The sequence below is a fragment of the Vibrio sp. 10N genome (assembly GCF_036245475.1).
GTDB lineage: Bacteria > Pseudomonadota > Gammaproteobacteria > Enterobacterales > Vibrionaceae > Vibrio.
Genome location: NZ_BTPM01000001.1, coordinates 576,716 through 634,386, shown reverse-complemented (window position 1 = coordinate 634,386; position 57,671 = coordinate 576,716). Strand labels below are relative to the sequence as shown.

The following is a 57,671-nucleotide window of genomic DNA, read 5'->3' as shown; positions in this document are numbered from 1 at the left end:
AGTGGTGCAGATGCTGATTATTTTGGTGGTCGCCAAGCCTTTCGATCAAGCCTACGCATTGGTATCTAACATCGCAGCGCCAATGATCATAGCCAACTCAGTGGGCGCAGCTCTGTTTATGAGTATCCTGCAAGATCGTAAAACCATCTTTGAAGAATACTCGGCGACCTTCTCGCGTCGGGCTTTGAATATTGCCGAGCGCTCCGTGGGGATATTAGTGCACGGGTTTAACTCCGACAACGCCAGTAAAATTGCACGTATTATCTATGAAGAGACCAACGTCGGCGCAGTTGCCATTACCGATCGTGAGAAGATTCTCGCATTTGTTGGCATTGGCGCAGACCATCATAAACTCAACCGCCCCATCTCATCGCAAAGCACCCTCGACTCGATGAACAATAACGATATCATCTACCTCGATGGCAAGGAAAACCCGTATCAATGCTCGATTTCCAAAGACTGTAAGCTCGGCTCAGCACTGATCATTCCACTACGTACAGGTGATGAAGTGATTGGCACCATAAAGCTGTACGAGCCGAAACGAAAACTGTTCTCGACCATTAACATGTCGATGGCAGAAGGGATTGCTCAGCTACTCTCTAGTCAGATCCTGCATGGTGATTACATCCACAAGCAGACCTTGCTGAACCAAGCGGAAATCAAGCTACTGCATGCACAGGTTAACCCGCACTTTTTGTTTAACGCACTGAATACCATTAGCGCGATTACTCGTCGTGACCCCGATAAAGCGCGCAGTTTGATCCAACACTTATCGCAGTTCTTCCGCAGTAACCTAAAACAAAACATCGAGACGGTGACACTTAAAGAAGAACTCGCGCACGTCAATGCCTACCTAACCATAGAGAAAGCCCGGTTTACCGACCGCTTAGAAGTCGATATCGATATCAGCCCCGAGCTACTCGAGCAAACCGTGCCTAGCTTTACCTTGCAGCCATTGGTTGAAAATGCCATTAAGCACGGTATCTCAAACCTTCTTGAAGGTGGCTCAATTCGAATTTTCAGCAAACGCTGTGAACAAGGTTATCGACTTACAGTAGAAGACAACGCCGGTACCTACCTACCCCCCGAGCCTGGTCATCAAGGTTTAGGAATGCAGATAGTGGATAAACGCCTGCGCAATCAATTTGGACGTGACTCAGCGCTAAAAATTGAAGTGGAAAACCAGCAACACACACGGATGAGCTTTATTATTCCAGCGCCCGTAAATTCAGACGATAAAAGGACGGCTATCGCTTCATGACTCGGTTAACCGCAATAGTAATTGATGATGAATTATTTGCTCGTGAGGAGCTTATTGAGCTTTTATCTGAGTTTGAACAGATTGAGATCATCGATCAGGCCAGCAACGCCATAGAAGGTTTGAAGAAAATCAATCAACACAAGCCTGATGTGGTGTTCCTCGATATTCAGATGCCACAGATCACTGGGATTGAGCTTTTGAGCATGTTAGATCCCGATACTATGCCAAGCGTGGTGTTTGTCACCGCTTACGACCAATATGCGATCCAAGCCTTCGAAGACAATGCGTTTGATTATCTACTCAAGCCAGTTGACCCTTGCCGCTTGGCTAAAACCGTCAAGCGATTGAGCAAACGCGACACCGCCCACACCGAGAGTTTTGATACGATCGCACCGCCCACGTTGGACCAAATTCCATGCACCGGTCATAACCGAATCGTCATTATCGCCACTAAGGATGTGGAATTTGCCTATAGTGATCTTTCAGGTGTGCACGTACAAACGGCGACTCAGAAAGCGACCTCGCAATTGACGCTTAAAGTGATTGAAGATAAAACGTCGCTGATTCGATGTCATCGCCAGTTTTTGGTCAATGTAAAGGCGATTAAAGAGATCAAGCTATTGGAAAATGGGCTGGCGGAAATCATTACCCAAAGTGACCATCCGATACCAGTGAGCCGCCGGTATTTGAAGTCGCTGAAAGAGACGTTAGGGTTCCATTAAACTCTTACTTACCTACAAAAACAGCGAGTTAAGCTCGCTGTTTTTGTTTCTATCTTTAGCCTTCCAGCGCCGACAGAACTTTACTATTCGCCGCTTTCCACTGAGCACTTTTCTTAAGCTCTTCAAGGTCAAAGTTTTTCTTTCTAAGCATGCGACTGGCCTGCTTCACTTTGGTCATCGGCAGGTTATCCAACACCTCAATCGTCGAGTTGCGGTTATTACACATCAACAGCGTATCGCAGCCCGCATCGAGGGCTTGCTGAGCACGCGCCGCAGGGCCGCCCATAATCGCTGCACCTTCCATAGAAAGATCATCAGAAAACACGATGCCATTGAAACCAAGCTGTTTGCGAAGCACCTCTTTCAACCAGTAGCTCGAACCGCTTGCTGGCTTATCGTCGTAGTGCGGGAACACGACATGCGCTGGCATCATCGCATCGAGCACACCGGCTTTAATGTGCGCTTGGAAGATGCGCATGTCATCCTCAAAAATAGAGTCTCGGTTATCCACGGGCGTTTCAAGGTGCGAGTCTGCGGTTACGCCGCCGTGCCCAGGAAAGTGCTTACCGGTTGTCGCCATCCCCGCAGATTTCATGCCCGCCATAAAGGCTGTGGTATATTGCACGATAGTTTGGAAGTTATCACCAAAGGCGCGATTGCCAATGGCTTTGCTTTGCTCACCTTGGTCAAGCACAGGCGCAAAACTTAAATCGATGTCATGAGCAATCAGCTCTGCGGCCATCAACCAACCCGCTTGATGCGCCAAGGCTTCATCTTTAAGCTTGGCATAACGCGCCGCTGGCGGCAGCAAAGTAAACCCATCACGGAAACGCTGCACTCGACCACCCTCTTGATCGACGCCAATCACAATCGGCTTCTTCGCCGCTTGACGGATTTGTCGGTTAAGTTCAATAAGCTGCTCGGAGTCGTGGTAGTTTCTGGCAAACAGAATCAAGCCACCGACGGTTGGGTGCTCTAAAATTTCGCGATCTTCCGCAGTCAGTTCGTAACCTGCCACATCAATCCATAGCGGTCCCATAATTGCTCCTCTGCAAATTTATTATCAAATGGGCATCCCCAGAGGTTATTCCTATTGTTTTTGATTTACAATAAAGCTACGTAAAAACGGAGTAAGTTTATGATGTCAAAGGAAGCGTTGTATATCGGTATCATGTCTGGCACTAGCCTAGATGGTGTCGACACCGCTATTGTTGCGATTAAGGACAAGCACATTCGTCTCGTCGACAGCGATTTCTTGAGCTATCCCGACGCCCTTAAAAGTGAGGTGTTAGCGATATGCCAAGGGCAGTCCACCAGCTTAAAGCAGGTCGGTGAACTCGATCATAATCTCGGCAAACTCTATGCTCGTGCGGTGGAATCGCTGCTCGCAAAATCGAACTACAGCGCTGATGACATTACCGCAATCGGTAACCATGGCCAGACTGTCTTTCACCAGCCAGACGGCGACACACCATTTACCACTCAACTTGGCGACAACAACCTACTTGCTGCGCTCACTGGCATTAATACCGTCGGTGATTTCAGACGTAAAGACATGGCGCTAGGTGGTCAAGGCGCCCCCTTGGTACCCGCTTTTCATCGCTACCTTTTTAGCGACAGTGAGTCGACTCAGGTGATCCTCAATATTGGTGGCATTGCCAATGTGTCCGTCCTGCAACCAAATGGTGATGTGGTGGGATTTGATACAGGGCCTGGTAATGTGCTTTTGGATCACTGGTGTACCTACGCTTTCTCGCAAGCTTTTGATCAAGATGCTCGCCTCGCCAAACAAGGACACGTTGACGATAATTTGTTGGCACAGATGCTCACCGACCCTTACCTCAAGCGCAGCGCCCCAAAAAGTACCGGGCGCGAGTATTATCACGGAGAGTGGCTACAAACTCAGCTAGCGAAACTCGATGACGTCCTTAACGAACACGACATATTGCGCACGCTGACTGAATTTACCGCCATAACCATCGCCCAAGCGGTCAAACCTTACTGCGTTGGTGCCAGCCCGAAACTGCTTGTCTGTGGCGGCGGCGCAAACAACCCGATTATCATGAGCCGCCTTAGCGAGCTACTGGCACACTGGCATGTCGATTCTACCGATAGCGAAGCAATCAGTGGTGACTATATGGAGTCGATGGCTTTTGCTTGGCTGGCGCACTGTTTTATCCATAAAATACCAAGCAACCTACCTTCGGTGACCGGCGCTAGCAAAGCCGTACCGCTAGGTGTCTTTTACCCAGCTGACTAGGACTCACTATGACAAACGACGCTTTATTAAATGCGCTTTCCCAGCTCGTCTCTGAAGGGCGCAACCCGGAAACCATGGATATCGACCTGCTCTCTTCTGAGCAAATCCTGGTGCGTATGAATCAGCAAGACAGTCTGGTTCCGCTAGCCGTCGAAAAAGTGATTCCTGAGATCGCAGAGGCAGTCGATGCCATCACGCATGCCTTCAAACAAGGTGGTCGTCTACTCTATGTGGGCGCTGGAACCAGTGGCCGTCTTGGCGTGTTGGATGCATCGGAGTGCCCACCTACCTTTGGTACCGACCCTGAAATGGTGGTAGGCATTATTGCTGGCGGGAAAGACGCCATGTTTAAGGCCAAAGAAGGGGCAGAAGATGACCCGGTACTCGGCGCACAAGACTTAAAGGATATCGCACTTACCAATAAAGATGTGGTGGTGGGTATCGCGGCAAGCGGGCGCACGCCTTATGTCATTGGTGCCCTAGAATATACCAACGAAGTAGGCGCGACGTCGGTGGCGCTATCATGCAACCCTGCCTCTGACATCGCTAACGTAGCGAACATTGCTATCAGCCCAGTCGTGGGACCAGAAGCACTGACGGGGTCTACACGCTTAAAATCTGGCACCGCGCAAAAGCTGGTTCTGAATATGCTCACCACCGCGAGTATGATCCGTTTAGGTAAGAGCTATCAAAACCTGATGGTGGATGTGAAAGCGACCAACGCAAAGTTAGTCGCCCGAGCAACGCGCATTGTCATGCAAGCTACCGACTGCAACAAAGAGACAGCGACAACTGCGCTAAAACAGACTGACTATGATGTAAAATTGTCGATACTCATGATTTTAACTGGATTGGATAAAACCGCCGCCAAGCAGCAACTGAGCCAACAAGACGGCTTTCTTCGTAAAGCGGTGGATAGCGAAAACAACGCAAGTTAATAACGAGTTATCAAAACAAAAGGGTTAGCATCACGCTAACCCTTTTGTTATGTAAAATGGTCAAGAAGACGTTTTATCAAAAGCTGCTTTGCTGAGAATAATCCATCCAACCTCGCTGCCACTCCATTCGAAAGCGCTGCGCTTCCGGTAGGCCTTCACAAGCACCAGTATAGTAATGACCTGACAAGCCAATCTGATAAGCAAAGTCAGCATCACAGAACTCAATGATACCGCGTTGATAACCGGCATCGTACTCAGAGTGCACCGCTTCACCAAGCTTATTCAGGTCCGAATAGCTGCGAGACAGCTGACCTCTCACCCCATCTTGGTAGCCGATCTGATCCCAGCTTCCTTCTTGGGCGAGATCATTGACACCCTTTGCACAACCCACTGCCAATAAGCTGGTCGCAACGATGATTAGCGCTCTCATGATTTCCCTTTTTGATCGAAATATGTCTGCCGATAACAATGCCAGTTCTTCGGCGGTTTTACCACTCTCAAGCGACGAAAGTGACCCGCTTCACGCTTTTATTCTACCGCTTAGCCTCGGAAATCGACCACTTAGCTAACAGCAAAACCACTTAACTTAGCTATTGACCACTTAATCAGCTATTTCGCCACTAACTGAATAATCCAATGCCGGGGTAATTCATCATTTTTATAATGGTTACCAGAAATTAATGTCATCACAAACTAGGGATAACAGTTATGTTGTGGTTTTTAACTTGTGTTGCGGCCTTGATTGGCGGCTACTTTATCTACGGGGCTTTCATTGAGAAGGTCTTTGGTATTAACGAAAAACGTCAAACACCGGCTCATACTAAAGCTGACGGTGTGGATTACGTTCCAATGTCGACCAAGAAAGTGTACTTGGTTCAACTACTGAACATCGCTGGTGTCGGTCCTATCTTCGGCCCAATTATGGGTGCTCTCTATGGTCCTGCAGCAATGCTTTGGATTGTTATCGGCTGTATCTTCGCAGGTGCGGTACACGATTACTTCTCGGGTATGTTATCGGTTCGCAATGGCGGCGCATCCGTCCCTACTATTACCGGTCGTTACTTAGGCAATGGCGCCAAACACTTTATGAACATTTTTGCCATCGTCCTATTGCTACTGGTTGGTGTGGTTTTCGTTTCAGCGCCTGCTGGCATGATCACTAACCTAGTGAACGACCAAATGGACATGTCGATGAGCATGAGCACTATGGTCGTGATTATTTTCGCGTACTACATCATCGCGACGATTGTCCCTGTTGATAAAATCATCGGCCGTTTCTACCCACTGTTCGGCGCACTGCTTATCTTCATGTCTGTCGGTCTAATCACAGCGGTTGCACTGTCAAGCGAGCACCAAATCATGGGCGGCTTTGAAATCAGTGACATGTTTACCAACATGAACCCGAATGACCTGCCACTTTGGCCAGCACTATTCATCACCATCGCTTGTGGTGCTATCTCAGGCTTCCACGCGACTCAGTCTCCGCTGATGGCTCGCTGTATGGAAAATGAAAAGAACGGTCGCTTCGTATTCTACGGTGCAATGATTGGTGAAGGTGTTATCGCGCTAATCTGGTGTGCTCTTGCTCTATCTTTCTTCGGCTCTATCGATTCTCTTGCAGAAGCTGTGAAGAATGGTGGTCCTGGTAACGTGGTTTACAGCGCGTCATTTGGTCTACTGGGTGTGTTTGGTGGTGTGCTTGCCTTCCTAGGTGTGGTTATCCTACCGATTACTTCTGGTGATACAGCGTTCCGTTCAAGCCGTCTTATCCTTGCTGAATACTTCAACATGGAGCAAAAGACACTGCGTAACCGCCTAATGATGGCTATCCCACTGTTTGTTATCGGTGGCATCCTAACTCAAGTAGACTTCGGTGTTATCTGGCGCTACTTCGGTTTCGCGAACCAAACAACAGCGGTAATGATGCTTTGGACTGCGTCGGCTTACCTACTGCGCCACAACAAGCTTCACTGGGTAACCACAATACCAGCGGTATTCATGACAACGGTAGTCATCACCTTCATCTTGAACAACGCGACACTGGGCTTCGGTCTACCAATGCAGCTATCGACTATCCTAGGCATCGTGTCTTCACTTTCTATCGCAGGCTATGTGATTAAGAAATCAAAAGGCAAAGGTGAAACGGACCTTGCTGATGAAGAGAAGCCGACCGGTGAGACAGAGACGGCGTAAGTTATCCCTAAACGCCAAGCTTCACTAACAAAACACAAAGCCCCTAACCTCCGTTAGGGGCTTTTTTAATGACTGAAACTCTAATAGTGAAACATCAACTCGGCATCATTAGCCTGCACCGCAGTTGGCACCCGCGCCAAATACTGCGGTAAATACAGCGATAGGTACGCCAGCGCCAATCGACAACCTTCTTCACCCGCTGCATGGCTGATCTCTTGATGGCCAGACTCGTTGTAAAACGTGCTATAAACCTTATCCGCCGCCTGAAGAGCGATAGCAAATATGTTGTAGTTGCTGGGTAGCGCTGGCAAAACGAAATGCTGCTGGTAAATATCTCGAATCCGCTTTCCCAACACTTGGTCATGCTCAAAGTCGGCATGACGCAACTCATAAAATTTGTGCTGCCCCAAAATCAACTTGGTCGCGACTTTGTTGGTTTGATAGTTACGAATATACGCGCCTTCAATCGCAAGCGTTATGTCCTGCCAACGTTCAAAATGCGGCGTTGCTTCTACTTCCGACAACATAATATCTAAGCTGGTAAACACATCATCCGCAATCGCTAAAAACAGTGCTTCAATATTCGGGAAGTGATGGTAAACCGTCGACGTCGCGATTTTTGCCCGACGAGCAATGTCGTAAATCGACAGCGTATTGATATCACCGCGCTCAATCAGATCGACCGCGGCTTGTTTGATTCGCTCTACTTTTTGATGTGCGTTTCCAGTTCCCATCGCAGCCCTCTACATATGCAACCGATACCAAATCAACACTAACATAGCATTGTCATACCCTTTTAAGGGATTGATCAGAATCAATTATTTCGAGATAACCTTAACCGCGTCGCGGATTTGGTAACGCCTTCACGTTTTACCTTGCGTCGATTTATTAATCACCGATGTCAGATTCCTCCCTCAGTTGCTAACCGTTGGGTCTGTTTTAATCCCTGGTGTGTCATTTAATAACTTAATCCACGCCTTGGAGAAATGTTATGCAAGAAAAACAAACAAAGAAATTAGGGCTGGTTGATATCGTCCTATTTGGGGTATGCACTGTGCTCGTGGTCGACACGGTAGCCGCGACCGCTGTTGCTGGCCCCGGAGGCATTTTCTGGTGGTTCGTCATTTTGGTGCTGTTCTTTTTGCCTTACGGACTGGTAACGGCTGAACTGGCGACCACCTATCCTGCCGAAGGGGGCATTTATGACTGGGTCAAACGCGCTTTTGGCCGCAACTGGGGCGCTCGTACCGCGTGGTTTTACTGGGTTAACTATGCCTTGTGGATCCCTGCCGTATTCTATTTGTTCGCCGTGGTACTGGGCCAAGTGATCGGCAAAACGTTTACCCCATGGCAAATCGCAGGCATCTCGATTGCGGTAAGTTGGCTGTGCTCTTACATCAGTACCAAGCCAGTGGCTGACGCGAACTGGATTTCGTCGCTGGGTGCGATTCTAAAAGTACTGATCATGTCCGTTCTCGGCATTGGCGGCATTATTCAGGCGCTTAATGGCGAAGTGGCGAATGACTTCAGTGCCAGCGCCTTTGCCCCTTCATTTACCGTCGGCTTCGCGATCCTGTCTGTGATGCTGTTTAACTTACTCGGTTTTGAAGTGGTGTCTGGCGCATCTGACTCGATGGCTAATCCTAAGAAAGATATCCCCAAAGCGACCATTCTAGGTGGTATGCTGATCGCCTTTTTCTATTTACTGGCAACGTTTGGTGTGCAAGCGGCACTGCCACTCGATCAGATCTCAGCGTCTGCCGGCTTATATGAAAGTTTAGTGATCTTATTTGGCATCGAGGGCATCACAGGAATCATCATCAACATTCTTGCCGTCTGTTTTATGTTTACCCTAGTGGCCAACATTACCAACTGGTCTGTGGGGGTTAACTATGTTGCCTTGTATGCAGCAAAAAATGGCGATATGCCACAAGTGTTTGCCCGCACAACTAAGCAAGGTACACCGATTGGCGCGCCGATTTGGAATGGGATTGTGGCAACCATTACCATGATCACTTACGCGGTCGTAGCGACTTACGGTGGGAATGAAGATCTGTTCTGGAACGTCTTTTCCCTAGGTGCCATCATTCTCTTAATGTCGTACATCGTAATGTTCCCAGCGTTCTTAAAACTTCGAAAGATAGACGCCGCACTCAACCGACCTTACAAAGTACCCGGTGGTAAAACTCTGATCCGCCTTATGTGTTACGTACCGATGCTACTATTGATTGGCGGTGTGGTTACCTTCTTCTGGGTGCCTGGCGTTCCATTTGATTGGTCATACTTCTGGCAAGTCGGGACTGGCATTGGTATTGCCATCCTCATTGGTGAAATCTACATCTATCGTACCTCCCGTGGAGTGCGCTCTGACACCACTCAGCTACAGCACCAATAACCAATAACCAATAACCGCGCAACAAAGACCGCAGTTATTTGCCACCAGTAGCTTTTGGCCTACTGGTGGCCTTCCTCTCTCATCGCTCCCCAATCTCTAGTCACCATTGTCACTTCGTTAGCAACAATTCACTCATACCCCGCTGGCACACATAGGCAAACCTCGCCGACTCTAGTACCATCTGCTGCAATTATCTTACTATCCGGTTATGCAGTAAAAGAGGTGCACAATGCTCAACATCGAATTCGCCCAAGGCAGTATAGATGCCAAGACACAGAGTGAGCTGACCGCGGGTCTTGAATCTCATGGTCAAACGCAAGTTGCGCCTCCCTATGATAAACAGCGCGTGAACTGGACCGTGCGCGATGACAACGATGAGCTAATTGCTGCCCTGACGGCGGATCTGCTTTGGGATTGGATGTATATCGATGAACTTTGGGTCGACGACCGCTGCCGAGGTACCGGGATGGGCAGTAAGCTAATGAAACATGCCGAGCAGTACGCCATTGACCACAAGCTATCGGGGCTTTGGTTGTGGACCCAAAGTTGGCAGGCGCCAGTGTTTTATCAAAAGCTGGGTTTTGTTGAGTTCACGCGTTTTGAAGACTTTCCTAAAGGCCATAGTCGTATCGGCCTTCGCAAAACACTGAGCTGCGCAGCATAAACTTCTCACACAGCAAAAAGGGGCATGATGCCCCTTTTGTTTTCTAGCCAACGATGATGAAGCGAGTGGTTTAGATTTTCGCTAAGAAAGCGTTCACGCGCTCTTCATGCCGCTTCACTGTTTCTGCGGAAGGCTGTTTAGTGTGTTTATACGTAAAGTACACCAGCAGTGCCATCTGAGCTGTGAGGCGGTTTTCTGCTTCATCAAAAATCACCGAACGCTCGCACTCCATCACCTCACGGGTACATTCGCGCTGATCATTCGCAGGCAAACAATGCATGAACATGGCATTTGGCCCAGCACGATCCAAAAGCTCTTTAGTGACCACATAGTTTGGCATAAATGCAGATAAGCGCGCTTCTTTCTCTGCTTCTTGGCCAAACCAATAGAAGCTATCAGCAACCAAAATGTCGCAGCCTTCTACCGCACTAATGTCATCGGTAACCGTAAGTTTAGAGCCTGACGATTCACAGTTATCAAGAGCGATATCAATCCACTCTTGAGGTGGGCAATACTGTTTTGGACCAATGTGTTTATAGTCAGCACCAAAGCGTGTACAGGCAAACATGAGTGATGAGGCGACATTGGTAGCATCTCCAACGAAGGCAACTGTCAAATCACTCAGTTGCTTACCTTCAGGTAAATGCTCTTGAATGGTAAACAAGTCCGCCATGATTTGCGTTGGATGAAGCCAGTCACACAGACCATTAATGACGGGTACGGTGGACGACTTGGCTAATCCAGCAACCGTATCGTGGCTATCAACTCGCGCCATCATAATATCGACCATACGTGACAGTACGCGTCCGGTGTCTTCCAAAGACTCTTTGGCACCTAAGTGGATATCTTTAGGTGACAGGAATTGAGCATGACCACCGAGCAAGGTTGCCGCGGCTTCAAAAGAGACGCGCGTTCTTGTTGAAGGCTGCTCGAAAATCATCGCGATGGTTTTGTTTTTAAATAGCTGTGGCACGGCGTTGTCTCTGCGCGCCTCTTTTAGCATAGCCATGAGTTCCAAAATATCCGTCAACTCTTGCTTGCTGAAATCTTGAGTTTTTAAGAAGTGGCGTAAACCTTCTTTGTTGAGTTCGGTTGCGCTGGAAGCTGGAAGTTTCATAGTAACACTCCTTGATAAGGTCATCTGGCATCGGCGTGATTGCCTTGAGCACTATCTTGGCGAGTTTCCAATCCCTATTCGTCACTCAGAATCAAACATCGGTCTATCGACCTTTTGGCAGTAAAAAAAGTCGGCAATCATCAAATTTCGGCCTGCAAAAACCGATATGTGACTTTGTTAGTAAATTTTCGCGATTTTGGCCGCTACCGTGAGATCAGAATCAACCATCGGTCACCACGGCCCGTTTTTAAACGAAATATTGACCTTGGCAACACTTCTTGTTGGGTTTGTTGATTGAGAAAAGAAAACTGATTCTCGTCAATCCGATATCTTCACGCACATTGAATAGTAAATGGGTCATCACAAGTCACTTACCTGCCAATCACCATCGAGAGCAGGTGAGCAGATTATAAGGAGTGAGCCATGAGTAAACCCATTCTTGTTGTTGCTGTAGGCGGCAACGCACTATTGCAGCGCGGCGAAACCATGAGCTGTGAAAACCAGGTAAAGAACATCGATAAAACGACGGCGGCCCTTGCCAAGTTGAGCGAGCGTTATCGCTTAGTCATTGTGCACGGTAATGGGCCACAGGTGGGCTTACTTGCCCTGCAAAACCTCAATTACACCGAGACGCCTCCTTACCCTCTGGATGTTCTTGGGGCTGAAAGCCAAGGCATGATTGGTTACTTGATTGAACAAGGCATTCAAAAAGTGATGCCGGAAAAACGTTGTACGACCATACTGACGCAAATCGAAGTCGACGCTACTGATCCCGCCTTTTCGGATCCAACTAAGTACATAGGCCCTGTCTATGATGAGCAACAGGCACAAAGCCTTGCGCAGCAACACGGATGGCATATCAAACAAGATGGCCAATATTGGCGCCGCGTAGTGCCATCACCGTTACCACAACGCATCGTAGAAATTGATTCGATACAAACCCTCCTCAATCGCGATCACATTGTGATTTGTTGTGGGGGTGGAGGCGCGCCTGTGGTGCGCGAACAAGGACGTCTGCGAGGCGTCGAAGCTGTCATTGATAAAGACTTCGCTGCGGCCGTCTTGGCGAAACAATTAGCGGCCGAACATTTTGTTATCCTGACCGATGGGGAAAATGTCTGTGTCGATTGGGGCAAACCCACTGAAAGACCGCTGTTTGAAATCAGTGCCGATGAAATTGAGCAATACCAATTTGCAGAAGGCTCAATGAAGCCGAAGGTCGATGCTTGCGTTCAATTTGCCAGAGCCACCTCAGGGATTGGTCATATTGGTGATTTACACAAAGCCATGGAAATCACCACCTATCAGTCTGGCACTCATATATACGTCGAAAAGACGCTGGAACCCGCGCTATAAGATCCCAAAGTCCATCGTGCACACTGCGGAACTACTGGCAAAAAACGTTTATGGATACAAGCGAGCTAATACATGGGCTCGCTTTTCTTCTGGAAAAACAATCCCCATCTCCTTCTCGATAACCTCAAAGTAATGGTCTTGTTTCAGATCGAGCGCCCATACTTCTTGATCGCAGTGACGACAGCGCAGTGTCGTATCGAGCAGGGTCACACTCCCCTCTTTCGTCGCCAATGCCGCTGTCATAGATTGCGTAAACACGGTGTTTGTACTGGTTGATGTATAGTGGTTGGCATACTCGATATCACCTTCGCCAACAAACGTCATATCTAGGCTGTAAAGATCCTGCCACCCTTCCTCAACGCGGCGCTGCAAAAGGTAACCAAAATCCTCCACCTCAATAAACCGAAACACTTGAAAGTCCGCCTGTTGCTCAATATTGGCAACCAACTTGATGGGTGAACGGGGCGTGTTAGAGCCAAAACCGACATCGACCACCCATTGCTCATCCTTTATCGTCACAAGCGTCACTTGATGGCTTCGCCCTGATGGCGTATCAGCAAGGTGCACGCGAGCGAGCTTTGGTTTAGCATGATATCCGAGCGAGCTTAACACCTCTAAAAACAACGCATTCACTTCAAAGCAGTAACCACCACGAGACTGATTCACTAACTTGTCAAAACGCACCTCAGGCTCAAGACTGATGGCCTCACCAGCAAACACATCAAAGTTCTCGAAAGGAATCGTGAGGTGCTGAGCTTTTTGCAACTGAGTTAAATGTGCATAGCTCGCTAAAAACCGACTACTGACAACACCGCCATCGACGCCACTAAGCGTAAGATCTACTCTGTTTAAGTACTGCTGCAACTGATTTGGGGACATGGGGCTTCCTATTCGTTGGTTTTCCAATGGGCTTAATTGGCCACCAGTTTAAAGCCTCAACTTAACCTGAGGTCAACCGCCACAGTGCGGTTTATTGAAGATAAAAAAATGCCCAAGCGAGCGACTCGCTTGGGCATTTATATCGTCAAGACCGATTATTGTACTCGGCGCAATACTGCTTTCAGTGCATCGAAGTCGTTATCAAGATCTTCTGATAACAATTCCATCGCTGCGTGCTTCGCTAGAGGCCCCGGAAGGTCAATGTCTGACTCGAGGATATCATCCACCACTTCTTTGAACTTAGCTGGGTGCGCGGTACACAAGAATAGGCCTGTTTCACCTTCTTGCAACTGCTCATCTAGCAAACGGTAAGCAATCGCGCCGTGCGGCTCACACAGGTAGCCTTGAGCGTTGAGATCACGCACAGACTCAGCGCTTTGCTCATCGGTCACCATGCCTTTGCCCAAGGTATCTAGACCCCAGCCTTTGATTTGGCATAGCTCTTCGATACGTGGCCAGTTGTTTGGCTGGCTCACGTCCATCGCGTTTGAAGTTGTCGCCACCGTTGGCTTAGGATCCCACTCACCGGTTTCTAGATAACGAGGTACCGTATCGTTAGCGTTGGTTGCCGCAATGAAGCGCTTGATAGGAAGACCCAGCGCTTTCGCCAATAGACCTGCGGTTAGGTTACCAAAGTTACCACTTGGTACTGAGACAACTAAGTTTTCACGCTCTTGTTTAGACATCTGAGATGCCGCTTCGAAGTAGTAACAGATCTGCGCCATCAGACGGCTGATGTTGATTGAGTTCGCCGAGTTAAGGCCAATCTCTTCACGCAGCGCAGCGTCGTCAAAGGCTTGCTTAACCAGCGCCTGACAGGCATCAAAGTCGCCATTGATTGCGACTGTGTGGATATTCTTGCCTAGCGTGCAGAATAGCTTTTCTTGCAGCGGGCTGATCTTGCCTTTTGGATAAAGGATAACAACATTGATGTCTTCCATGCCGTAAAACGCATGAGCAACCGCCGCACCCGTATCGCCTGATGTCGCTGTAAGGATAGTGATCTTACCGCCATCAGAGACTGCCGCCAAAGACTGAGCCATAAAACGGCCACCGAAGTCTTTAAACGCTAGCGTAGGTCCATGGAAAAGCTCAAGCGCGTATACGCCGTCTTTTACCTGGCTGATAGGAGCAGGGAATTGGAATGCATTGTCGACCAACTCATTCACTTTTTCTGCTGGAAGCTCATCACCGATCAGCGCAGACAAAATCTTTGCGCTACGCGTGACAAAGTCTTCAGCCAGCAGTGCGTCTACATCATCGAACTTTGGCAGCTCAGATGGAAAAAATAGACCTTGGTTGCGACCTAAACCTTGGCGAACGGCTTGGCCAAACGAGACTTGCTCGTCGTTCTCTTTGATGTTGTACAGCTTCATAGCTTACTTCCTGTTACCTTCGAGCCTTGTTTGTCTAGGCGACAAACATGGACGAATCCTTCGTTATTTTGTACGTAATTCTCTTCTAGCCAGCGAGCCACTCTATCTGCAACATCTTTGTCTTTACAGATGCTAAATAGCGTTGGGCCGCTGCCTGAAATTCCTGTTGCTAGTGCACCCGCTGTCGCAGCGTATTCACGAGCTTTGCTAAACCCTGGCAAGAGCTTAGCGCGATAAGGTTCGGCGATGACATCTTTGATCATCTTCGCTGCCAGCTCAGGTTGGTTAGAGTGACAAGCGTGAATAAACCCAGCTAAGTGGCGACCATGGGCAATGATATCTTGTCTGCGATACTGAGATGGTAGGATCTCACGCGCTTCCGCAGTCGAGACTTTGATACCTGGGTAAGCCATGACCCAGTACCACTCATCAAAACATGGCACTTCTTGGCTGATGATACCCAGCTCTTCAAGCATCAACTGCACACCACCTAGGTAGCAAGGTGCCACATTGTCATAATGGATGCCACCAGAAATTTGACCTTCCATCTCACCCATTAGCGCGAGAAGCTCAGTTTCATTCAGTGGATTACCGTGGAACTGGTTCAAAGCATCAAGCGCAGCAACAATAGAGCAAGCGCTTGAACCTAGCCCAGAGCCGATCGGCATGTTCTTCTCAAGTGTCATGTAGACAGGTTTGAGTGCCACACCTTTTTTATCTAGCTCACGAGCGTAAACCTTCCAGCAATCGTAAACAATGTTCTCTTTTGGATCACTTGGCAGCTTATCAACAAAGCTGCCTTTGGTGGCAAGATCGAATGGCTTGTCGCCCAGTCTCACCTCAACACAATCGCCAAGCAGGGTACCATCAACCGGTGATACCGCCGCGCCCAGCACATCAAAGCCAACACTCACATTGCCAATTGAGGCTGGCGCATATACGACAACGCTATCACTCATCTTAAACTCCTAGTTTCCAGCCCAGTGTACGCATCACGTCAGAGAAGACGCCCGCGGCAGTGACTTCTGTACCTGCGCCGTAGCCGCGAAGTACCAGTGGGATTGGCTGATAGTAACGACTGTAGAAGGCCAGTGCATTCTCGCCATCTTTGATCTTAAACATCGGATCGTTTTCATCGACAGCCGCAATGCGAACTCGGCACTTACCGTCAGAGATCTCGCCAACGTAACGCAATACTTTGCCTTCTTTGGCTGCATTTTCCACCAACTCGCTAAAGTATGCGTCAGCTTCCGGTAGACGAGCCATGAACTCATCGATAGAACCTGAATCATCAAAGCCTGGTGGCAGAGCTTGATCAACTTCTACATCTTCAAGCTCAAGCGCCATACCCGCTTCACGCGCCAGAATAAGTAGCTTACGTGCTACGTCCATACCAGAGAGATCGTCACGTGGGTCTGGTTCTGTAAAGCCTTTGTCTTTAGCGACATTGGTCGCTTGGCTCAGTGTTAGCCCTTCATCCAGCTTACCGAAGATAAACGATAGAGAGCCAGACAGAATGCCATTGAACTTCTCAAGTTCGTCACCTGCTGAAATAAGGTTCTGCAAGTTTTCGATAACGGGCAGACCTGCACCTACTGTCGTTTCATACATCAGCTTACGGCGAGAGCTGCGAGCCACGTCGCGTAGCTGATGGTAGTAAGACATGCTTGCTGTGTTCGCTTTCTTGTTTGGCGTCACTACGTGGAAGCCTGCCGCTAGGAACTCAGCATACTGATTAGCGATATCTTCGCTTGATGTACAGTCAACCAGCACTGGGTTGATGATGTGGTTGCGCTGTACCAGCGCTGCTAGGCTAGAGACGGTGAATTTTTCACTCACATCACCCATGCGGTCGCGCCACTGCTCAAGCGGTAAACCATCACCATCAAGCAATACACCTTTGCTGTTTGCTAGGCCGCAAACACGAATGATGATGCCTTTTTCAGCCAGTTTCGCTTGCTGTCTTTGGATTTGATCCACCAGCTCACCACCGACGCCGCCGACACCAACCACAAACACATCTAGGAAGTGCTTAGAGTTAAACAGGTTTTCGTGACAGGCTTTGATGGCTTCAGAGATTTTATCTTCTGGAATAACCGCTGAAATCGCGCGCTCTGATGAGCCCTGAGCGATTGCTACAATGTTCACGTTTACTTCAGCAAGTGATGAGAAGAACTGAGATGCAACGCCGCGAGAAGTACGCATACCGTCACCCACAAGCGTCACAATCGCAACATCATCCATAAACTCTACAGGCTCAAGCAGACCGTTTTTCAGCTCAAGCTCGAAGGCATCACTGAGCGCACGTTCAGCTTCTAGCTTGTCTTCTTCTTCGATACAGAAGCTGATGCTGTACTCTGATGAAGATTGAGTAATAAGAACAATCGACACACCAGCCGATGACATCGCGCCAAATACGCGGCTTGCCATACCTACCATGCCCTTCATACCTGGGCCAGATACGTTAACCATGATGAGGTTAGACAGCGTGGTGATGCCTTTGATAGGTAGGTTATCTTCGCCAGTATCTTGGCCAATCAAAGTGCCCGCACCCTGAGGGTTAAAGGAGTTTTTGATAAGGCAAGGGATATGGAACTGGGCAATTGGAGCAATAGTTTTCGGGTGAAGAACCGATGCGCCAAAGTAAGAGAGCTCCATCGCTTCTTGATAGCTAAGAGATTTAAGAAGACGGGCGTCATCAACCAATCGAGGGTCACAGTTGTAAACGCCATCAACGTCGGTCCAGATTTCGCAGCAATCCGCTCGCAGACATGCCGCGAGTACCGCTGCTGAGTAATCAGAGCCATTACGACCTAGTGTCACTAATTCGCCTTTCGCATTGCCCGCAGTAAAGCCAGGCATAATGTGTACGACACCTTCAGCAAGCGGGTTCGCTTGGAAATTTTGAGTCGACACTTCAACATCAACCATGGCTTCTAGGTGATCGCCATTTGCAAACAGATACTTCACAGGGTCGATAAGATCCGCAGCTTGGCCCTTCGCTACAAGCACCGCTTTCATCAACTGGATAGAAATACGCTCACCTTTAGAGATAATGCGAGCGTTAACATGATCAGGGCAAGTGCCAAGCAGGCGGATACCGTGAACAAACTGATGCAGTTGGAACAAAGACGTTTTAACTTGATTATCAAAGTCCGTGCTGTCGATATTCGGAAGGACTTTCTTAATATTTGAGAACAGCTCATTAAATGAGGTCTCTAGTTCAGAGATTTGCAGTTCAACTTCATTGTTTTTTAGCGCAGTTTCAATCACTGCCACTAGCTTGTTGGTGGTTTTACCCGGTGCAGATAGCACCACAGCTAGATCTTCTTGTTGGGCATTGTTGGCGATGATGTCCGCCGCTCTTAAAAAACGGTCCGCATCGGCTAACGATGAGCCTCCAAATTTTAGTACTCGCATCCTTTCCTCCCGAAATACTCAAAACAGGTAAAAAAAAGGCCCGTATCTTGGTGATACAGGCCTTGTTTTTGAATTTCTTTCGTCTACCAGCCTGCCCCAACGATAATGTCGGTAATAATAATGGTGGTGGTCATTACTACGTGCTGGTGATTAAACATAATAGGTCGTGCTTCAGATTCTGTTATGTGCTTACCCATACGTGTACCGCATTTGTTGGCGATTAGTCAATCAAAAATTGTACTTTTGTTGCCTGGAAAGCGTTTTTTTATCAAAAGCATAAAAACGGACAATAATGCATTTATATGCAGTTGGGATCTTTAGACATAACTAAATGCTATATAGTTTTACAACTTTTTGCTTAGATTCTGTGCTTTAATTAGGAATCAATAATCTATAAAAACAATAACCAAGGAGTGGTGCCATGAGAGCAGTGTCTTTATACGCCCTAGCGTTATTGGTTTCTAGTGGTTTATTGTTCAGCGCTTCAGCATTTTCTGTTGAGCTCCCAGCGCTCCCTTCCCAGCATAATCAATCACCACACAGCTTTTTCTTATCTTCTGGTAGTAAATCCAGCAGTGCAGACTCTTTCGACGTGTGGAATGTTGATAGCGGCTACTCATACGCTGTGTTTGATTCTCTAGACGTGTACATTGGTGCCCGCCTCAACAATTCAGACATCACTAATGACCGTGGTTTTCTCAGTGGCGTTAACTATCAGGTATCTGATCGTATCTCTGTTAAGAGTACGCTGCGTGGATATCAATACGAAGAGAATAATGAGACACAAGGTGCGATGGCGGCCGAGATTTCGAGCCGAATGAGACTAACAGAAAACCTAGACGTTCACGCCACCTTTGACTTTGAAAAAGTGCAACAAGGGGTCGAAGTCGGCCTAGGCTTCCGTTTTTAGTTGAGTGTGTAGTTACAGCGATTACAACTTACAGACTAAAATTCTAGGGCTTCCTTACTAATTAGCACCCCATTCCAATCTGAATACACGTAGTGACCTGGCTGAACAATTTGATTATTCATGGTCAGTGTGACGTTGATTTGTCCAGCTCCGCGCTTCTCCGTCTTAAATGGACACGCTGCGAGTGCTTTCACTCCAAGATCCATCTCCGACATAGCGGCAACATCGCGAATTGCACCATTTACAATGACGCCTTCCCAGCCTTTTTCAATGGCCATGATCGCCAACTGATCGCCCAATAGCGCTTTCGCACACGAGCCATTTCCATCAACAAAGAGTACTTTCCCTTTACCATCGTGACCCAGCGCTTCTCGCACCATGGAATTGTCGTGGTAGCAACGTACCGTGACAATCTCGCCCCAAAAGGCGGCGCGTTGACCAAAGTTTTGCAGCGGCAAGTTCAGCAGCATCACTTTGTCTTCGTGTTGGTCACAAATATCAGGTGTGATATCTCTCATGTTTCCTCCGTGATAATAGCTCAATAGGCACCAAAACAGCCGTACCTTTAGAGAGCATTAAAGTAAAATTCCTTTTTCACTTGCCCAGTCAAACGGTCAGTGACACACGTACTGACTCAACAAGCCTAAATTCTTTTGCGTCCGATCTTCATCACAGGAGACCAAAAACAGTACACCATTTTCGACCCAGTAGATGGCATTTTGCTCATATTTTTGCGCTAACTCACACGCTTGCGCCAATGGCATGTGCACTGCAAAGCTCGCTTCCACCCATTCAAAGCTTGGATCGCCGACGTTTACACTTACGTAGGGAAAACCCGCGAAGTCTCGCTCCAGCGTTAGATTTTTTATGCAGTTTTCTTCCTCACTAACCTTTTGGCTTCTAGGGTTGAAAGCCGTTATGATGGCGAAGCTGTCGCATTCCCACTCACTGAGAAAACGCATCGCTATGCGTGAATAAGCACGCCAAAGTTGTGCATCGATACTCATACTACCTAAGATTTAGCCTCTGCCCAATACTATTAATATTTGTTACAAAGCAGCTATTGATTTAAATCAACAAAGTGCATGGAATTAACATTTGACCATTGTTAGCATGCTGTTAACATTATAGAATTCGCCTCAATGACCTAGCAGAATAATAAGAGATTAAAGGGATTTCTCGTTTTTTGGCAACATCATGGATGGCGACGTAAAACGTAACTGTTTCTATGATGGTGAGTAAAACCTCCAAGAAACATTACCTATATGTTAACTTTTTGCCTAGAATTTATTCTACTACAGACAGAATTTTCACAAGTTTAATTTAGGTACCGCCGATGCAAAGCCCGCAGATTCTTATTGTTGAAGATGAGCAAGTAACCCGTAACACCCTAAAAAGCATTTTTGAAGCAGAAGGATATGCTGTATTCGAGGCCAGCGACGGTCAGGAAATGCACCAGGTGATGTCAGAAAACTCTGTAAACCTAGTTATCATGGATATCAACCTTCCTGGTAAGAATGGTCTACTGCTAGCACGTGAACTACGTGAGCAAGCGAATGTTGCTCTTATGTTCCTAACTGGTCGTGACAACGAAGTTGATAAAATCCTTGGTCTAGAGATTGGTGCAGACGACTACATCACAAAACCATTCAACCCACGTGAATTGACTATCCGTGCACGTAACCTACTGACTCGCTCTATGAGCAGCGGCGCAGCGACAGAAGAAAAACGCAGCGTTGAAAAATACGAGTTCAATGGTTGGGTTCTAGATATCAACAGCCGTTCACTCGTTAGCCCAAGCGGCGACGGCTACAAGCTGCCACGCTCTGAGTTCCGTGCACTACTACACTTCTGTGAGAACCCAGGCAAGATCCAAACTCGTGCCGACCTTCTTAAGAAGATGACTGGTCGTGAGCTTAAGCCACATGACCGTACGGTAGACGTCACTATCCGTCGTATCCGTAAGCACTTTGAATCTGTATCTGGTACGCCAGAGATCATCGCAACGATTCACGGTGAAGGTTACCGCTTTTGTGGCGACCTAGAAGAATAATCGGACGTCGATTATCAAGGACAAAAAAGGGACGCGCTTGCGTCCCTTTTTGTTTTTAGCTGCTTGGTTAGCCTGACTAGTAAACGGTATCTACCGGCACTTCACTGTTAACAACCCAAATTTCTCGACCGCTGTCTGTAAGCTGCACAGCGACATCGACCGGTTTTGTAATGTTTACTTCCAACTGCCAATTGAATGCTACTTCCCATTGACTCTCTGACTGAGTTCTAAGTTCGAAATCGTCACCATCAAACTCCCACACCATATCTCCCTGCTTAAGCACAACTTTGCTCACGTCCATACCCGCAGGAAGCTGCTTCTCTGTGCGCAAATACAGAGCACCAAAGAGGTTTTGCTCTTTAAGCAGCGCCGAAGTTTCGCCAACTTTAGGCATCATATCGATCCAAAGGCTGGACTCTAAGCGCACCGCTTCTTGCTCCACCATTACGGTATCACTGGACGCCCAAATTGCATTTCCCGTTGGTGATGACGCACAACCGATCAATGCGATAGAAAGTGCGACCGCTGAGACTATTTTTTTCATTTTGATTCCCTACTTTCCAACCACGATTTTAATATCTGAATATCATTCTGATACTCGTTCTTGATCTCTTCAACCCAATCTTCAATATTCTCCCACCATGCTGGTAGGTCTGGCGACTGCGCTTTTTGAGCGATGGACTGAATACGTTTCAGACCAATAGAGCCCGCCGCCCCTTTTATCTTGTGCGCTTCAGAGGCAATGCCTAGCTGATCTTTGGCCGTCATATTAGAGTCGAGGATTTCAATATAGTCTGGCATCATCTGCTCAAACATCGTGATGCTATCGAGCACAGGCGCACTGCCAACGATATCGACATACGACTCCAGCATGTCCAGATCCAACAAGCGATTGAAGACTTCACTGTTGATATTTGTTTCCACTTCCTTCTCCTCCGGTTGCGGCGCTTCCGAGGCATCATCGCCGTGACATTTGTTAATCACTTCGGTGAGTGCTTTCACGCTGAGCGGTTTGCTGATGGCATCGTCCATGCCGTTTGTCAGATACTCCTGCTTGTCTTTGAGCACGTTGGCCGTGAGTGCCACAAGCGGCGGCAGTTCAGAATAACGCGCTCTTAGCTCCTGAGCGACATCGAAACCGGTCATATCTGGAAGCTGAATATCCAACAGTGCCAGATCGTATTCATCCGATTTAAAGTTGGCGAGCGCTTCTTCGCCGGTCATCGCGACATCAACCGTATGACCAAGGCTCTCAAGCAAAGAACGCGCGACAGTAATGTTAAGTTCAATATCTTCCAGTAAGAAGATACGCAAGCTTCCTTGTCGCTTCACTTCAATCGGTGCAAGCTGTATTTCATCCGCACATGGAACATTGATGGTCAGGGTGAAGGTACTGCCGAAGCCCTCTTCGCTGTCCACCGTAATATCGCCATCCATCATTTGGATCAGCTGTTTCGATACCGCAAGGCCAATACCGGTGCCAACCGCGTGCAGATTGTCTTTGCCCGACTTCACTTGATAGTACATAGCAAAAATCTTATCGAGCTCTTTTTGCGGAATGCCGATACCGGTATCTTCGATTTCAATCGTGATGTACGCGCGGCCATCCTCAATATCGGCGCTGATGGTCATCACCACACCGCCTTGCTTGGTGAACTTCATGGCATTACTCACCAAGTTCCAAATGACCTGACGCAGACGCGTGGCATCGACCACAACGCCTTCTGGCAAATCAGTCAGCCTCTCAAGATCAAAACGCAGCCCTTTTTGCTCCGCCATCAAGCCTGAGATGCTTTCTAGCTCGGCGACAAAATCTTCAAAGTTTAACGGCTCTGGGAACAGCTCAAGCTTGCGCCTATCAAACTTATCCATATCAATAATGTCGTTAAAGATATGACCAAGCGTAATCGCACTGACATTGATCGTTTGCAGTTGCTTGCGCTGCTCACCATTTAACTGCCCATCTAGCAGCATACGGCTCAAACCAACAATGCCGTTAAGGGGCGTACGCAGTTCGTGACTGATGGTTGAAATAAACGTCGTTTTATCTCGGCTCGCTTTCTCTAAAGACTCCGCATGACGCTTACGTTCGGTGATATCACGGCCAAAGCCCACCAACCCAAGGTGACGACCGTCTTTGCTGTAGAACGGCACTTTACGAAGCTCGTAGAAGCATTTTTTGCCGTCGGGGTATTCGAGCCACTGTTCATAAGTGAGTGCCTGATTGTCACCCATCACCTTGTGGTCGGTTTCCACCACTTGTTTTGCGATCTCTTCCGAATAAACATCCCATGGCGTGAGGCCAACCAAGTCCTGCTCTTTGCGGCCTGTGAGCTCTTCCATCGCCTTATTGCAGCCAGAGAACACGCCTTCGGCGTTACGATAATAAATAAGGTCTGGCGAGGCGTCGATAAACGAGCGCAGCAACGCGGTTCTTTCAGCGAGTTCTAACTGAGTGCGTTCACGCTGAAAGACTTCGTTTTCAAGATCCTTCATCGCCTCTTCACGTGCCTCTTCGGCTTTTTGGCGCTCTTCAATTTCTTGATTGAGCTTACGAATGTTTTGCTGCAGCTTGTGATTAAGTTCTTGGTCGCGAGAGCGCATCTCTTTGAGCTTCGAGACCATCTTAGCGAGACGCTGACGAGACTCTTCAAGCTGGTCAACCACGACCGAGAGGAAATACACCGCCCAAGGGGTGATCAATAGACCAAAGAACACCGAGCGAACAATGTCGATATCATCAACGCGCCCATTGAGTACCAAGGTAATACCGACCTGAACCACAACGGCCAGGGCGACAAGAGCTAGCGCCAATATAATAGAGAAGCGCACAATACCGAGTTTCACCAATAGGTCGACATAGTATTGCGCGAGATTTTTGATGGGTTTCATTCAGCACTCCGTGCGTTACAACTGGGCTAAGTCTATCACTAAGCCTAAGTTTGCACACGGAAGGCGAATTATTTGAGAACAGGTTTGTGATAAATAAACGGATTCTCGGTCAGTGCTCCCTGAGCACCTTCTGCCGTCAGAGTTCGACCAAGCTCAGTCATCGCCAGCCAGCGGTTCTCACACCATAATGGTGAGAGCAGTGTTGGGCGTCTGGCCGATGAAGATACGCGGTGATAAACAATCTCAGCCGGCGTGCGGCGAATCATCTCACTGGCAACATCTAAGTAGAATTCTAAACTCGGTGCTTCAAGGCGTCCTGCACGCCAAGCTTTTGCCATGGTGCTGCCTTCAACAATATGCAAACCATGCAGTTTGATGCCATCGGTGCCGGTTGCCAGCACTTTTTCTAGCGTCTGTAGGTTATCTTGCTTAGTTTCGTTTGGCAGACCGACGATCAAGTGCGTGCACACTTTAATGCCTAGAGCGCGAGCACGCTTGGTGATTTCATCGTAGACCGCAAAGTCGTGACCGCGATTAATGCGCTTTAAGGTTTGATCGTTCGCCGTCTGCAAACCGAGTTCAAGCCAAATCTCATAGCCTTGCTCGACATAACCGGCAAGCAGCTCTAGTACAGAGTCAGGCACGCAATCTGGACGGGTTCCCACACACAGGCCAACGATATCCGCGTATTTAAGCGCTTCTTCGTACATGTTTTTCAACACTTGGACTTCAGCGTAGGTACTGGTGTAGGCCTGAAAGTACGCCAGATACTTCTTAGCACGCTTAACCTCACCAGCGCGATCGGTGAGCTGGTCGTGAATCGATTGGATCTGGGTCTCTTCACTGGCAAAGGATGCCACGTTACAGAATGTACAACCGCCACGCCCTATAGTGCCATCGCGATTTGGGCAGCTAAAGCCGCCGTGCAGGGTTAGCTTGTGAACCTTTTCTCCATATCGGCGCTGCAGATCTTGGCCGATGGTATTCACTAACTCATGTAATTGCATGCTCAAAAAACCTACTAATAAGAATGAATCTCACTCTAATTTGTGAAACTAAATTACATCCCTGCAAAAGAAAACCATGAATAGTAGCAATCGGCGTTTTAAACACTCTTAATCAAAATCAATAAATATGCAGAAAAACAAGCAGAAAACCCGAAATGTTGCATCGATGTTATAAAATATATTCAAAACAAGATAAAAAAAATGTGTAACAGACGTAAGTTTCGTTGGAATTAACGAGGACAAAATTGTAGGATACTTACACAATTCTGCTGTATTTGCCGTTTTTATTACAGTACGGATTGGTTGATTAGGGTCGATATTCTACTCCCACCAACAGATTCCACTAGATTGTGGAACGTAGACATTGAATATCACCACGGAATGTTTTTCTCGCAACACTTTTCCTGCGAGATGCTGAATGGACTCGAACACTGCCCCCTCTGGCAGTCAAGAATCAAAATTACAAAGGACAAGACGCAATCACACACTCTAATTGCGTCTAGATTTAACTGGAAGGAAGTATCTATGGTAGATAGAGAGCAGAATGCACAAGGTCTGTATACTCCAGAATTGGAGCATGACGCTTGTGGTATCGGTTTTGTTGCTCACCTAAAAAACCGTAAATCTCACGATGTAGTGACTCAAGCCTTGGATATGCTGGCACGTATGGAACACCGTGGCGGTCAAGGTTGTGACCCATGTAGCGGTGACGGTGCAGGTATCCTACTTCAAAAGCCACACGAGTTTCTGTTAGAAGAAGCCGTGAAGCTAGGCATTAAACTGCCATCGTTTGAGAAGTACGGTGTAGGTGTAGTGCTATTCCCTAAAGATGAGCACAAGCGCGCACAATGTCGTGACATCCTAGAGCGCAACGCTCAGCGCCTAGACCTAGAAGTGATTGGCTACCGCGTGCTGCCAACCGACAATTCGATGATCGGTGCTGACCCACTAAGCACAGAACCTCAATTTGAACACGTATTCGTAACTGGCGGCCCAGGCTGCACACCAGAAGAACTTGAGCGCAAGCTTTACGTTCTGCGTAACTACACAGTGCGTGTATGTCTAGAAAGCGTGTCAAACATCGGTGATGACTTCTACATTAACTCTATGTCTTACAAGACGTTGGTGTACAAAGGTCAGCTAACCACTGAGCAAGTACCTCAGTACTTCCTCGATCTACAAAATCCAACGATGGTGACAGCACTTGCGCTGGTTCACTCTCGTTTCTCTACCAATACTTTCCCAAGATGGCGCCTAGCGCAGCCTTTCCGTTACATTGCCCATAACGGTGAAATCAACACAGTTCGCGGTAACTTGAACTGGATGAAGGCACGTGAAGCTATCATCGAATCTGACTTGTTCACACAAGCAGAAATCGACATGCTGCTCCCTATCTGTCAAGAAGGCAGCTCGGATTCATCAAACTTCGATATGGCACTTGAGCTCCTAGTTCTGTCTGGTCGTAGCCTGCCACATGCGCTAATGATGATGATCCCTGAAGCATGGCAAGAAAACAAAAACATGGATCCAACCCGTCGTGCGTTCTACCAGTACCACGCGAACGTTATGGAACCATGGGATGGCCCAGCATCGGTATGTTTCACTGACGGTGTTCAGGTAGGTGCAACGCTTGACCGTAACGGTCTGCGTCCATCACGTTATACCGTGACCAAAGATGACTTCCTCGTTATGGCATCAGAATCTGGTGTTGTAGATATTGAGCCAGAGAACGTTGAGTTCCGTGGCCGTCTGCAGCCAGGTCGTATCTTCGTTGCTGACTTAGAGCAAGGTCGCATCATCTCTGATGAAGAAGTGAAAGATGGCATTGCAAGTGCTCAGCCATACCAGAAATGGGTAGAAGAGAACCTACTTAGCCTGAAGAAGCTTCCAGATGCGAGCAACGAATTCAGCCAACCTTCTCCAGAGAAACTACTGCACAAACAGCAAGCGTTTGGCGTGAGCTCGGAGGAAGTAAACGAAATCATTGTCCCTATGGCAAAAGATGGCAAAGAGCCACTTTCTGCAATGGGTGCTGACTGGCCACTCGCGATCCTTTCGCACCAGTCACAACATCTGTCCAACTACTTTAAGCAGCTGTTTGCTCAAGTAACCAACCCACCAATCGACCCGATTCGTGAGCGCATGGTGATGTCTCTGAACACTTACCTAGGTAAAGATCAGAACCTACTAGCAGAATCGCCAGAGCACTGTCAAAAAGTTGAGCTTGAGTCTCCAGTTCTGTCTAACTCAGAACTTGAGAAGCTGCGTGCTATCGATAATGAGCACCTACAAGCGAAGACACTGGATATCGTATTCCAAGCAAGCGAAGACGAAGGTAAGCTAGAGCGTGCACTGAAACGTATCTGCCAATACGCAGAAGACGCAGTTATCGATGGTTACTCAATCATCTTGCTAACCGACCGTGCGATTAACTCTAACCACGCTGCGATCCCAGCAATGCTGGCAGTAGGCGCGGTTCACCACCACCTAATCCGTAAAGGCTTACGTGCTAAGTGTGACATCGTGGTTGAAACGGGTGACGCACGTGAAACGCACCACTTTGCAACGCTAGTGGGCTACGGCGCGAACGCAGTAAACCCATACCTAGTGATCGAAACTATGGTGGAGCTACAGCGCACTAAGAAGCTGGATCCAGAAACCAGCATCTCTGAGCTATTCGAGAACTACCGTAAGTCTATCAACGGCGGTCTTCTGAAGATCTTCTCGAAGATGGGTATCTCAACGCTGCAGTCATACCACGGTGCACAGATCTTTGAAGCCCTTGGTATCAGCAAATCTGTCGTAGAGAAATACTTCACGGGTACGGTTTCTCGTATTCAAGGTCTAACCATTGACGACATCGCCAAAGAAGTGCTGATCCGTCACCGTGTTGGCTTCCCAACACGTGAGATCCCAGTACAAGTTCTTGATGTGGGTGGTGTTTACCAGTGGAAACAGCGTGGTGAAAAGCACCTGTTTAATCCAGAAACTATCTCGCTACTGCAACAGTCAACTCGCAACAAAGACTACGCTCAGTTTAAACAATACACGAAAGCGGTGGATGACCAAGGCGACAACGCAGCAACACTGCGTAGCCAGCTAGACTTCGTTAAGAATCCAGCAGGTTCGATTCCTCTAGAAGAAGTTGAGCCAATCGAAAGCATCCTTAAGCGTTTCGCAACAGGTGCCATGTCGTTCGGTTCTATCTCGTACGAAGCTCACTCGACTCTAGCCGTTGCAATGAACCGCATTGGCGCGAAATCGAACTCGGGCGAAGGTGGTGAAGACCCAACACGTTTCGAGCGTAAAGAAAACGGCGATTGGGAACGCTCTGCGATCAAGCAGGTTGCGTCAGGCCGCTTCGGTGTAACGTCTTACTACCTAACCAACTCTGATGAAATTCAGATCAAGATGGCACAGGGTGCGAAACCGGGTGAAGGTGGTCAGCTACCAGGTGATAAAGTCGATGACTGGATCGGTGCGACTCGTCACTCCACTCCAGGTGTCGGTCTAATTTCTCCACCGCCACACCATGATATCTACTCAATCGAAGACTTGGCTCAGCTGATCTACGACTTGAAGAACGCTAACCGTGCTGGTCGCGTCAACGTGAAGCTAGTATCGGAAGCGGGTGTTGGTACTATCGCCTCTGGTGTAGCGAAAGCGAAAGCGGACGTTGTCCTTATCGCAGGCTTCGATGGTGGTACTGGTGCATCACCAATGTCATCGATTCGCCATACTGGTCTTCCTTGGGAGCTAGGTTTGGCAGAAACTCACCAAACGCTTCTGAAGAACGGTCTACGTAATCGTATCGTGGTTCAATCTGATGGTCAGATGAAAACGCCACGTGACCTTGCCGTTGCAACTCTACTAGGTGCAGAAGAATGGGGTGTGGCAACAGCCGCTCTGGTTGTTGAAGGCTGTATCATGATGCGTAAGTGTCACAAAAACACCTGTCCAGTTGGTATCGCTACGCAAAACAAAACGCTACGTGAGCGCTTTGATGGCCGCGTAGAAGACGTCGTCACCTTCTTCCAATACATGGCTGAAGGCTTGCGTGAAGTGATGGCTGAGCTTGGTTTCCGCACTATCGACGAGATGGTGGGTCAGTCTCAGAAACTGAAAATCCGTGACGACATCGCTCACTGGAAATACAAGAACCTCGACCTATCGCCAGTTCTACACATTGAACAAGCGCGTGAAGAAGACGGTGTTTACAACCAGACAGAGCAAAACCATAACCTAGAACAGGTTTTAGACCGTCAGTTGATTCAAGCGGCTATCCCAGCACTTGAGAAGGGCGAAGCGGTCAACGCTGAGTTCCCAATCATCAACACGGACCGCTCTGCAGGTACCATGCTGTCGAACGAGATCTCTAAAGTCTACAAAGACCAAGGTCTACCACAGCCAATGAACGTCAAGTTCACAGGCTCTGCGGGTCAATCATTCGGTGCTTTCCTTGCTAAGGGCGTAAAGTTCGAAGTGGAAGGTGATGCGAACGATTACTGGGGTAAAGGCCTATCTGGCGGTACGCTAGTGCTGTACCCAGATGCGAAATCAAGCATCGTTGCTGAAGACAACATCGTTGTGGGTAACGTTTGTTTCTACGGTGCGACGTCTGGTGAGTCTTACATCCGCGGTATGGCCGGTGAGCGTTTCTGTGTTCGTAACTCTGGCGCGAAAGTTGTGGTTGAAGGCGTGGGTGACCACGGCTGTGAATACATGACTGGCGGTGTGGCCGTTATCCTTGGTTCAACAGGTCGTAACTTTGCCGCTGGTATGAGTGGTGGTGTGGCTTACGTTTGGGATAAAGCGGGTGACTTTGACACCAAGCTAAACCCAGAGCTAGTCGACCTAGACCCAATCGAACAAGAAGATCGCGAACTACTACTAGACATGCTCACTAAGCATGTGGAGTTCACAGGAAGTGAAGTCGCTCAGTCGTTCCTAGACAACTTTGAAGCCAGCATTGCATCGCTAGTGAAAGTGATGCCGCGCGACTACAAAGCAGTGCTACTAAAGCGCAAAGCAGAAGCTGAGCAAGCGCAAACGGAAGAAGTGGAGGCAGTATAATGGGTAAGCCTACTGGATTTTTAGAACATGGTCGCGAGCTTCCTAGGAAGCTCGATCCAACGGTTCGTATTGAAGACAACAAAGAGTTCGTTCTTAACGAAGAGTTTGGCGATAAGATCAATACTCAGGCTTCTCGTTGTATGGATTGTGGCGTACCTTTCTGTCACAACGGTTGCCCAATCGGCAACATCATCCCAGAGTTTAACGATGCCGTGTATCGTGACAGCTGGGAAGAAGCTTGGCGCATCCTAAGCACGACAAACAACTTCCCTGAGTTTACAGGTCGCGTATGTCCTGCTCCGTGTGAAAGTGCTTGTGTACTTGGTATCAACCAAGACCCAATCACCATCTGTAACATTGAGAAGACGATTGTTGAAACGGCTTACCGTGAAGGCTATGCGAAACCCAAAACGCCACGTTCTCGCACTGGTAAAACAGTTGCAATCATCGGTTCAGGCCCTGCGGGCCTGTCCGCTGCAGAGCAGCTAAACAGTGCAGGCCACTCGGTTACGGTCTTTGAGCGTGACGAAAAAGTGGGTGGTCTACTACGCTTTGGTATTCCAGACTTCAAACTGGGTATGGATATCATTGATCGTAAAATTAACCTTATGGCAGAAGCGGGCATTGAGTTCAAAGTGAACCAGCACATTGGTGTTGATGTGAATGCGGCGCAGCTTCGTCAAGAGTTTGATGTGGTACTACTAACCGGCGGCTCTACCGTACCTCGTGACCTACCGGTACCTGGACGTGAGCTAAACGGCGTTCACTTTGCAATGGAATTCCTAGCGCAAAACAACCGCCGTGCGAACGACATGGACCTAAAAGGCGAAGAGATCCACGCCAAAGATAAGCATGTTGTGGTGATCGGTGGTGGTGATACAGGCTCTGACTGTGTGGGCACCTCGAACCGTCATAAAGCAGCAAGCGTCACTCAGGTAGAGATCATGCCGATCCCACCAGAGAAGCGTCCAGCTAACATGCCATGGCCGCAATACCCAATGATCATGAAGACCACGACTTCTCACGAAGAAGGCTGTGATCGTCATTGGAACATCCTAACCAAAGAGTTTATCGGTAACGATGAAGGTCAAGTAACCGGTCTTCGCATTGCGGATATCGTTTGGAAAGATGCCGCTCCTGGTGAGCGTCCAAGCTTTGAAGAAGTGGCTGGCTCTGAGCGAGTGATCCCTTGTGATATGGCGTTCCTAGCAATGGGCTTCCTACATCCAGAACCAACGGGTGTACTGGCTCAGCTTGATATCAAATTGGATGAGCGTGGCAACGTTGCTGCGGAGAACTTCCAAACTAACCAACAAGGTGTATTTGCTGCAGGTGACATGCGCACAGGCCAGTCTTTGGTTGTACGCTGTATCAACGAAGGCCGTGAGTGTGCACGCGCTATCGATGAATACCTAATGGGCAACACTAACCTAGAAGCGAAAGCAGATTCATTGATGCTTTCCGCTTAAAGGCAAACTGTCTAGTTACACGGATAAGTAACTAACAGCATTCCTTCCGAATTTGGCCAGCTTTATGCTGGCCTTTTTTGATTCTCGTGCTCACTATCTTAGAAGCACGTCCTCAATGGACAACAACATTCCCTTGGCTCCAATGTGTTAACCACCTCGCCTTTTAAGCCGCAACTCGCTGTAAAATAAACAGATTATTTGTTTGTTTTTTCGAGACATACACAACAAATTTCTGAAAACTTGACCTTTCTTGCCATAAGCTATACGTTGTGAAGTTCGTGAAAATAAAATAAATGCGATTTGTTAATAACTAACTAATAAAAAATGACTGATATAACAATAAAAAGTCATTAAAAAGCATTGATTCACTGTCAGGATGACAGCAAGCTCAAAGGGAGAAAGGCAATGGCTCTTTACGATCCAAGTCTTGTGAAAGACAACTGTGGATTTGGCCTGATTGCACATATGCAAGGTCAACCTAGCCACAAACTGGTTCGCACCGCAATCTCAGCACTGGACCGCATGACTCACCGTGGCGGCATCAACTCAGATGGAAAAACAGGCGATGGTTGTGGTTTATTACTTCAAAAACCCGATTCTTATTTCCGTCTTCTCGCAGAAGAAAACCAATGGAACCTCGGTAAACAATATGCCGTCGGCATGATGTTTCTATCCAAAGATCCCGTCAAAGCCCAATCTGCAAAAGACATCATTAACCAAGAACTGTCCCAAGAAACTCTGACCATTTCTGGCTGGCGCGATGTGCCAACCAACGAAGACGTACTCGGCCCAATCGCGCTAAGCTCGCTACCCAACATTGTTCAGGTTTTTATCTCTGCCCCCGCTGGATGGCGTGAGCAAGATGTAGAAAGGCGTCTTTACATCGCCAAACGCCGCATCGAAAAACGCATCACGGAAGATGAAGATTTCTATATTTGTAGCTTATCGACGCAAGTAATCGTCTACAAAGGTCTGTGTATGCCGGCCGATCTGCCGCGATTCTACCTCGATCTTGCTGATCTTCGCATGGAATCGTCGATCTGTTTGTTCCACCAGCGTTTTTCTACCAACACCCAACCACGTTGGCCATTGGCACAGCCATTCCGCTACTTAGCGCACAATGGTGAGATCAACACCATTGAAGGCAACCGCCAATGGGCGAAAGCTCGTGCTTATAAATTTGCCTCACCACTACTACCGGATTTGCAAACTGCCGCTCCTTTCGTCAACGAAACAGGCTCGGACTCTTCAAGCCTAGATAATATGCTCGACCTATTCTTGTCTGGTGGTATGGATATCTTCCGTGCGATGCGAATGCTGGTTCCGCCAGCGTGGCAAAATCACCCAGACATGGACCCAGACCTTCGTGCTTTCTATGACTTTAACTCGAAGCACATGGAGCCGTGGGATGGCCCTGCTGGCATCGTCCTTTCCGACGGTCGCTACGCAGCCTGTAACCTTGACCGTAATGGCTTGCGCCCTGCGCGCTATGTAATTACTAAAGACAACCTCATCACTCTTGCATCCGAAGTTGGCATTTGGGATTACGCTCCAGACGAGGTAGCGGAGAAAGGCCGTGTTGGACCTGGAGAGCTGCTTGTTGTCGATACCCAAGAAGGCGAGCTGTGGCACTCCGATGATATCGACAATGATCTGAAAAACCGTCATCCCTATCGCGAATGGATGGAGAATAACGTCCATAAACTCACGCCGTTTAGTGAGCTCGCTGACGATCAAGTGGGTAAGCGCAGCTTTGATGAAACTCTGCTCAAAACCTATCAAAAGCAATTTGCCATGACCAACGAAGAAACCGATCAGGTACTTCGTGTCTTGGGCGACATGGGCCAGGAAGCAGTTGGCTCCATGGGTGACGATACCCCGATGGCCGTGCTTTCCTCGAAAGAGCGTTTAGTTACGGACTACTTCCGTCAAAAGTTTGCGCAGGTCACCAACCCGCCTATCGACCCATTGCGTGAAAAGCACGTGATGTCGCTAGCGACCAGTGTTGGTCAAGAGATGAATGTGTTCTGTGAAACCGATGGTCACGCATACCGCGTCGCCTTCGACTCACCAGTATTGCTGTACTCTGACATGCAGCAACTTTTGGAGCTTAGCGATAAACACTATCGCAATACGATCCTCGACATTAACTACGATCCAAACGAGAAAGATCTTAAGCAAGCGCTACTCGATCTCTGTGATCAAGCGGAAGCGGTGGTCAAAGAAGGTACCGTGTTAGTGGTACTTTCTGATCGAGCACTGGTTAAAGGCAAACTGCCGATCCCAGCAGCAATGGCCGTTGGCGCAGTACAAACCCGACTGATCGAAGCCAACCTACGCTGTGACGCCAACATTATTGTTGAAACGGCAACCGCTCGAGACCCACATCAGTTTGCCGTGTTACTTGGCTTTGGTGCTACCGCCATCTACCCATACCTCGCGTATGAAGCGTTGGGTAAAATGGTGGACGACGGCGCGATTGCCAAGAGCTATCGCGATGTGATGCAAAACTATCAATACGGCATCAACAAAGGTCTGTACAAGATCATGTCGAAGATGGGGATCTCGACCATCGCCTCATACCGCTGCTCACAATTGTTTGAAGCCGTCGGTCTGCATTCCGACGTGGTCGACTTATGTTTTACCGGCGTTACCACTCGTATTCAGGGCGCGAGCTTTGAAGACTTCCAACAAGATCTGTTCAACCTATCCCGTAAAGCTTGGGCCAAACGCAAACCTGTTGAACATGGCGGCCTACTGAAATACGTCCACGATGGCGAATATCACGCTTACAATCCTGATGTCGTCGGTACGCTTCAACAAGCGGTGAAATCTGGCGATGCGTCCGACTACAAGTCTTATGCTAAGCAGGTCAACGACCGCCCTGTCGCGATGCTGCGTGACTTGATGAAGCTGAAAAAGGCGGACAACGCGCTACCGCTTGAGCAGATTGAGCCTAATACTGAGCTGTTCAAACGCTTCGATTCAGCGGCGATGTCCATTGGCGCATTGAGCCCAGAAGCGCATGAAGCTTTGGCCATGGCAATGAACAAGCTTGGCGGCTATTCCAACTCTGGCGAAGGGGGTGAAGATCCACGCCGCTTTGGTACTAACCGTAACTCTCGCATTAAGCAGATTGCTTCCGGTCGTTTTGGCGTGACACCACACTACCTCACCAATGCTGACGTGTTGCAAATTAAGGTCGCGCAAGGCGCGAAACCGGGTGAAGGGGGGCAACTGCCAGGACACAAGGTCACTGCTGAAATCGCCAAGCTGCGTCACTCGGTGCAAGGGGTCACACTCATCTCCCCGCCTCCACATCACGATATCTACTCCATTGAGGATTTAGCCCAGCTTATCTTCGATTTAAAACAGGTAAATCCCGATGCGCTGGTATCGGTGAAACTGGTGTCTGAACCTGGTGTCGGTACTATCGCTACGGGTGTTGCTAAGGCTTATGCCGACCTCATTACCATCTCTGGTTACGACGGCGGTACGGCCGCTAGCCCGCTGACCTCGGTGAAATACGCTGGGTGTCCATGGGAGCTAGGACTTGCCGAAACGCAGCAAGCACTGGTTGCCAATAACCTACGCCACAAGATCCGCCTGCAAGTCGATGGTGGCTTGAAGACAGGACTCGACGTTGTTAAAGCCGCCATTTTAGGTGCTGAGAGCTTTGGTTTCGGTACTGCGCCTATGGTTGCTATGGGCTGTAAATTCCTTCGAATCTGTCACCTTAATAACTGCGCGACTGGCGTTGCAACGCAAGACGAAACGCTGCGTAAAGAGTACTTTAAAGGTCTACCGGAAATGGTGGTCAACTACTTCACGGGACTTGCTGATGAAGTACGTGAACTGCTCGCTGAGTTGGGGGTAGAAAAGCTCACCGACCTGATTGGTCGCACGGATTTACTGGAAGCGGTAGAGGGCATGACAGCGAAGCAATCCAAGCTCGATCTGTCGAACATCCTTGAAGCCCCTGTATCCCCTCTGTCTCACCCATTGTATTGGACTGAGCCAAACCAGCCTTTTGATAAAGCCGAGCTTAACCAGAAGATTGTCGAGCAAACCGAAACGGCTGTTGAAAGCAAAGCCGGTGGTAGCTTCTACTTTGATGTGAGAAACACTGACCGCTCAGTGGGTGCAAGGCTTTCTGGCAGTGTAGCTAAACGCTATGGCAACCAGGGGATGGCAACAACGCCAATCAAACTCTATCTCGATGGTACCGCTGGACAATCCCTTGGGGTTTGGAACGCTGGCGGGGTAGAAATCTACTTAACTGGCGATGCCAATGACTATGTCGGTAAAGGCATGGCTGGCGGCAAGTTAGTGATTAAGCCTCACGTAGGCACCACCTTTACCTGTAACGATGCCACTATCGTCGGTAACACCTGCTTGTACGGTGCAACGGGCGGTAAGCTCTTTGCCGCAGGTACTGCTGGTGAGCGCTTCGGGGTGCGTAACTCAGGCACCATCGCCGTGATTGAAGGTGCCGGTGACAACGCCTGTGAATACATGACGGGTGGTATCGTCGCCATTCTTGGCGCAACGGGCGTGAACTTCGGTGCCGGTATGACGGGCGGCTTTGCTTATGTGATGGACAGCAACGATGACTTTGAAGGTCGCGTCAACACTGAATCAGTGGAAGCCATTTCACTGTCTGAACTCTACATCCATCAAGAGCATCTGCGCGGTTTGATTGCCGAGCACCTTGAAGAGACAGGTTCAGTGCACGCTGAGCACATTCTGGCGAACTTCGATGAATGGATTCCGAAGTTCTATCTCGTCAAACCAAAGGCTGCGGATCTTCGCACCCTACTTGGTCACCAAAGCCGAAGCGCCGCAGAGCTGCGCGTTCAAGCACAGTAATTGGAAGGAGCCAGAATAATGAGCCAGAACGTATACCAATTTATTGATGTGAACCGCGTCGACCCTGCAAAGAAGCCGATCAAGGTTCGTAAAATCGAGTTCGTAGAAATCTACGAACCCTTTACCAAACAGCAAGCGACGGCTCAGGCCGATCGCTGCCTGGACTGTGGTAACCCATACTGCGAATGGAAATGCCCAGTTCATAACTACATCCCTCAATGGTTAAAACTCGCCAATGAGGGACGAATCATAGAAGCGGTAGAGCTCTCACACCAAACCAACAGCCTACCTGAAGTCTGTGGTCGCGTGTGCCCGCAGGATAGACTTTGTGAAGGGTCATGTACCTTAAGCGATGACTTTGGTGCCGTCACTATCGGCAACATCGAAAAGTACATTACCGACAAAGCCTTCGAAATGGGCTGGAAACCGGACATGTCTCATGTTGAATGGACAGATAAAAAGGTCGCCATTATCGGTGCCGGACCGGCTGGCCTTGCTGCCGCCGATATTCTGGTGCGCAATGGCGTCAAACCTGTCGTCTTTGACCGCTACCCTGAGATTGGTGGTCTACTCACTTTCGGCATTCCATCTTTCAAACTTGAGAAAGATGTCATGCTCAATCGTCGCCGTATCTTTACCGAGATGGGGGTAGAATTCCGCCTCAATACTGAAGTAGGTAAAGATGTCGAGATGGCAAGCTTGGTTGAAGAGTACGATGCGGTATTCCTAGGCGTCGGTACCTACAAAAACATGCGTGCCGGTCTGGAAAATGAGAACGCCCCAGGCGTTTTTGATGCCCTGCCGTTTTTGATCTCCAATACTTACAAAGTCATGGATCTCGAGGGTGAACTACCGTTTATCGACATGAAAGGTAAAAAGGTTGTCGTATTGGGTGGGGGTGATACGGCGATGGACTGTGTTCGTACCTCTATTCGTCAAACAGCGAGCAGTGTCATTTGTGCCTACCGCCGTGACGAAGCTAACATGCCCGGCTCTCGCCGCGAGGTGAAAAACGCCCGCGAGGAAGGCGTCAACTTTATGTTTAACCTTCAGCCGCTTGGCATTGAAGTGGATGCTAATGGCAACGCATGCGGCGTGAAAGTAGTGAAGACCGCATTAGGTGAACCAGATGAAGCGGGTCGCCGTCGTCCTGAACCTGTGGAAGGCAGCGAGCACGTACTGGAAGCCGACGCGGTTATCATGGCATTTGGCTTCCAACCGCATCAAATGTCGTGGTTAGAACCTTATGGCGTAGAACTTGACCAATGGGGCCGCATCAAAGCCCCTGTATCTCAAGAGTTTATGTATCAAACCAGCAACAAGAAGATCTTTGCCGGTGGTGATGCGGTTCGCGGCTCAGATTTGGTCGTCACGGCCATTGATGAGGGACGCAAAGCTGCAGAAGGCATACTAGACTTCTTAGACGTATAGAGCCCAAAATTCCATGACTAAGCCCAGCTCTGCTGGGCTTTTGTTTAAGGGCTACATTTTGCAAGGGAATGTTATGACCATAACTAAGCTTTTGACGCTATCGACCACCATTGCTCTTACCGCCTGCGGCGCTGGCTATCAAACCACCACAGATCGTACCCAACAGCCGTGCGGTGACAGTCCGCGCTGCGTCTCGACTCAAGATAGTCGTGAAGACTTTAAACTCGCGCCGTTTAAGCTGGCGCCAGACACCAACATCAACCAGGTTGAGACGGTTGCATTAAGCTTTGAAAATGCCGAAGTCGCTGCGAAAGAAGGCAACTATTTAAGGGTTGAATATACCTCGAGTGTGTTTCGCTATGTCGATGATATGGAAGTCAGAATCCAAGATGGCGAGCTATTGGTACGCTCTGAAGCACGTATCGGTTACTACGATTTTGAGGTTAATAGGAAGCGAGTTGAAGCATTTCGCGCTAAGCTCATCGAAACTGGATTAGTCATCGCAAATCCCTAGTTGCTCCATCTCGCAAAGGTTGGGAAGCGTGGCGACTGTTGCTATACTGCACGCCAAAATACGTTTTCCAACTTGAGAGAGTCTCTATGAAAATCGGCGTAATTGGCGCAATGGAACAAGAAGTGTCCATCCTAAAAGCAGCACTAGTGAACCTTGAAGAAACCAAGAAAGGCGGCTGTACCTTCTTTACTGGTCAACTTAACGGTGCCGACATCGTGCTACTTCAATCAGGTATCGGCAAAGTAGCGGCAGCAGTCGGTACAACGATCCTCCTTAGCGATTACCAGCCAGACGTTGTGATTAACACGGGCTCTGCAGGTGGCTTTGAGTCTTCTCTAAACCTAGGCGATGTCGTTATCTCAACCGAAGTTCGTCACCACGACGCTGACGTGACAGCATTTGGCTACGAGATTGGCCAAATGGCAGGCCAACCAGCCGCTTTCACTGCCGACCAAAAACTAATGGACGTAGCAGAGCAAGCACTCGCACAAATGGAAGACAAGCACGCGGTTCGCGGTCTTATCTGTACTGGCGATGAGTTCGTTTGCCGCCCAGAGCGTCAAGCGGTTATCAGTGAGAACTTCCCAGGCGTTATCGCCGTAGAAATGGAAGCTTCCGCAATTGCGCAAACCTGTCATCAATTCAACACGCCATTTGTTGTGGTTCGAGCTATCTCTGATGTCGCGGATAAAGAGTCACCAATGAGCTTTGAAGAATTCCTACCACTTGCAGCGCAAAGCTCGTCTGAAATGGTAGTAAAAATGGTTGAGCTGCTTAAATAAGCACGCCCTGCCATAAAGAACATCACGTACAAGGACGACGTCAATGAGCTCTTTTTTTGAGAGTTTATATGCCAATGGTGCACTCCTAACGCTCTGGGGTGCACTATTATTTCATCTACTCATCCCCATTCCTCCTGCTGCGCACCCTGTTCGATTCTGGCAACGGTCGCTCACTCATATCGCAAACAAAGTCAATTCACCCGTAACGTCGGCTCAGCAGCAACAGTTGTCAGGAGTACTCGCATTAATGCTCGTGCTACTGCCAACCTGGGCGGTACTGATGGCTTTGCAATCTCTGGTTTGGAAAGTCGAGTTTTATCAATTGGCATTGCTGCTTCTTGCGGTTGAATGGCGTGGTAATGAACTGTTTACTCGCCACTTTATCGATGCGCTCGCCAAAGAAGATAAATCAAGTGCTCGCCATCTCCTCGCTTCAAGAGTGAATAGAGAAACCGCTTCTTTGTCCCTGCTTGGATTGGGTAAGGCGGGCGCGGAAAGCGTTATTATGGGGTACGCTCGAAACGTCATCGGTGTACTATTTTGGTTTGGGGTTGCCGGGGGGATCGGTGCTCTAATGTATCGTCTTTGCTCGGAGTTGGCGCGCAACTGGAGCCCCAATAGACCGGGTTATCACACCTTTGGCAAGCCAGCAGCTAGGCTATTTACCCTTATCGACTACATACCGCAAAAACTGTTTTCGATTACCGTTTTGCTTGGCATGCCAATAAAGACTGTTCAAGACACCCTCTCTCAAGCTAAGGCGTGGTCTAACCGTGCAACGAATTGGCTCATTTGTGGTTATGCCAATCGCTTCGGCCTCGCGTTAGGCGGCCCCGCGATTTATGGTGATGAAAAGCTGCAACGCGCACGCATTGGCGGCAAAATCGCACCAGCGGCGATTCATGTTGCTCAAATTCAAAAACACATCGCATGGCGGGTTTATCTGTGGTTAATGCTGCAAAGCGCCGTAATGTTCATTTTCTATCAAGGATTGTAATCCATGAAAAAACCGCTTTTTGGGGCTCTGATCTTACTGGCGAGTAGCGCCTCAGTCGCGGATACCCAACGTATTATTAGCCTAGCTCCTCACACCACAGAGCTCGCTTACGCTGCGGGTCTTGGGAGCAAACTGATCGCAGTGAGCGAGTACAGCGACTACCCAGAACAAGCTGAAAAACTCGAGCGTGTCGCAAACTATCAAGGTATTAAGTTAGAGCGAATCGTGGCCTTGGAGCCGGATCTTATTTTGGCATGGCCAAGTGGAAATCCTGCTAGAGAGCTCGAGAAATTGGAGCAACTAGGCTTTAACCTTTATTACTCCAAGGCCAAGTCACTGGAAGGCATTGCCAACAACCTCGAGGCATTAAGCCAGTATGCCGATGATGCCGAAGTCGGCATTAATGCCGCCAAACAGTTTCGCGCCGAGCTTTCCAAGCTCAAGCAAAAATACGACACTAACCACAAGGTGCGCTACTTCTATCAACTCAGTGAAAAGCCCATTATTACGCTTTCGGATGGCAACTGGCCAAGTGAGGTATTCGAGTTTTGTGGGGGCGAAAACATCTTTGCAACGAGCAAAGCACCTTATCCTCAAGTCAGCCCAGAGCAAGTGATCGTTCGCCAGCCCGAGGCGATCTTCACTTCAGAGCACGCTATAGCCAACGGCACCATGTGGTCAAAATGGCAACAAGAATTGCCTGCGGTGCAAAATGAACATGTTTGGGCTCTGACTTCGGACTGGCTCAATCGTCCGACCCCAAGAACCCTACTGGCCGTTACTCAAGTCTGTGGGCACTTGGACTCAATAAGAACTCACAAGAAATGAGAGATTGATCACATTCAGGTAAGATTCGCTATCCGCAAACGTTAAATCCCGTAAAATTGACGCACTTTCCTATTACTTTTCTTCAGTGAGAATATAGCTGTGGATTCCATGCTTTATTTAGTCGACCTATTTGGTACGGCGGTGTTTGCAATATCGGGAGTGATACTTGCAGGAAGACTTAGGATGGATCCTTTTGGTGTCATGGTACTTGGCAGTGTGACAGCCATCGGTGGCGGAACCATCCGCGACATGGCACTAGGTGCAACGCCTGTTTTCTGGATCACCGATACAACTTATATATGGGTCATTATTGTCACCTGTATTGCCACCATGATGCTTATCCGGCACCCGAGGCGCTTACCTTGGTATGTTCTGCCCGTCTGTGATGCCATTGGCCTTGCGGTATTTGTCGGTATCGGTGTTGAAAAAGCATTGATATTTCAAGACTCGTACTTAATTGCAGTGATCATGGGTGTTTTAACCGGCTGCGGTGGCGGTATTATTCGTGACGTTCTTGCTCGTGAAGTACCTATGGTATTGAGGCGAGAGGTGTACGCTACCGCCTGTATTATTGGCGGTACCTTCCATGTAGGCGCTCTAATGATGGGCGCATCAACGGGTAGCGCCTTCCTATGCTGTGTTGTGGCCACTCTAGTCATCCGCCTTGGCGCAATTCGTTGGCACCTCTCTTTGCCAACCTTCGCACTCGACAAGTAGCTTCAAATAACTGACAGGAGATACCGAATTCTCCTGTCAGCCTCTTCATTTTTCTCTGTCGCTTTAGTATGTTGGTTAAAAGCCACTCACTTTCGTATTCAGACAGGGAAACGTCTATGAATATCTTCTTTGATAATGTCTCACTAAACCATCCGCTATCACTGTCTGTACCCGAATGGTCCATTCGCTCAGGTGAGCATTGGGCGGTTTTCGAAACCCATGGCAATGTGGGTAGCCTGCTTGGTGATTTGCTGTGTGGTGAATTGCAAGCCGACGAGGGCAATCTCCAACAGCCTCATACTCAAATCGCGCAAGTTTCGCTGGCCGAGCAGCAGCGACTGTTAGAATTAGAACAAGCCAATGACGACAGTGAGTTTTTAGATCGAATTGATTTTGGACGCACTGTTGAGCAATTGGTCTCGGAGTTTTCTGATAACCCTGATGTGGTTGAGCAGCTTATCCAAGAGCTAGATTTACTTCATCTTAGAGAGCGCGGTTTTAGACAGCTATCAACCGGTGAAACCCGCCGCGTGATGCTAGCGCGAGCACTCGCCAGCGCACCAAAAGTATTGGTGCTCGATGAACCTTTTGTTGGTCTAGATACCCTTCACCGTAAAATGCTAGCGGACTATCTGAAAGACCTATCCCTACACGTTCAGCTCGTCATCATTACCTCTCGAGAAGATGAAGTCCCAAGCTGGATGTCGCACGTGGCGATGTTTGAAAAAGGGGCACTCAAGGAGCAGCTCAGCTATAGCGAATGGCGCGAGCACCCGATTATTTCGCAGCTTTTAGCGCAATCTTCACAGCAAAGTGAACAGTGGCTCGAACTTATCCGCAAACATCAGCATACCGCTAAGTTCGAGGATCCCTTGGTCAAAATCACTGACGGTAAGGTGGAGTACGTTGAGCAAAAGATCTTCTCAGGGGTCAATTGGCAAATCAACAATGGCCAGCACTGGCAAGTTCGTGGTCCCAATGGCTGCGGCAAAAGTACTTTGCTCGGGATGATTTTTGGTGACCACCCACAGTGTTATAGCAACGATATTAATATCTATGGCATAAGACGCGGCAGCGGCGAGACAGTTTGGGATATCAAGCAGCACACCGGTATGGTCTCCTCCTCTTTGCACCTGCAATACCGAGTAAACTGCAATGCCCGTGACGTTCTACTGTCCGGGTTCTTTGACTCCATCGGTCTTTATGACAAACCAAGCAAAAAACAGATCAATGCCGCTGATGAGTGGTTAACCCTACTGCACATGTCGCACCTAAAAGATTGCGCATTCAAGTCGTTAGAATACAGTCAGCAGCGTTTGCTACTTATCGCACGTGCCATTATCAAACAGCCGACGATACTGATTTTGGATGAACCGTATCAAGGCCTTGATTTCTTAGGGCGTAAATTGGTGATGAATGCCCTAGAGCTTATCGCCAAAGAAAACCTAAGCCAGTTGCTGTATGTCTCGCACTATGTCGAAGATGAACTAGACAGCATTCGCTATTTTGTCGATTTTGTTGAGGCAGGCGATGAGGAGGGCTACCACGTCGTCATCACCACACCAGAGACCAAAAGCCAAACACCTTCTTACAACACCAAGCAAAAGGAAGTCCCGTGTCAGGAAAAATAGCCATCGTCTACTTTACTAAAAATGGCACAACGCGACAGTTAGCACAGCAAATACAGCAAGGAGCCACCAATAGCGGTGCGAGTGTCGAACTGTTTGAGATTGTAGGCAGCGACATTGTCCAAGGCCGTTACACCAATGATGCACTTATTTCGGCACTGCAAGAATTTGATGCCATTGTGTTTGGTAGCCCAACCTATATGGGCTCTGCCAGCGGACAGTTCAAAGCGTTTATGGATGCAACCAGCGATGCGCATGTTGGCTTAGATTGGCGTAACAAACTCGCCGCAGGGTTTACCATGGGCGGCAGTATTAATGGCGAGCAGCAGCAAACCTTACTGGGCTTTTTCACACTCGCTAGTCAGCACGCCATGCTTTGGGTGGGATTAGATGTGTCAAAGCACAACGATAACTTAAACCTCAATCGCACTGGCTCTTCCTTTGGCCTTGTCGCGACCTATGATGAAAGCGAGCAAGCCGTACACCCCAACGATCTAGAGACTGCCTATTACTTTGGTGGTCGCATTGCCCAGTGCTTATCTTGGTACGCTTCACCCTCTTAGACGTCTCTTAACTGCGGCTGACTTATGCTAACCTAAGGCTATTGATTCCATTTTTTCATCGTAATCGACATGCTTTTAGAAGGTATTGAAACGCTGCTAGTGCTTGCTCAAGAGAAAACTATGGGACGTACTGGCAGTCGTTTATACATCAGCCAGTCAGCCGTAAGTAAGCGCATTGCTAACCTGGAAAAAAGGCTCGGCAAAACTTTGATTGAGCCCGAGGGACGGCAAATCAAGCTAACCGCAGAAGCCGAAGCATTAATCGACCGTGTTGGCCCGAGTTTGAATGAACTGCGAGGCCTCATTGCTGAGGAGCAGCAGGTAGAGAAGCAGTCTATGTTAAGACTCGATTGCTCAGAGACCTTAGTCGCTGGCTACTTGAGTGAAGTCATGCCGCAATTGCTCGCCAAAGATAATTACCTCACGGTGACCACCAACCACACGCCGCGAATCATAGAGCATGTGAAATCCGGAGAAGCGGCTCTTGGCCTTTGTGCGGGGCATTTAAATTCTCGACTGGGGCTTATTGCCACTCACCTTTTTGACGAGCCATTTAGAGTAGTAAGCCAGCAGCCATTGGCAGAGCCACCAGCCAGTCTCATCACTAATGACCTCAATAACCCCGCCAATACGTACCAAGCAGGGTTGCTGCAGCAAGCGGGCATAAGCCCCAGCATGCAAATGGACTCCTACACCGCGGCAGCGCAACTTGCGATTCGCGGTGTCTCCCCTGCCCTTGTTCCTTTGTCTATCATCAAAACGCTGCACATTCACGAGTCGCTCTGTTTTGACTTTGATTTTCTAACGACCTTAACCCGTCCGGTTCATTTGATTTACCGGCCAAGTGCACTAAAACAATCGCGCCTTAAAACAGTGATTGAAACCATTGAGGATGCTGTTCCCAAAGTAGCTTTAATGCCATCACCATCGACATAACAACCACCAGCGGACGAATAAACTTCTTCCCCTTAGACACAACAACTTTGGCTCCCATGCGAGCGCCTAAGAAGCCACCCGCCGCCATCACTAAACCAATCTCCCATACTGGTAGGCCGGCAATGATAAAGAAAATCAACGCAGCCAAATTCGAGGTAAAGTTGAGAACCTTAGTACGGGCGGTCGCATGGACAATAGAGAGCTGAGCAATAGCAACAAAACAAATGGTAAAGATAGAACCTGTACCCGGACCAAAGAAGCCATCATAGAAGCCCACACCAGTCCCAACCGAAAAAGCAAACAGCGTTTCCGACATTTTAGGTTTGCCGCCACCTTCCCCTGCCTGTGGTGCGAGTAAGAAATAGAGCGAGATACCTAATAGCAAAACCGGAATAAGGCTGGTCAGAACGCCCGCATCAATATGCTGCACAAGCTCCGCGCCCACAGCCGATCCGACAAAGGTACAAGCGATCGCCAAACGCATATCTTTGAGATCAACAATGCCGTTGCGAACAAAATACCAAGTGGCCGAAAAGCTGCCAAATGAGCTTTGCAGTTTATTGGTCGCGAGCGCCTGAGTGGGCGGCACTCCCGCCGAGAGCAATGCTGGCAGTGTCAACAATCCACCACCACCTGCCATGGCATCAATAAAGCCAGCTAATCCAGCTACAAAAAACAATAAAACAAGAATGTCGTAAGTTACGTCCATGCTAAGAGCTCAATAGGTCATTTTGTTAAATTGTATCTGCTGATACCGCAAGGACTAGCGAAACAGCCGACACAAACCTATTCCTAGTTGGAATCATATAAATCGAGATAAAAAAAAGCCCGCTCAACTGAGCGGGCAATGAGGTTGTCTAGGAGGTGATAGCTCACCTCTCTATTCTTATTGTGTCACGCGATTACGCGTTTTTGATCTGTTCGTGCAGCTCTTGTACTGACGTTACTGATACTTTCGCATCAGCAGTGTGAGCCATACACGTTGCGAACGCTGCGTTTAGCGTAGTTGTGTAGTTCACTTTCTCAGCCAGAGCACCGCGACGTAGAACTTTAGAGTCTTCAATCGCTTGACGACCAGCAGCCGTGTTCACGATGTAGGTGTACTCGTTGTTCTTGATGCGGTCTAGGATGTGTGGACGACCTTCGTGTACCTTGTTCACAAGACGAGGGTTGATGCCCGCTTCACCTAGGATAACTGCGGTACCGTGTGTTGCATCTAGTTGGTAGCCAAGCTTAGTTAGCTTAGAGGCTAGGTCAACAACGCGCTGCTTGTCGCCTTCGCGAACAGACAGTAGTGCGCGGCCGCCTTCTGGATACACATTGCCACAACCTAGTTCTGCTTTCGCGTAAGCTTCTGCGAACGTTGCGCCAACACCCATAACCTCACCAGTAGAGCGCATTTCTGGGCCTAGTAGTGGGTCAACACCAGGGAACTTGTTGAACGGCAGTACGACTTCTTTCACAGAGTAGTATGGTGGGATGATTTCTTTCGTAAAGCCTTGAGACTCTAGAGATTGACCCGCCATAACACGTGCTGCGATTTTCGCCAGCGGTGCACCCGTTGCTTTAGACACGAATGGTACTGTACGAGCTGCACGTGGGTTTACTTCGATTAGGTAAACCTTGTTGTCTTTCACTGCAAACTGAGTGTTCATTAGGCCACGTACACCCAACTCGAACGCTAGCTTTTCAACTTGCTCACGCATCACATCTTGGATCTCCGCGCTTAGTGTGTAAGCCGGAAGAGAACATGCAGAGTCACCTGAGTGAACACCCGCTTGCTCGATGTGCTCCATGATGCCGCCGATAACCACACGCTCACCGTCACAGATAGCGTCGATATCCACTTCTACTGCGTCGTCAAGGAAGCTATCTAGAAGTACTGGCGATTCGTTAGACACGCTTACTGCTTCGTTGAAGTAGCGACGTAGGTCTTGCTCGTCGTATACGATTTCCATCGCACGGCCACCAAGTACGTATGATGGACGTACAACCAGTGGGAAGCCAATTTCACGAGACTTATCAACCGCCTGCTCAAGCGTCGTTACGGTTGCGTTTTCTGGTTGTAGTAGGCCAAGACGGTCTACAGCAACTTGGAAGCGCTCACGGTCTTCTGCACGGTCGATAGCGTCTGGGCTAGTACCAATGATTGGCACGCCCGCCGCTTCTAGAGCGCGTGCTAGTTTCAGTGGCGTTTGACCACCGTACTGAACGATAACGCCTTTTGGCTTCTCAACGCGTACGATTGACAGTACATCTTCAAGCGTGACAGGTTCGAAGTACAGACGGTCTGACGTGTCGTAGTCCGTTGATACTGTCTCTGGGTTACAGTTAACCATGATGGTTTCGTAACCGTCTTCACGCAGTGCAAGAGACGCGTGTACACAACAGTAGTCAAATTCGATACCTTGACCGATACGGTTAGGACCACCGCCCAAAACCATGATCTTGTCTTTGTCTGTTGGCTGCGCTTCACACTCTTCATCGTAAGATGAGTACATGTAAGCGGTGTCAGATGAGAACTCTGCTGCACACGTATCTACGCGCTTGTAAACAGGGTGAATCTCGTACTGGTCACGTAAACGACGGATTTCGCTTTCAGATACACCTAGTAGAGTCGATAGGCGAGCATCTGCGAAGCCTTTGCGCTTCATCTTGCGAAGTACGTCTTGAGTTAGACCTGCGAAACCGCCTGCCTTAACTTCGTTCTCTAGTTTCACAATCTCTTCGATTTGAACTAGGAACCAACGGTCGATTTGCGTTAGGTTGAATACGCCGTCAACCGACAGACCGGCACGGAATGCGTCTGCGATGTACCAAATACGTTCCGCACCCGCTTCTTTCAGCTCGTGACGGATTTTCGATAGTGCATCTGGAGAATCTAGGTCAACCATCTCGTCAAAGCCATTCACACCGACTTCTAGGCCGCGAAGTGCTTTTTGTAGAGACTCTTGTTGGTTACGACCAATCGCCATTACCTCACCAACAGACTTCATCTGAGTCGTTAGACGGTCGTTAGCGCCCGCGAACTTCTCAAAGTTGAAGCGAGGGATCTTAGTCACAACGTAGTCGATAGTTGGTTCGAACGATGCTGGTGTTGCGCCGCCCGTGATGTCGTTCATTAGCTCGTCTAGAGTAAAGCCAACCGCTAGCTTCGCAGCAATCTTCGCGATTGGGAAACCTGTAGCTTTAGACGCTAGTGCAGAAGAGCGAGATACACGTGGGTTCATCTCGATGATAACCATACGGCCATCTTTCGGGTTGATACCAAACTGAACGTTTGAACCACCGGTTTCTACACCGATTTCACGCAGTACCGCTAGAGAAGCGTTACGCATCAATTGGTATTCTTTATCCGTCAGCGTTTGCGCTGGCGCCACTGTGATTGAGTCACCAGTGTGGATACCCATTGGGTCGAAGTTTTCAATCGCACAAACGATGATGCAGTTGTCCGCTTTGTCACGAACCACTTCCATCTCGTACTCTTTCCAGCCGATTAGCGACTCATCGATAAGAAGCTCATTGGTTGGAGAAAGGTCTAGACCGCGGCGACAGATCTCTTCGAACTCTTCTTTGTTATACGCGATACCACCACCGGTACCACCCATAGTGAAAGAAGGGCGAATGATACAAGGGAAGCCAACCATATCAAGAACCGTGTACGCTTCTTCCATAGTTTTAGCCGTGTCAGCACGTGGACACTCTAGGCCGATTGACTTCATCGCTTTATCGAAGCGAGAACGGTCTTCTGCTTTATCGATAGCGTCAGCCGTTGCACCGATCATCTCTACGCCGAATTCAGCAAGTACGCCGTGCTTTTCTAGGTCAAGCGCACAGTTAAGTGCAGTCTGACCACCCATAGTAGGCAGTACGGCATCTGGACGTTCTTTCTCGATGATCTTACGAACCACTTCCCATTGGATAGGCTCGATGTAAGTTGCATCTGCCATGTCTGGGTCAGTCATGATAGTTGCAGGGTTCGAGTTCACAAGAATAACTCGGTAACCTTCTTCGCGCAGTGCTTTACACGCTTGAGCACCTGAGTAGTCAAACTCACAAGCCTGACCGATAACGATTGGGCCAGCACCAAGAATTAGAATACTTTTTAAGTCAGTACGTTTTGGCATTCTCAACTACTCCGAATTACGCTTTGTGTTGTTTAATAAGTTCGATGAAGTGGTCAAACAATGGCGCTGCATCGTGTGGACCTGGGCTCGCTTCAGGGTGACCCTGGAAGCTGAACGCTGGCTTATCTGTACGGTGGATACCTTGAAGCGTACCGTCGAACAGAGATTTGTGCGTTGCACGCAGGTTCTCTGGAAGCGTTGCTTCATCCGCAGCAAAGCCGTGGTTCTGTGAAGTAATCATTACTACGTCACGGTCTAGGTCTTTAACTGGGTGGTTGGCACCGTGGTGGCCAAACTTCATCTTCACTGTTTGCGCACCAGACGCTAGAGCCAAGATTTGGTGACCAAGGCAGATACCGAAGATTGGTAGGCCTTTGTCTAGGAATACTTTTGTTGCTTCGATAGCGTAAGTACATGGCGCTGGGTCACCAGGGCCATTTGATAGGAATACGCCATCTGGGTTAAGTGCAAGCACGTCTTCAGCAGAAGTTTGCGCAGGAACCACTGTTAGGCGGCAACCGCGGTCAACAAGCATGCGTAGGATGTTGCGTTTTGCACCGAAGTCGTAGGCAACAACGTGATATGGCAGTTCGCTGTCGTCTTTCGCTTCAGGAAGACCACCCTCGAGCGTCCACGAACCCTGTTTCCATTGATACGTCTCTTTTGTTGTAACTTCTTTCGCAAGATCCATACCTTTCAAGCCAGGGAATTCTTTCGCTTTCGCCAGTGCTAGCGCTTCGTCTAGGTTATCACCTGCAACGATACAACCGTTCTGTGCACCTTTCTCACGTAGAAGACGAGTCAACTTACGCGTATCGATATCTGCGATACCAACGATGTTTTGAGACTTGAGGTAGTCTGAAAGTGACTGTTCATTACGGAAGTTAGAAGCGATAAGGGGAAGATCGCGGATCACAAGGCCTTGTGCGTGGATTGCTGAAGACTCTTCGTCTTCTTTATTAGTACCAGTATTGCCAATGTGGGGATAAGTAAGAGTGACAATCTGTTGAGAATAGGAAGGATCAGTGAGGATTTCTTGGTACCCCGTCATCGAGGTATTAAAAACAACTTCACCAACGGATAAACCATCTGCTCCAATGGAAACACCGCGGAACACCGTCCCATCTTCTAGGACTAACAGTGCTGATTTACTCAAGACAACCTCCAGAATAAAAATGCATAAATTTTAAATTAAATTGCAAATCTGCCTTCCTCTCCGCCATAAATAAGCGGTTTCAGGTAGTTCAGACAAATTGGCGGTATTCTAATGACGCCGACGTTTTGTGTCAACAAGCACAGAAAAATAAATTCACTTTTTATAGTCACTGACGAATTTTTCGCTTAAAAGCGCCAAAAATTCACTTTTGCTAAGATAAATTCAACAGGTTATCGACCAGCATAGTTTTTCGGCATCAAAACAACGTTGGAGTCCATGGAAAAACCAACAAGTGTTTGCGCAAACGATAGCCAAATTCAGTTAACCATAAAAAATAGACCTTTAAAGCAAAAAACACATGCTAAGTACAATAATAACAAGTTAAAAACCGTAATTTAGTATACTTTGCACCCATTCATGGTATTTACCAAATTTATCTCTTTTAGTAATGAAGGATATGCTTTTCGGAATATTTATGTATTTCCTGTCAGCGTACTTTCTTGTGTTTTAAGGTCATAAAAAAAGCGCCTCAAGGGCGCTTTTCTCTAGATAGTATCGAGTCCGAGTACTTCGGTCATCGTATAAAAACCTGCTGGCTTATCGTTGAGCCAGACAGCGGCCTTTACCGCACCATTCGCGAACGTCATTCGGTCTGTCGCTTTGTGGGTAATTTCAACACGCTCACCAATATCAGCAAACATCGCAGTGTGCTCACCAATAATGTCACCTGCTCGGATAGTCGCAAAGCCAATCTCATCACGGCTGCGCTCACCGGTAATACCTTCGCGTGCATACACTGCCACATCATTAAGCTCGTTGCCCATAGCGCCAGCAATCGCCTCGCCCATACCAATCGCAGTACCTGAAGGCGCATCGACTTTGTGACGATGGTGTGCTTCGACAATTTCGATATCGCAGTAATCACCCATCACTTTCGCTGCTTTCTCTAGCAGTTTAAAGACTAGATTCACACCAACGCTATAGTTTGGAGCCATAACAACGGGAACGACCTTTGCCGCTTCATCGATCAACAATTTCTCATCATCGGTAAAGCCAGTCGTGCCAATCACCATTTTTTTACCGTGCTGTTTGCACAGTTCAAGATTCGCAAGGGTACTTTTCGGTGCGGTAAAGTCGATAATCACATCAAAGTCTTCAATCGACTTTGCCAAATCATCTACGAGCGCGACATCAAAACGCCCCTCACCACATAGTTCACCAACATCGACACCAACGAGTGAAGACTCCGGACGCTCCGAGCCCGCTCCCACGGTCGCTTGTTTGTTGTGAAATGTTGCTTTTACTAGGTTGCGACCCATACGGCCCGCTGCTCCTGCAATCGCAATTCTTACCATTGCGCTATTCTCCGTTGTTTTGTGTTGCTACCAATGTAACGTAAAGCCTTTGGGGCTGCTAGCACCTATGAGTATTTAGCTGAATTTTTCTATCACTTTATTCAAGATCGGTACGTTAGCCTCTGGAAATGAGTAATCTGCCAACTCAGCGATCGTGACCCAACGCCCTTCTTGCCCTTCCTTGCCATACGGGCTACCGTCAAAGGCGGTCACTGAAATGAAATCAAACTCCAGTGATTTTTCTGGGTAGTCATGAAGTAGATGCTCGAATAGCGCTTGCTCAGTCACCTTAATATCAATTTCCTCATAAAGCTCACGTGTAATCGCTTCACTGATGGTTTCACCCGCTTCCACTTTGCCGCCAGGGAACTCCCAAAAGCCGCCTTTATGTAAATTGTCCGGTCTTTTCGTAATGTAGATTTGAGACTTATCTTGATTGAAAATGATCGCGGCAACGATATGGATTCGTTTCACTCTACTTTCCTCTTTATTGTTTTTGTTTTTCCTGCTCACACAGAAATGGAGCATAAAAAAAGAGCCGCATAGTGCGACTCTTCATTATCAGCATCATGGCTTAGTTGATCTTACCATGGCATTGCTTGTACTTCTTACCGCTTCCGCAAGGGCATGGCTCGTTACGGCCTACTTTACGCTCTTCGCGTACCATAGGTTGTTGTGAACCCTCTTCCGCCTGCTCTGAATTATCGGCTAGCTGATTTTCAGCATTCGCGTGTTGCGCTTGCGCTTTGGCTGCCGCCGCTTCAGCTTGAGCTTGGCGCTGAGCTTCCATACGTTCCACTTCTTCTTGCTGCTGTACGCGCACTTTAGAAAGAATCGTGATCACGTCGAACTTCAAAGAATCCAGCAGTTGCTCAAACAGTTCAAACGACTCGCGCTTGTACTCTTGTTTCGGGTTCTTCTGAGCGTAACCACGTAGGTGGATACCTTGACGTAGGTGATCCATCGCCGCTAGGTGCTCTTTCCAAAGCGTGTCTAGCGTTTGTAGCATCACAGATTTTTCGAAGTTACGCAGCACTTGCGCGCCAACCGTCTCTTCTTTCTGCTGGTAAACCGTTACTGCCGTATCCAAGATCTTCTCACGAAGCGCTTCTTCGTAAAGCTTGTCGTCTTCTTCCAACCAAGACTTGATCGGTAGATCAAGGTCAAAGTCATTCTTAAGACGCTCTTGAAGACCTTCGATGTCCCACATATCTTCAAGCGATTGTGGCGGAATGTATTCATCAATAACAGATGTGAACACATCAGTACGGTTCTGCTCTAGCATTTCGCTGATGTCTTCAGCGGTCATTAGCTCGTCACGCAGTTCGTAAACCACTTTACGTTGGTCGTTCGCCACATCATCGAATTCAAGAAGCTGTTTACGGATGTCGAAGTTACGACCTTCCACTTTACGCTGTGCTTTTTCGATTGAGCGAGACAACATCTTACTTTCAATCGCTTCACCTTCATCCATACCACTTTGGATTAGGCTTGCCATACGATCAGAAGTAAAGATACGCAGTAGTTGGTCTTCCATCGATAGGTAGAAGCGTGAAGAACCTGCATCACCCTGACGACCAGAACGACCACGAAGCTGGTTATCGATACGGCGAGATTCGTGACGCTCTGTACCGATGATGTGTAGACCACCTGCCTCTAGCACTTGGTCATGAATCACTTTCCATTCCGCTTTGATCGCATCAATTTGCTCTTGCGATGGGTTGTCTAGTTGCTCAACCTTCGCTTGCCAGCTACCACCTAACACGATATCGGTACCACGGCCTGCCATGTTGGTCGCGATAGTCACCGCGCCTGGCGTACCCGCTTCAGCGACGATTTCCGCTTCTCTTTCATGGAATTTCGCATTCAGTACGTTGTGTTTGATCTTCGCTTGCTTAAGGGCGTTAGACAATAGCTCTGATTTCTCAATCGATACGGTACCTACTAGGCTTGGCTGACCGTTTGCTGCGCGCTCTTTGATGTCTTCGATGATGGCGTTGAATTTTTCAACCTCAGTACGATAAACCACATCCGGCATATCGTTACGAACCATAGGTTTGTTGGTTGGGATAACCACTGTCTCTAGGCCGTAGATAGATTGGAATTCGAATGCTTCAGTATCAGCAGTACCAGTCATGCCCGACAGTTTGTCGTACAGACGGAAGTAGTTCTGGAAGGTAATCGATGCCAGCGTTTGGTTCTCGTTTTGGATCTTAACGCCTTCTTTTGCTTCAACCGCTTGGTGAAGACCTTCAGACCAACGACGACCCGGCATAGTACGACCGGTGTGTTCATCAACGATAACCACTTCGCCTTGCTCGTTGACGATGTAGTCAACGTTCTTTTCAAACAGAACGTGTGCACGAAGTGCTGCATTCACGTGGTGCAACAAGCTGATGTTTGTCGGCGAGTAAAGTGTATCGCCTTCTTCCATCATGCCGTTTTTGATAAGCAGTTCTTCAACAAACTCCTGACCAGTTTCTGTTAGGTGTACTTGCTTAGACTTTTCATCCACTGTGTAGTGGCCGTCACCACGGTACTCTTCAGAGTCTTCTTGATCTTGTTGCTCAAGGTGAGGAATCAAGGTGTTGATGCGAGTGTAAAGATCAGAGCTATCTTCAGCAGGACCAGAGATAATAAGCGGCGTACGCGCTTCATCGATTAGGATCGAGTCCACTTCATCGACAACAGCAAAGAAACGTTCACGCTGAACACGATCTTCAACGCGGAAAGCCATGTTGTCACGTAGGTAGTCAAAACCAAACTCGTTGTTTGTTCCGTAAAGAATATCGGCTTGGTATGCGTCTTTCTTTTCTTGAGGGTGCATGTTTGGCACGTTTACGCCAACTGTCATGCCTAGGAATTCAAACAGTGCACGGTTGGTTTCCGCATCACGTTTCGCAAGGTAGTCGTTCACGGTTACGATGTGAACGCCTTTACCTGGTAGAGCGTTTAGATACGCTGGCAGTGTCGCTGTTAGCGTTTTACCTTCACCAGTACGCATCTCTGCGATTTGGCCAGAGTTAAGAACCATACCACCGATAAGCTGAACATCGAAGTGACGCATGCCGAACACACGCTTAGATGCTTCACGAACGGTTGCAAATGCTTCTGGTAGGATTTGGTCTAGGTTTTCACCTTTGTCCAAACGCTCACGAAACTCAACGGTTTTCGCTTTCAGTTCTTCATCAGACAACGCTTCGAACTGAGGCTCGTAGTTATTGATCTGTTTTACGATTTTTCTTAGTCGACGCAGTGTTCTGTCGTTGCGACTACCAATGACCTTTGTCAGTAGGTTAGTAATCATTGTGTTTTTGTTCTCTCTACCATTAGATCATTTCGACCTATTAAAATTGCCTTCCGTCTCTACTAAGGCCAAGCGACCTAACTGAGATAAAATCTATACCAACTGATATTGAGTTCAAGCGGCTAGAATTCAAGGCAGACATACCAATTAATGGCACATAGTTTAAGGAATTTTTGACCCAACAACCAAGTATCTATCGCAACTAACCGCAATTAGTTTGATGTGTTTGGAAGTTTTGAGGAATAAACCCGCTGCAAGAGCAACATTGTCGCTGAAATCTATGCTGTTTAATAAGTATAGGGAGGCTCAATTTTGCAAACTTATACTGCGCAAACGCAGTCTACTGCAACATATCGTCAGAAAGATTAAAGCTAAAATCGGAGGAAGATCTCGATGATCGGCAAGAGATCGTCGCGATCCTAAAGGTGATTGGCAAGCTTTTGCCACCTAATTGACTCTCAATTTGTGAAAGCGATTCAAACAAAAAAGCCAAAGCGTAGATACAAAAAAATCAGGCACTAGGCCTGATTTTTCTCAATGAGGAGGATTGGATTATGCCAATACCATGCTTGGTTCTGCAAATGCTACAGGAGAGCCAGCTTGCTCTTCGAAGGTTGCCCATTCCCATGCTTCTTGGTCAGCCAGTACTGCACGAAGCAGTTGGTTATTCAAACCGTGGCCTGATTTGTAAGCGGCAAACTCACCAATAATAGCGTGACCAGCCATGTACAAATCACCAATAGCATCGAGAACTTTGTGTGTCACGAATTCGTTTTCGAAACGTAGACCTTCTTCGTTCAGGATACGGTAGTCGTCCAAAACGATAGCGTTATCAAAGCTACCACCCAGCACTAGGTTTTGAGACTGCAAGTACTCGATATCACGCATGAAACCGAAAGTACGTGCACGCGAAATCTCTTTCACGAAACCTTGCGATGAGAAATCGAATACTAGGTGCTGCTCATCAGCATCGATCGCCGGGTGATTGAACTCAATCTCAAAGTCCATTCTAAAACCGTTGTAAGGACGCAGTTCCGCCCACTTGTCGCCATCTTCAAAGCGAACCGGTTTCTTAATACGAATGAAACGTTTTGGTGCATTTTGAGCCTCAATGCCCGCTTGTTGTAGCAGGTATACGAATGGGCTTGCGCTACCATCCATGATTGGGATCTCAGGTGCATCAACCTCAACGATAATGTTATCGATACCCATGCCAGCCAGAGCCGCATTTAGGTGCTCAACCGTAGAAATACGGATGCCTTCATCGTTAACAAGCGCAGTACACAACATAGTGTCACGCACAGAAAGAGGATCCGCAGGGAAATCCACAGGCGGATTCACGTCAGTACGACGGTATACAACACCAGTATTCGCAGCCGCAGGACGCAAAGTTAGTGTTACTTTACGGCCAGAGTGAAGACCCACTCCTACAGTAGTCACTATTTCTTTAAGCGTACGTTGTCTGATCATCTACAAACCTCTTAATCTACGCTACATATCACGGTTGATTATGTAACCAACCGCGAATCCTACCAGAATTTTGAGCTAAGTCAAATTCGCGCAGATTATCAATCTGCCTGACGACGCAAAAATGCTGGAATGTCTAAGTAGCCACTTTCCTTCTCAGGCTTAGGTGCAGCGCTGCTATTGCCGCTCGACACAGGTGCAGAGCTTGCAGTATTCGGCGTGTTCACCTCAACCTTCTCCTTATCATTTACAGGCAAAGATTGTGCCACCTTGTCTTCTACTTTTGCAGCTGGCGCTTGAGTTGGCTGTGGAGCTTGACCTGTAGTCACTGGCGTTTTACCGCCTGCGACTAGCGTAATATCTGGCTTACGTTCGTTGCCGATACCCGTTGCAACCACAGTCACGCGAATTTCGTCGCTCATGTCTGGGTCTAGAGAAGTACCGATAACAACCGTTGCATTGTCAGACGCAAAGGCTTTCACTGTGTTACCAACCGTCTCGAATTCGTCTAGACGCATATCAAGACCGGCGGTGATGTTCACAAGCACACCACGTGCACCTGCAAGATCGATGTCTTCTAGAAGTGGGCTAGAAATTGCCATCTCTGCCGCTTCTTCAGCACGATCTTCACCTTTAGCAACACCGCTACCCATCATTGCATGACCCATCTCTGACATCACGGTACGTACGTCCGCAAAGTCGACGTTAATCATGCCTGGGCGAGTAATCAATTCTGCGATACCTTGAACCGCATTCTTCAGTACGTCGTTTGCGCTTGCAAACGCTTCCAGTAGCGTAACGCCACGGCCGAGTACTTTAAGAAGCTTTTCGTTTGGAATCGTGATCAAAGAGTCAACGTGCTTTGATAGCTCTTCGATACCTTGCTCAGCGAATAGAAGACGCTTTTTACCTTCGAAGCTAAATGGTTTAGTCACCACCGCGACAGTAA

At 48.3% G+C, this 57,671-nt stretch carries 43 protein-coding genes (2 of these 43 running past the window's edge); 22 read left to right on the top strand and 21 right to left on the bottom strand.

Annotated elements, in window-relative coordinates; translation table 11 throughout:
• Together AAA946_RS03080 and btsR are read left to right on the top strand one after the other, a co-directional pair.
• Positions 1 to 1,261, top strand: the 3' portion of a protein-coding gene (locus tag AAA946_RS03080) for a sensor histidine kinase (RefSeq protein WP_338163577.1). Its footprint begins 443 nt before the window's first position; 1,261 of the gene's 1,704 nt are visible here — the last part of the coding sequence; its start codon lies beyond the left edge, outside the window; the stop codon is at positions 1,259 to 1,261.
• Positions 1,258 to 1,983 (top strand): two-component system response regulator BtsR, encoded by a 726-nt coding sequence (gene btsR, locus AAA946_RS03075; RefSeq protein WP_338163576.1) that lies wholly within the window; start codon positions 1,258 to 1,260, stop codon positions 1,981 to 1,983. The genes AAA946_RS03080 and btsR overlap by 4 nt, the downstream gene beginning before the upstream one ends.
• A 55-nt stretch (positions 1,984 to 2,038) precedes the next feature.
• On the opposite strand, the gene nagZ is transcribed toward btsR, so the two are convergent.
• Entirely contained in the window at positions 2,039 to 3,022 is a 984-nt protein-coding gene (gene nagZ / locus AAA946_RS03070; protein ID WP_338163575.1) for a beta-N-acetylhexosaminidase, read from the bottom strand.
• Between the two features lie 102 nt (positions 3,023 to 3,124).
• Between nagZ and AAA946_RS03065 the strand changes: the two genes are divergently transcribed.
• Positions 3,125 to 4,243, top strand: coding sequence for an anhydro-N-acetylmuramic acid kinase (locus AAA946_RS03065; protein WP_338165761.1), 1,119 nt, complete (start codon positions 3,125 to 3,127; stop codon positions 4,241 to 4,243).
• An 8-nt stretch (positions 4,244 to 4,251) separates the two neighbouring features.
• Positions 4,252 to 5,181, top strand: a complete 930-nt coding sequence (gene murQ / locus AAA946_RS03060; protein ID WP_338163574.1) for an N-acetylmuramic acid 6-phosphate etherase — start codon at positions 4,252 to 4,254, stop codon at positions 5,179 to 5,181.
• 76 nt (positions 5,182 to 5,257) lie between these two features.
• Here murQ and AAA946_RS03055 read toward each other — a convergent pair whose 3' ends face one another.
• Positions 5,258 to 5,611, bottom strand: a complete 354-nt coding sequence (locus AAA946_RS03055) for a DUF2799 domain-containing protein (RefSeq protein ID WP_338163573.1) — start codon at positions 5,609 to 5,611, stop codon at positions 5,258 to 5,260.
• Between the two features lie 278 nt (positions 5,612 to 5,889).
• On the opposite strand from AAA946_RS03055, the gene AAA946_RS03050 reads away from it, so the two are divergent.
• Positions 5,890 to 7,374: a carbon starvation CstA family protein gene (locus AAA946_RS03050; RefSeq protein WP_338163572.1), complete on the top strand. Its 1,485-nt coding sequence runs from the start codon at positions 5,890 to 5,892 to the stop codon at positions 7,372 to 7,374.
• 80 nt (positions 7,375 to 7,454) lie between these two features.
• Here the strand turns inward: AAA946_RS03050 and AAA946_RS03045 are convergent, their stop codons facing one another.
• The gene (locus AAA946_RS03045; RefSeq protein WP_338163571.1) at positions 7,455 to 8,108 is read right to left on the bottom strand and encodes a TetR/AcrR family transcriptional regulator; all 654 of its coding nucleotides are present in this window, start codon (positions 8,106 to 8,108) and stop codon (positions 7,455 to 7,457) included.
• A 257-nt stretch (positions 8,109 to 8,365) separates the two neighbouring features.
• Here AAA946_RS03045 and AAA946_RS03040 point away from each other — a divergent pair, with 257 nt between their 5' ends.
• Both AAA946_RS03040 and AAA946_RS03035 read left to right on the top strand, forming a co-directional pair.
• Positions 8,366 to 9,769 (top strand): APC family permease, encoded by a 1,404-nt coding sequence (locus AAA946_RS03040; protein ID WP_338163570.1) that lies wholly within the window; start codon positions 8,366 to 8,368, stop codon positions 9,767 to 9,769.
• 229 nt (positions 9,770 to 9,998) lie between these two features.
• On the top strand, positions 9,999 to 10,433 hold the full coding sequence (locus tag AAA946_RS03035; RefSeq protein ID WP_338163569.1) for a GNAT family N-acetyltransferase: 435 nt from the start codon (positions 9,999 to 10,001) through the stop codon (positions 10,431 to 10,433).
• A 70-nt stretch (positions 10,434 to 10,503) separates the two neighbouring features.
• Here the strand turns inward: AAA946_RS03035 and argF are convergent, their stop codons facing one another.
• Positions 10,504 to 11,550, bottom strand: coding sequence for an ornithine carbamoyltransferase (gene argF / locus AAA946_RS03030; protein ID WP_338163568.1), 1,047 nt, complete (start codon positions 11,548 to 11,550; stop codon positions 10,504 to 10,506).
• A gap of 423 nt (positions 11,551 to 11,973) precedes the next feature.
• Here argF and arcC point away from each other — a divergent pair, with 423 nt between their 5' ends.
• Positions 11,974 to 12,906 (top strand): carbamate kinase, encoded by a 933-nt coding sequence (gene arcC, locus AAA946_RS03025; RefSeq protein WP_338163567.1) that lies wholly within the window; start codon positions 11,974 to 11,976, stop codon positions 12,904 to 12,906.
• A gap of 48 nt (positions 12,907 to 12,954) precedes the next feature.
• Here the strand turns inward: arcC and AAA946_RS03020 are convergent, their stop codons facing one another.
• The 4 genes from AAA946_RS03020 to thrA all read right to left on the bottom strand — a co-directional run bounded on the left by AAA946_RS03020 (position 12,955) and on the right by thrA (position 18,641).
• Positions 12,955 to 13,785: an arylamine N-acetyltransferase family protein gene (locus AAA946_RS03020; RefSeq protein WP_338163566.1), complete on the bottom strand. Its 831-nt coding sequence runs from the start codon at positions 13,783 to 13,785 to the stop codon at positions 12,955 to 12,957.
• A 155-nt stretch (positions 13,786 to 13,940) separates the two neighbouring features.
• Complete coding sequence (gene thrC, locus AAA946_RS03015; RefSeq protein ID WP_338163565.1) at positions 13,941 to 15,221, bottom strand: threonine synthase; 1,281 nt, start codon at positions 15,219 to 15,221, stop codon at positions 13,941 to 13,943.
• Positions 15,218 to 16,180 (bottom strand): homoserine kinase, encoded by a 963-nt coding sequence (thrB, locus tag AAA946_RS03010; protein WP_112459843.1) that lies wholly within the window; start codon positions 16,178 to 16,180, stop codon positions 15,218 to 15,220. The genes thrC and thrB overlap by 4 nt, the downstream gene beginning before the upstream one ends.
• Before the next feature lies 1 nt (position 16,181).
• Entirely contained in the window at positions 16,182 to 18,641 is a 2,460-nt protein-coding gene (gene thrA, locus AAA946_RS03005) for a bifunctional aspartate kinase/homoserine dehydrogenase I (RefSeq protein WP_338163564.1), read from the bottom strand.
• 421 nt (positions 18,642 to 19,062) lie between these two features.
• Between thrA and AAA946_RS03000 the strand changes: the two genes are divergently transcribed.
• Positions 19,063 to 19,551, top strand: coding sequence for a ribonuclease regulator (locus AAA946_RS03000; protein WP_338163563.1), 489 nt, complete (start codon positions 19,063 to 19,065; stop codon positions 19,549 to 19,551).
• A 35-nt stretch (positions 19,552 to 19,586) separates the two neighbouring features.
• Here AAA946_RS03000 and AAA946_RS02995 read toward each other — a convergent pair whose 3' ends face one another.
• On the bottom strand, positions 19,587 to 20,069 hold the full coding sequence (locus AAA946_RS02995) for a putative 4-hydroxy-4-methyl-2-oxoglutarate aldolase (RefSeq protein ID WP_338163562.1): 483 nt from the start codon (positions 20,067 to 20,069) through the stop codon (positions 19,587 to 19,589).
• 96 nt (positions 20,070 to 20,165) lie between these two features.
• Positions 20,166 to 20,558 carry a DUF3293 domain-containing protein gene (locus AAA946_RS02990; protein ID WP_338163561.1) on the bottom strand — a complete coding sequence of 131 codons (393 nt, stop codon included), beginning with the start codon at positions 20,556 to 20,558 and terminating at the stop codon, positions 20,166 to 20,168.
• Positions 20,559 to 20,887: 329 nt separating this feature from the next.
• Between AAA946_RS02990 and arcA the strand changes: the two genes are divergently transcribed.
• Positions 20,888 to 21,604, top strand: a complete 717-nt coding sequence (gene arcA, locus AAA946_RS02985; protein WP_338163560.1) for a two-component system response regulator ArcA — start codon at positions 20,888 to 20,890, stop codon at positions 21,602 to 21,604.
• 76 nt (positions 21,605 to 21,680) lie between these two features.
• Here the strand turns inward: arcA and AAA946_RS02980 are convergent, their stop codons facing one another.
• The 3 genes from AAA946_RS02980 to AAA946_RS02970 form a co-directional block, all read right to left on the bottom strand.
• Positions 21,681 to 22,148: a hypothetical protein gene (locus AAA946_RS02980; protein WP_338163559.1), complete on the bottom strand. Its 468-nt coding sequence runs from the start codon at positions 22,146 to 22,148 to the stop codon at positions 21,681 to 21,683.
• The gene (gene arcB / locus AAA946_RS02975) at positions 22,145 to 24,496 is read right to left on the bottom strand and encodes an aerobic respiration two-component sensor histidine kinase ArcB (RefSeq protein WP_338163558.1); all 2,352 of its coding nucleotides are present in this window, start codon (positions 24,494 to 24,496) and stop codon (positions 22,145 to 22,147) included. The genes AAA946_RS02980 and arcB overlap by 4 nt, the downstream gene beginning before the upstream one ends.
• A 68-nt stretch (positions 24,497 to 24,564) precedes the next feature.
• The gene (locus AAA946_RS02970) at positions 24,565 to 25,503 is read right to left on the bottom strand and encodes a TIGR01212 family radical SAM protein (protein ID WP_338163557.1); all 939 of its coding nucleotides are present in this window, start codon (positions 25,501 to 25,503) and stop codon (positions 24,565 to 24,567) included.
• A gap of 525 nt (positions 25,504 to 26,028) precedes the next feature.
• Between AAA946_RS02970 and gltB (AAA946_RS02965) the strand changes: the two genes are divergently transcribed.
• From gltB (AAA946_RS02965) to AAA946_RS02910, 12 genes are all read left to right on the top strand, one after another.
• Positions 26,029 to 30,576, top strand: coding sequence for a glutamate synthase large subunit (gene gltB, locus AAA946_RS02965; RefSeq protein ID WP_338163556.1), 4,548 nt, complete (start codon positions 26,029 to 26,031; stop codon positions 30,574 to 30,576).
• On the top strand, positions 30,576 to 32,045 hold the full coding sequence (locus AAA946_RS02960; protein ID WP_338163555.1) for a glutamate synthase subunit beta: 1,470 nt from the start codon (positions 30,576 to 30,578) through the stop codon (positions 32,043 to 32,045). Before gltB (AAA946_RS02965) ends, AAA946_RS02960 begins: the two co-directional genes overlap by 1 nt.
• 405 nt (positions 32,046 to 32,450) lie before the next feature.
• The gene (gene gltB, locus AAA946_RS02955; RefSeq protein ID WP_338163554.1) at positions 32,451 to 36,914 is read left to right on the top strand and encodes a glutamate synthase large subunit; all 4,464 of its coding nucleotides are present in this window, start codon (positions 32,451 to 32,453) and stop codon (positions 36,912 to 36,914) included.
• 18 nt (positions 36,915 to 36,932) lie between these two features.
• Entirely contained in the window at positions 36,933 to 38,345 is a 1,413-nt protein-coding gene (locus AAA946_RS02950) for an FAD-dependent oxidoreductase (protein WP_338163553.1), read from the top strand.
• A 73-nt stretch (positions 38,346 to 38,418) separates the two neighbouring features.
• Positions 38,419 to 38,859 (top strand): DUF1499 domain-containing protein, encoded by a 441-nt coding sequence (locus AAA946_RS02945; RefSeq protein ID WP_338163552.1) that lies wholly within the window; start codon positions 38,419 to 38,421, stop codon positions 38,857 to 38,859.
• Between the two features lie 86 nt (positions 38,860 to 38,945).
• Positions 38,946 to 39,641: a 5'-methylthioadenosine/S-adenosylhomocysteine nucleosidase gene (gene mtnN, locus AAA946_RS02940; protein WP_338163551.1), complete on the top strand. Its 696-nt coding sequence runs from the start codon at positions 38,946 to 38,948 to the stop codon at positions 39,639 to 39,641.
• Between the two features lie 43 nt (positions 39,642 to 39,684).
• Entirely contained in the window at positions 39,685 to 40,638 is a 954-nt protein-coding gene (locus AAA946_RS02935) for a cobalamin biosynthesis family protein (protein ID WP_338163550.1), read from the top strand.
• Positions 40,639 to 40,641: 3 nt separating this feature from the next.
• Complete coding sequence (gene btuF, locus AAA946_RS02930) at positions 40,642 to 41,466, top strand: vitamin B12 ABC transporter substrate-binding protein BtuF (RefSeq protein ID WP_338163549.1); 825 nt, start codon at positions 40,642 to 40,644, stop codon at positions 41,464 to 41,466.
• 99 nt (positions 41,467 to 41,565) lie between these two features.
• On the top strand, positions 41,566 to 42,183 hold the full coding sequence (locus tag AAA946_RS02925) for a TRIC cation channel family protein (RefSeq protein WP_338163548.1): 618 nt from the start codon (positions 41,566 to 41,568) through the stop codon (positions 42,181 to 42,183).
• 116 nt (positions 42,184 to 42,299) lie between these two features.
• Positions 42,300 to 43,814 (top strand): ATP-binding cassette domain-containing protein, encoded by a 1,515-nt coding sequence (locus AAA946_RS02920; protein WP_338163547.1) that lies wholly within the window; start codon positions 42,300 to 42,302, stop codon positions 43,812 to 43,814.
• Complete coding sequence (locus AAA946_RS02915) at positions 43,799 to 44,374, top strand: flavodoxin family protein (protein ID WP_338163546.1); 576 nt, start codon at positions 43,799 to 43,801, stop codon at positions 44,372 to 44,374. Before AAA946_RS02920 ends, AAA946_RS02915 begins: the two co-directional genes overlap by 16 nt.
• A gap of 69 nt (positions 44,375 to 44,443) precedes the next feature.
• Positions 44,444 to 45,310, top strand: coding sequence for a LysR family transcriptional regulator (locus AAA946_RS02910; RefSeq protein ID WP_338163545.1), 867 nt, complete (start codon positions 44,444 to 44,446; stop codon positions 45,308 to 45,310).
• Here the strand turns inward: AAA946_RS02910 and AAA946_RS02905 are convergent.
• The 8 genes from AAA946_RS02905 to ftsZ form a co-directional block, all read right to left on the bottom strand.
• The gene (locus tag AAA946_RS02905) at positions 45,240 to 46,019 is read right to left on the bottom strand and encodes a TSUP family transporter (protein WP_338163544.1); all 780 of its coding nucleotides are present in this window, start codon (positions 46,017 to 46,019) and stop codon (positions 45,240 to 45,242) included. The two genes, AAA946_RS02910 and AAA946_RS02905, sit on opposite strands and share 71 nt — an antisense overlap.
• A gap of 193 nt (positions 46,020 to 46,212) precedes the next feature.
• Positions 46,213 to 49,437, bottom strand: coding sequence for a carbamoyl-phosphate synthase large subunit (gene carB / locus AAA946_RS02900; protein WP_338163543.1), 3,225 nt, complete (start codon positions 49,435 to 49,437; stop codon positions 46,213 to 46,215).
• Positions 49,438 to 49,453: 16 nt separating this feature from the next.
• On the bottom strand, positions 49,454 to 50,593 hold the full coding sequence (gene carA / locus AAA946_RS02895; protein ID WP_338163542.1) for a glutamine-hydrolyzing carbamoyl-phosphate synthase small subunit: 1,140 nt from the start codon (positions 50,591 to 50,593) through the stop codon (positions 49,454 to 49,456).
• Positions 50,594 to 51,138: 545 nt separating this feature from the next.
• Positions 51,139 to 51,948 carry a 4-hydroxy-tetrahydrodipicolinate reductase gene (gene dapB, locus AAA946_RS02890; RefSeq protein WP_338163541.1) on the bottom strand — a complete coding sequence of 270 codons (810 nt, stop codon included), beginning with the start codon at positions 51,946 to 51,948 and terminating at the stop codon, positions 51,139 to 51,141.
• Between the two features lie 75 nt (positions 51,949 to 52,023).
• Positions 52,024 to 52,422 carry an 8-oxo-dGTP diphosphatase MutT gene (mutT, locus tag AAA946_RS02885; RefSeq protein ID WP_338163540.1) on the bottom strand — a complete coding sequence of 133 codons (399 nt, stop codon included), beginning with the start codon at positions 52,420 to 52,422 and terminating at the stop codon, positions 52,024 to 52,026.
• A gap of 100 nt (positions 52,423 to 52,522) precedes the next feature.
• Positions 52,523 to 55,255: a preprotein translocase subunit SecA gene (gene secA, locus AAA946_RS02880; RefSeq protein ID WP_338163539.1), complete on the bottom strand. Its 2,733-nt coding sequence runs from the start codon at positions 55,253 to 55,255 to the stop codon at positions 52,523 to 52,525.
• Between the two features lie 552 nt (positions 55,256 to 55,807).
• Positions 55,808 to 56,725, bottom strand: a complete 918-nt coding sequence (gene lpxC, locus AAA946_RS02875; RefSeq protein WP_338163538.1) for a UDP-3-O-acyl-N-acetylglucosamine deacetylase — start codon at positions 56,723 to 56,725, stop codon at positions 55,808 to 55,810.
• Between the two features lie 98 nt (positions 56,726 to 56,823).
• Positions 56,824 to 57,671 carry the 3' portion of a cell division protein FtsZ gene (gene ftsZ / locus AAA946_RS02870; RefSeq protein WP_338163537.1) on the bottom strand. Its footprint extends 379 nt past the window's final position, so 848 of the gene's 1,227 nt are visible here — the last part of the coding sequence; its start codon lies off the right edge, out of view — the gene reads right to left on this strand; the stop codon is at positions 56,824 to 56,826.

Coding starts and splice junctions, on each gene's coding strand:
- AAA946_RS03020 (WP_338163566.1), bottom strand. CDS start 13,785: ATGTCCCCAAATCAGTTGCAGCAGTACTTAAACAGAGTAGATCTTACG.
- AAA946_RS02950 (WP_338163553.1), top strand. CDS start 36,933: ATGAGCCAGAACGTATACCAATTTATTGATGTGAACCGCGTCGACCCT.
- AAA946_RS02960 (WP_338163555.1), top strand. CDS start 30,576: ATGGGTAAGCCTACTGGATTTTTAGAACATGGTCGCGAGCTTCCTAGG.
- AAA946_RS03045 (WP_338163571.1), bottom strand. CDS start 8,108: ATGGGAACTGGAAACGCACATCAAAAAGTAGAGCGAATCAAACAAGCC.
- AAA946_RS02980 (WP_338163559.1), bottom strand. CDS start 22,148: ATGAAAAAAATAGTCTCAGCGGTCGCACTTTCTATCGCATTGATCGGT.
- lpxC (WP_338163538.1), bottom strand. CDS start 56,725: ATGATCAGACAACGTACGCTTAAAGAAATAGTGACTACTGTAGGAGTG.
- thrB (WP_112459843.1), bottom strand. CDS start 16,180: ATGAGTGATAGCGTTGTCGTATATGCGCCAGCCTCAATTGGCAATGTG.
- AAA946_RS02905 (WP_338163544.1), bottom strand. CDS start 46,019: ATGGACGTAACTTACGACATTCTTGTTTTATTGTTTTTTGTAGCTGGA.
- AAA946_RS03050 (WP_338163572.1), top strand. CDS start 5,890: ATGTTGTGGTTTTTAACTTGTGTTGCGGCCTTGATTGGCGGCTACTTT.
- thrA (WP_338163564.1), bottom strand. CDS start 18,641: ATGCGAGTACTAAAATTTGGAGGCTCATCGTTAGCCGATGCGGACCGT.
- mtnN (WP_338163551.1), top strand. CDS start 38,946: ATGAAAATCGGCGTAATTGGCGCAATGGAACAAGAAGTGTCCATCCTA.
- arcB (WP_338163558.1), bottom strand. CDS start 24,496: ATGAAACCCATCAAAAATCTCGCGCAATACTATGTCGACCTATTGGTG.
- AAA946_RS03000 (WP_338163563.1), top strand. CDS start 19,063: ATGAGAGCAGTGTCTTTATACGCCCTAGCGTTATTGGTTTCTAGTGGT.
- murQ (WP_338163574.1), top strand. CDS start 4,252: ATGACAAACGACGCTTTATTAAATGCGCTTTCCCAGCTCGTCTCTGAA.
- AAA946_RS03055 (WP_338163573.1), bottom strand. CDS start 5,611: ATGAGAGCGCTAATCATCGTTGCGACCAGCTTATTGGCAGTGGGTTGT.
- AAA946_RS02990 (WP_338163561.1), bottom strand. CDS start 20,558: ATGAGTATCGATGCACAACTTTGGCGTGCTTATTCACGCATAGCGATG.
- AAA946_RS02945 (WP_338163552.1), top strand. CDS start 38,419: ATGACCATAACTAAGCTTTTGACGCTATCGACCACCATTGCTCTTACC.
- AAA946_RS02970 (WP_338163557.1), bottom strand. CDS start 25,503: ATGCAATTACATGAGTTAGTGAATACCATCGGCCAAGATCTGCAGCGC.
- AAA946_RS03065 (WP_338165761.1), top strand. CDS start 3,125: ATGTCAAAGGAAGCGTTGTATATCGGTATCATGTCTGGCACTAGCCTA.
- arcC (WP_338163567.1), top strand. CDS start 11,974: ATGAGTAAACCCATTCTTGTTGTTGCTGTAGGCGGCAACGCACTATTG.
- gltB (WP_338163554.1), top strand. CDS start 32,451: ATGGCTCTTTACGATCCAAGTCTTGTGAAAGACAACTGTGGATTTGGC.
- argF (WP_338163568.1), bottom strand. CDS start 11,550: ATGAAACTTCCAGCTTCCAGCGCAACCGAACTCAACAAAGAAGGTTTA.
- AAA946_RS03035 (WP_338163569.1), top strand. CDS start 9,999: ATGCTCAACATCGAATTCGCCCAAGGCAGTATAGATGCCAAGACACAG.
- AAA946_RS02995 (WP_338163562.1), bottom strand. CDS start 20,069: ATGAGAGATATCACACCTGATATTTGTGACCAACACGAAGACAAAGTG.
- secA (WP_338163539.1), bottom strand. CDS start 55,255: ATGATTACTAACCTACTGACAAAGGTCATTGGTAGTCGCAACGACAGA.
- btuF (WP_338163549.1), top strand. CDS start 40,642: ATGAAAAAACCGCTTTTTGGGGCTCTGATCTTACTGGCGAGTAGCGCC.
- AAA946_RS02910 (WP_338163545.1), top strand. CDS start 44,444: ATGCTTTTAGAAGGTATTGAAACGCTGCTAGTGCTTGCTCAAGAGAAA.
- gltB (WP_338163556.1), top strand. CDS start 26,029: ATGGTAGATAGAGAGCAGAATGCACAAGGTCTGTATACTCCAGAATTG.
- AAA946_RS03040 (WP_338163570.1), top strand. CDS start 8,366: ATGCAAGAAAAACAAACAAAGAAATTAGGGCTGGTTGATATCGTCCTA.
- carB (WP_338163543.1), bottom strand. CDS start 49,437: ATGCCAAAACGTACTGACTTAAAAAGTATTCTAATTCTTGGTGCTGGC.
- dapB (WP_338163541.1), bottom strand. CDS start 51,948: ATGGTAAGAATTGCGATTGCAGGAGCAGCGGGCCGTATGGGTCGCAAC.
- AAA946_RS02935 (WP_338163550.1), top strand. CDS start 39,685: ATGAGCTCTTTTTTTGAGAGTTTATATGCCAATGGTGCACTCCTAACG.
- btsR (WP_338163576.1), top strand. CDS start 1,258: ATGACTCGGTTAACCGCAATAGTAATTGATGATGAATTATTTGCTCGT.
- nagZ (WP_338163575.1), bottom strand. CDS start 3,022: ATGGGACCGCTATGGATTGATGTGGCAGGTTACGAACTGACTGCGGAA.
- AAA946_RS02920 (WP_338163547.1), top strand. CDS start 42,300: ATGAATATCTTCTTTGATAATGTCTCACTAAACCATCCGCTATCACTG.
- thrC (WP_338163565.1), bottom strand. CDS start 15,221: ATGAAGCTGTACAACATCAAAGAGAACGACGAGCAAGTCTCGTTTGGC.
- arcA (WP_338163560.1), top strand. CDS start 20,888: ATGCAAAGCCCGCAGATTCTTATTGTTGAAGATGAGCAAGTAACCCGT.